Source organism: Cupriavidus sp. F041 (assembly GCF_057814235.1).
Genome location: NZ_JBVASY010000001.1, coordinates 964047 through 1020641 on the forward strand (window position 1 = coordinate 964047; position 56595 = coordinate 1020641).

54 protein-coding genes and 1 pseudogene (2 of these 55 running past the window's edge) are annotated in these 56595 nt (G+C 64.8%); 28 read left to right on the top strand and 27 right to left on the bottom strand.

The annotated features are described in order from the left end of the window. On the bottom strand, positions 1–141 hold the beginning of the coding sequence (locus tag ACZY0R_RS04425; RefSeq protein WP_488857301.1) for a putative bifunctional diguanylate cyclase/phosphodiesterase. Its footprint begins 1095 nt before the window's first position; the window shows 141 of its 1236 coding nt (coding positions 1–141); it begins with the start codon at positions 139–141; the stop codon falls past the left edge of the window. Between ACZY0R_RS04425 and ACZY0R_RS04430 the strand changes: the two genes are divergently transcribed. The 9 genes and pseudogenes from ACZY0R_RS04430 to ACZY0R_RS04470 all read left to right on the top strand — a co-directional run. Beyond that, positions 134–268: a hypothetical protein gene (locus ACZY0R_RS04430; RefSeq protein ID WP_488857302.1), complete on the top strand. Its 135-nt coding sequence runs from the start codon at positions 134–136 to the stop codon at positions 266–268. The two genes, ACZY0R_RS04425 and ACZY0R_RS04430, sit on opposite strands and share 8 nt — an antisense overlap. A 254-nt stretch (positions 269–522) precedes the next feature. Continuing rightward, complete coding sequence (locus tag ACZY0R_RS04435) at positions 523–2154, top strand: methyl-accepting chemotaxis protein (protein WP_488857303.1); 1632 nt, start codon at positions 523–525, stop codon at positions 2152–2154. 25 nt (positions 2155–2179) lie between these two features. Continuing rightward, complete coding sequence (locus ACZY0R_RS04440) at positions 2180–2668, top strand: chemotaxis protein CheW (protein ID WP_488857304.1); 489 nt, start codon at positions 2180–2182, stop codon at positions 2666–2668. After that, entirely contained in the window at positions 2665–4005 is a 1341-nt protein-coding gene (locus ACZY0R_RS04445) for a CheR family methyltransferase (RefSeq protein ID WP_488857305.1), read from the top strand. The genes ACZY0R_RS04440 and ACZY0R_RS04445 overlap by 4 nt, the downstream gene beginning before the upstream one ends. Continuing rightward, positions 3998–4732, top strand: coding sequence for a chemotaxis protein CheW (locus ACZY0R_RS04450; RefSeq protein WP_045236293.1), 735 nt, complete (start codon positions 3998–4000; stop codon positions 4730–4732). Before ACZY0R_RS04445 ends, ACZY0R_RS04450 begins: the two co-directional genes overlap by 8 nt. Then, positions 4729–7095, top strand: coding sequence for a hybrid sensor histidine kinase/response regulator (locus ACZY0R_RS04455; RefSeq protein ID WP_488857306.1), 2367 nt, complete (start codon positions 4729–4731; stop codon positions 7093–7095). The genes ACZY0R_RS04450 and ACZY0R_RS04455 overlap by 4 nt, the downstream gene beginning before the upstream one ends. Then, positions 7092–8111: a chemotaxis response regulator protein-glutamate methylesterase gene (locus tag ACZY0R_RS04460; RefSeq protein WP_045236291.1), complete on the top strand. Its 1020-nt coding sequence runs from the start codon at positions 7092–7094 to the stop codon at positions 8109–8111. Before ACZY0R_RS04455 ends, ACZY0R_RS04460 begins: the two co-directional genes overlap by 4 nt. Positions 8112–8231: 120 nt before the next feature. After that, positions 8232–9242: a diguanylate cyclase gene (locus ACZY0R_RS04465; RefSeq protein WP_488857307.1), complete on the top strand. Its 1011-nt coding sequence runs from the start codon at positions 8232–8234 to the stop codon at positions 9240–9242. Between the two features lie 214 nt (positions 9243–9456). Further along, positions 9457–9597, top strand: a pseudogene (locus ACZY0R_RS04470) (helix-turn-helix transcriptional regulator); the annotation flags it as partial. 124 nt (positions 9598–9721) lie between these two features. Here the strand turns inward: ACZY0R_RS04470 and ACZY0R_RS04475 are convergent. The 3 genes from ACZY0R_RS04475 to ACZY0R_RS04485 all read right to left on the bottom strand — a co-directional run bounded on the left by ACZY0R_RS04475 (position 9722) and on the right by ACZY0R_RS04485 (position 12200). Continuing rightward, positions 9722–10018: a helix-turn-helix transcriptional regulator gene (locus ACZY0R_RS04475; RefSeq protein ID WP_045236288.1), complete on the bottom strand. Its 297-nt coding sequence runs from the start codon at positions 10016–10018 to the stop codon at positions 9722–9724. A gap of 205 nt (positions 10019–10223) precedes the next feature. Next, entirely contained in the window at positions 10224–11726 is a 1503-nt protein-coding gene (locus tag ACZY0R_RS04480) for a tripartite tricarboxylate transporter permease (protein ID WP_488857308.1), read from the bottom strand. Between the two features lie 12 nt (positions 11727–11738). Continuing rightward, positions 11739–12200 (bottom strand): tripartite tricarboxylate transporter TctB family protein, encoded by a 462-nt coding sequence (locus ACZY0R_RS04485; protein ID WP_045236286.1) that lies wholly within the window; start codon positions 12198–12200, stop codon positions 11739–11741. Between the two features lie 611 nt (positions 12201–12811). Between ACZY0R_RS04485 and ACZY0R_RS04490 the strand changes: the two genes are divergently transcribed. Continuing rightward, positions 12812–13315: a MarR family transcriptional regulator gene (locus tag ACZY0R_RS04490; protein WP_045236285.1), complete on the top strand. Its 504-nt coding sequence runs from the start codon at positions 12812–12814 to the stop codon at positions 13313–13315. Between the two features lie 37 nt (positions 13316–13352). On the opposite strand, the gene ACZY0R_RS04495 is transcribed toward ACZY0R_RS04490, so the two are convergent. The 5 genes from ACZY0R_RS04495 to ACZY0R_RS04515 all read right to left on the bottom strand — a co-directional run bounded on the left by ACZY0R_RS04495 (position 13353) and on the right by ACZY0R_RS04515 (position 17963). Continuing rightward, positions 13353–14885 carry an MATE family efflux transporter gene (locus tag ACZY0R_RS04495; RefSeq protein WP_488857309.1) on the bottom strand — a complete coding sequence of 511 codons (1533 nt, stop codon included), beginning with the start codon at positions 14883–14885 and terminating at the stop codon, positions 13353–13355. Positions 14886–15222: 337 nt separating this feature from the next. Continuing rightward, on the bottom strand, positions 15223–15348 hold the full coding sequence (locus ACZY0R_RS04500) for a hypothetical protein (protein ID WP_488857310.1): 126 nt from the start codon (positions 15346–15348) through the stop codon (positions 15223–15225). A gap of 62 nt (positions 15349–15410) precedes the next feature. Continuing rightward, the gene (locus tag ACZY0R_RS04505; protein ID WP_488857312.1) at positions 15411–16160 is read right to left on the bottom strand and encodes an enoyl-CoA hydratase/isomerase family protein; all 750 of its coding nucleotides are present in this window, start codon (positions 16158–16160) and stop codon (positions 15411–15413) included. A 10-nt stretch (positions 16161–16170) separates the two neighbouring features. After that, positions 16171–16773: a cysteine dioxygenase family protein gene (locus tag ACZY0R_RS04510; RefSeq protein WP_488859501.1), complete on the bottom strand. Its 603-nt coding sequence runs from the start codon at positions 16771–16773 to the stop codon at positions 16171–16173. Next, on the bottom strand, positions 16773–17963 hold the full coding sequence (locus ACZY0R_RS04515) for a CaiB/BaiF CoA transferase family protein (RefSeq protein WP_488857314.1): 1191 nt from the start codon (positions 17961–17963) through the stop codon (positions 16773–16775). The genes ACZY0R_RS04510 and ACZY0R_RS04515 overlap by 1 nt, the downstream gene beginning before the upstream one ends. A gap of 180 nt (positions 17964–18143) precedes the next feature. Between ACZY0R_RS04515 and ACZY0R_RS04520 the strand changes: the two genes are divergently transcribed. Both ACZY0R_RS04520 and ACZY0R_RS04525 read left to right on the top strand, forming a co-directional pair. Continuing rightward, complete coding sequence (locus ACZY0R_RS04520) at positions 18144–18944, top strand: IclR family transcriptional regulator (protein WP_488857315.1); 801 nt, start codon at positions 18144–18146, stop codon at positions 18942–18944. Positions 18945–19301: 357 nt separating this feature from the next. Continuing rightward, complete coding sequence (locus ACZY0R_RS04525; protein WP_488857316.1) at positions 19302–20729, top strand: NAD-dependent succinate-semialdehyde dehydrogenase; 1428 nt, start codon at positions 19302–19304, stop codon at positions 20727–20729. Positions 20730–20894: 165 nt separating this feature from the next. On the opposite strand, the gene ACZY0R_RS04530 is transcribed toward ACZY0R_RS04525, so the two are convergent. The 7 genes from ACZY0R_RS04530 to ACZY0R_RS04560 all read right to left on the bottom strand — a co-directional run bounded on the left by ACZY0R_RS04530 (position 20895) and on the right by ACZY0R_RS04560 (position 27756). Next, positions 20895–22097 (bottom strand): DUF2252 domain-containing protein, encoded by a 1203-nt coding sequence (locus tag ACZY0R_RS04530; protein ID WP_488857317.1) that lies wholly within the window; start codon positions 22095–22097, stop codon positions 20895–20897. 88 nt (positions 22098–22185) lie between these two features. Continuing rightward, entirely contained in the window at positions 22186–22590 is a 405-nt protein-coding gene (locus ACZY0R_RS04535) for a cytochrome C oxidase subunit IV family protein (RefSeq protein WP_045236276.1), read from the bottom strand. An 8-nt stretch (positions 22591–22598) separates the two neighbouring features. Then, positions 22599–23330, bottom strand: coding sequence for a heme-copper oxidase subunit III family protein (locus ACZY0R_RS04540; protein ID WP_051648087.1), 732 nt, complete (start codon positions 23328–23330; stop codon positions 22599–22601). 32 nt (positions 23331–23362) lie between these two features. Then, positions 23363–24010 carry a cytochrome c oxidase subunit 3 family protein gene (locus ACZY0R_RS04545; RefSeq protein ID WP_488857319.1) on the bottom strand — a complete coding sequence of 216 codons (648 nt, stop codon included), beginning with the start codon at positions 24008–24010 and terminating at the stop codon, positions 23363–23365. After that, positions 24007–25764 (bottom strand): cytochrome c oxidase subunit I, encoded by a 1758-nt coding sequence (gene ctaD / locus ACZY0R_RS04550; protein ID WP_488857320.1) that lies wholly within the window; start codon positions 25762–25764, stop codon positions 24007–24009. Before ctaD ends, ACZY0R_RS04545 begins: the two co-directional genes overlap by 4 nt. An 18-nt stretch (positions 25765–25782) precedes the next feature. Further along, the gene (locus ACZY0R_RS04555) at positions 25783–26964 is read right to left on the bottom strand and encodes a c-type cytochrome (protein WP_488857321.1); all 1182 of its coding nucleotides are present in this window, start codon (positions 26962–26964) and stop codon (positions 25783–25785) included. Between the two features lie 288 nt (positions 26965–27252). Further along, entirely contained in the window at positions 27253–27756 is a 504-nt protein-coding gene (locus ACZY0R_RS04560) for a hypothetical protein (RefSeq protein ID WP_488857322.1), read from the bottom strand. Positions 27757–28265: 509 nt separating this feature from the next. Here ACZY0R_RS04560 and ACZY0R_RS04565 point away from each other — a divergent pair. Next, positions 28266–28448: a hypothetical protein gene (locus ACZY0R_RS04565; protein WP_035871072.1), complete on the top strand. Its 183-nt coding sequence runs from the start codon at positions 28266–28268 to the stop codon at positions 28446–28448. 47 nt (positions 28449–28495) lie between these two features. Further along, positions 28496–28654 (top strand): hypothetical protein, encoded by a 159-nt coding sequence (locus ACZY0R_RS04570; RefSeq protein WP_200876807.1) that lies wholly within the window; start codon positions 28496–28498, stop codon positions 28652–28654. Between the two features lie 70 nt (positions 28655–28724). Here the strand turns inward: ACZY0R_RS04570 and ACZY0R_RS04575 are convergent, their stop codons facing one another. Together ACZY0R_RS04575 and ACZY0R_RS04580 are read right to left on the bottom strand one after the other, a co-directional pair. Beyond that, the gene (locus ACZY0R_RS04575) at positions 28725–28910 is read right to left on the bottom strand and encodes a rubredoxin (RefSeq protein ID WP_045236270.1); all 186 of its coding nucleotides are present in this window, start codon (positions 28908–28910) and stop codon (positions 28725–28727) included. Positions 28911–29034: 124 nt separating this feature from the next. Then, the gene (locus ACZY0R_RS04580) at positions 29035–32997 is read right to left on the bottom strand and encodes a DUF748 domain-containing protein (protein WP_488857323.1); all 3963 of its coding nucleotides are present in this window, start codon (positions 32995–32997) and stop codon (positions 29035–29037) included. Between the two features lie 410 nt (positions 32998–33407). Here ACZY0R_RS04580 and ACZY0R_RS04585 point away from each other — a divergent pair, with 410 nt between their 5' ends. Next, a complete protein-coding gene (locus tag ACZY0R_RS04585; RefSeq protein WP_488857324.1) occupies positions 33408–34721 on the top strand; it encodes an MFS transporter in 1314 nt (437 codons plus the stop codon). A gap of 127 nt (positions 34722–34848) precedes the next feature. Here ACZY0R_RS04585 and ACZY0R_RS04590 read toward each other — a convergent pair whose 3' ends face one another. Next, the gene (locus ACZY0R_RS04590) at positions 34849–36018 is read right to left on the bottom strand and encodes an extracellular catalytic domain type 1 short-chain-length polyhydroxyalkanoate depolymerase (protein WP_488857325.1); all 1170 of its coding nucleotides are present in this window, start codon (positions 36016–36018) and stop codon (positions 34849–34851) included. A 260-nt stretch (positions 36019–36278) separates the two neighbouring features. Here ACZY0R_RS04590 and ACZY0R_RS04595 point away from each other — a divergent pair, with 260 nt between their 5' ends. Both ACZY0R_RS04595 and ACZY0R_RS04600 read left to right on the top strand, forming a co-directional pair. Then, positions 36279–37091 (top strand): Crp/Fnr family transcriptional regulator, encoded by an 813-nt coding sequence (locus tag ACZY0R_RS04595; protein WP_488857326.1) that lies wholly within the window; start codon positions 36279–36281, stop codon positions 37089–37091. A gap of 137 nt (positions 37092–37228) precedes the next feature. Continuing rightward, positions 37229–37759, top strand: coding sequence for a hypothetical protein (locus tag ACZY0R_RS04600; RefSeq protein WP_488857327.1), 531 nt, complete (start codon positions 37229–37231; stop codon positions 37757–37759). 47 nt (positions 37760–37806) lie between these two features. On the opposite strand, the gene ACZY0R_RS04605 is transcribed toward ACZY0R_RS04600, so the two are convergent. Next, the gene (locus ACZY0R_RS04605) at positions 37807–38175 is read right to left on the bottom strand and encodes a hypothetical protein (RefSeq protein ID WP_488857328.1); all 369 of its coding nucleotides are present in this window, start codon (positions 38173–38175) and stop codon (positions 37807–37809) included. Between the two features lie 152 nt (positions 38176–38327). Beyond that, positions 38328–38618 carry a transposase gene (locus ACZY0R_RS04610; protein ID WP_045236263.1) on the bottom strand — a complete coding sequence of 97 codons (291 nt, stop codon included), beginning with the start codon at positions 38616–38618 and terminating at the stop codon, positions 38328–38330. Positions 38619–39593: 975 nt separating this feature from the next. Between ACZY0R_RS04610 and ACZY0R_RS04615 the strand changes: the two genes are divergently transcribed. The 3 genes from ACZY0R_RS04615 to ACZY0R_RS04625 all read left to right on the top strand — a co-directional run bounded on the left by ACZY0R_RS04615 (position 39594) and on the right by ACZY0R_RS04625 (position 43119). Further along, on the top strand, positions 39594–40553 hold the full coding sequence (locus ACZY0R_RS04615; protein ID WP_488857330.1) for a LysR substrate-binding domain-containing protein: 960 nt from the start codon (positions 39594–39596) through the stop codon (positions 40551–40553). Between the two features lie 485 nt (positions 40554–41038). Next, on the top strand, positions 41039–41644 hold the full coding sequence (locus tag ACZY0R_RS04620; RefSeq protein ID WP_488857331.1) for a response regulator: 606 nt from the start codon (positions 41039–41041) through the stop codon (positions 41642–41644). Positions 41645–41673: 29 nt separating this feature from the next. Continuing rightward, complete coding sequence (locus ACZY0R_RS04625; RefSeq protein ID WP_488857332.1) at positions 41674–43119, top strand: cobyrinic acid a,c-diamide synthase CobB; 1446 nt, start codon at positions 41674–41676, stop codon at positions 43117–43119. Positions 43120–43227: 108 nt separating this feature from the next. Here ACZY0R_RS04625 and ACZY0R_RS04630 read toward each other — a convergent pair whose 3' ends face one another. Together ACZY0R_RS04630 and ACZY0R_RS04635 are read right to left on the bottom strand one after the other, a co-directional pair. Then, entirely contained in the window at positions 43228–43692 is a 465-nt protein-coding gene (locus ACZY0R_RS04630; protein WP_035871100.1) for a MarR family winged helix-turn-helix transcriptional regulator, read from the bottom strand. 81 nt (positions 43693–43773) lie between these two features. Next, positions 43774–45369 (bottom strand): MFS transporter, encoded by a 1596-nt coding sequence (locus ACZY0R_RS04635; protein WP_488857333.1) that lies wholly within the window; start codon positions 45367–45369, stop codon positions 43774–43776. A 696-nt stretch (positions 45370–46065) separates the two neighbouring features. Between ACZY0R_RS04635 and ACZY0R_RS04640 the strand changes: the two genes are divergently transcribed. Genes ACZY0R_RS04640 through ACZY0R_RS04675 form a run of 8 tightly spaced genes read left to right on the top strand, consistent with a single transcriptional unit; the run spans position 46066 to position 53411 of the window. Next, positions 46066–46830, top strand: a complete 765-nt coding sequence (locus ACZY0R_RS04640; RefSeq protein ID WP_488857334.1) for an SDR family NAD(P)-dependent oxidoreductase — start codon at positions 46066–46068, stop codon at positions 46828–46830. Between the two features lie 21 nt (positions 46831–46851). Next, on the top strand, positions 46852–47853 hold the full coding sequence (locus ACZY0R_RS04645; protein ID WP_488857335.1) for a Bug family tripartite tricarboxylate transporter substrate binding protein: 1002 nt from the start codon (positions 46852–46854) through the stop codon (positions 47851–47853). Between the two features lie 27 nt (positions 47854–47880). After that, a complete protein-coding gene (locus tag ACZY0R_RS04650) occupies positions 47881–48354 on the top strand; it encodes a DUF6841 family protein (protein ID WP_488857336.1) in 474 nt (157 codons plus the stop codon). Between the two features lie 16 nt (positions 48355–48370). Next, positions 48371–49180, top strand: a complete 810-nt coding sequence (locus tag ACZY0R_RS04655; RefSeq protein WP_488857337.1) for an enoyl-CoA hydratase/isomerase family protein — start codon at positions 48371–48373, stop codon at positions 49178–49180. Between the two features lie 13 nt (positions 49181–49193). Next, on the top strand, positions 49194–50108 hold the full coding sequence (locus tag ACZY0R_RS04660; RefSeq protein ID WP_488857338.1) for an alpha/beta hydrolase: 915 nt from the start codon (positions 49194–49196) through the stop codon (positions 50106–50108). Beyond that, positions 50105–50887, top strand: a complete 783-nt coding sequence (locus ACZY0R_RS04665) for an alpha/beta fold hydrolase (RefSeq protein WP_488857339.1) — start codon at positions 50105–50107, stop codon at positions 50885–50887. Before ACZY0R_RS04660 ends, ACZY0R_RS04665 begins: the two co-directional genes overlap by 4 nt. A 29-nt stretch (positions 50888–50916) precedes the next feature. Continuing rightward, positions 50917–52569 (top strand): fatty acid--CoA ligase, encoded by a 1653-nt coding sequence (locus tag ACZY0R_RS04670; protein WP_488857340.1) that lies wholly within the window; start codon positions 50917–50919, stop codon positions 52567–52569. Beyond that, positions 52566–53411, top strand: coding sequence for an IclR family transcriptional regulator (locus ACZY0R_RS04675; RefSeq protein ID WP_488857341.1), 846 nt, complete (start codon positions 52566–52568; stop codon positions 53409–53411). Before ACZY0R_RS04670 ends, ACZY0R_RS04675 begins: the two co-directional genes overlap by 4 nt. 205 nt (positions 53412–53616) lie before the next feature. Here ACZY0R_RS04675 and ACZY0R_RS04680 read toward each other — a convergent pair whose 3' ends face one another. From ACZY0R_RS04680 to ACZY0R_RS04695, 4 genes are all read right to left on the bottom strand, one after another. Further along, positions 53617–54618 (bottom strand): NADP-dependent oxidoreductase, encoded by a 1002-nt coding sequence (locus ACZY0R_RS04680; protein ID WP_488857342.1) that lies wholly within the window; start codon positions 54616–54618, stop codon positions 53617–53619. 155 nt (positions 54619–54773) lie between these two features. After that, positions 54774–55586: an oxidoreductase gene (locus ACZY0R_RS04685; RefSeq protein ID WP_488857343.1), complete on the bottom strand. Its 813-nt coding sequence runs from the start codon at positions 55584–55586 to the stop codon at positions 54774–54776. 153 nt (positions 55587–55739) lie between these two features. Further along, positions 55740–56345, bottom strand: coding sequence for a TetR/AcrR family transcriptional regulator (locus tag ACZY0R_RS04690; RefSeq protein WP_488857344.1), 606 nt, complete (start codon positions 56343–56345; stop codon positions 55740–55742). Between the two features lie 116 nt (positions 56346–56461). Continuing rightward, a protein-coding gene (locus tag ACZY0R_RS04695; RefSeq protein ID WP_488857345.1) for a LacI family DNA-binding transcriptional regulator crosses the window boundary here: on the bottom strand, positions 56462–56595 show its 3' end. The gene runs 922 nt beyond the window's last position; only the last 134 of its 1056 coding nucleotides appear in the window; its start codon lies off the right edge, out of view — the gene reads right to left on this strand; it ends in the stop codon at positions 56462–56464.

The window sequence follows — 56595 nt, forward strand, 5'->3', positions numbered from 1 at the left end:
GCGTGCCACGCGGCGCAGGATTTCATCGCCCTCGGCATGGCCGTGCATATCGTTGAAAGCACGAAAATCGTCGATGCCGAGCAGCAATAGCGAGCAGCGCGGGGTGGCCTCCGAGCGCAGGCGGCCTTCCAGCGTGTTCAAGAATGCCTGGCGCGACGCTACGCCGGTCAACGGATCGAGGTCCGCGTTCGACGGCGCGCCGGCCCTCGCCTCTGACCTGGCCACCATGCCTGCCCTGTTTGTGATTATCGACATCGGTCCGATCTGACTATTTGGCAAGTGTGACGAAAACCAGAAAAAAATCAAGCCGCGTCAAACCATAATATGGTGATATGTTGCGACCGGACAAATACCATTGCCCTTGGCGTTCCCTTCCGCGGGCGCCATTGAAATGGCAGAAGCCTTACAGTACCCTACCCCGCTATAACGCACCCCTGGTGCTCCGGCCAGCCTTCTAACCCGCGTCCGCGCGCCATTTTCACCGCGCCCGGCCGCCCGCTCCCCCCTACTACAAGAAAAGCAATGGGAAAACGCATCGTGACCCTCTGGACCATCCGCACGCGCATCCTGGTAAGTTTCGCCTTTATCCTGGCGGTCATTTTACTCACGGCGGTGATCGCCTACGACCGCCAGTCGGCCATCGAAACCAATGCCACAGCACTGCGCGACGATGCCCTGCCGGGACTCTACTACAGCACCGCCATGCGTGGCGCCTGGGGCGAGACCTATGTCCTCGCATGGCAGAGCGTTACCGCGGCCAATGAAGCAGAGCGGCACCAGTATGCTGAGAGAAATGCGGCATTGCGCAAGCGGCTGGACGCCCTGGAGGAGAAATACGCCGACTCGATCCGGCGCCCCGAAGACCGCCAGCGCTTTGAGAAGTACAAGGAGATCCGCCGTGGCTATGACGAAGCCTCTTCGGTGATCTTCGCGGCAGGCGGCGCCGAAGCCGGCGCCATGGAAAGCCGGCTGCGCGGCCCGGTCCATGCCATCTGGGACGAAGGCCGGACTACCCTGCAAGCACTGTTGGACGACAACAACAAGGTAGCCAGCGAAGGCGCCACCAGCATCAACCACGCGGTCGAGACCGCCAAGATCAGCATCGAGGTCTCGCTGATTGCCGCCCTGCTGGAGTCGCTGGTAGCCGGCTACCTGTTGTTCCGTTCCATCACCGTGCCGATGCGCTCGATCGTCGATCTGCTCACCAATATGCGGGGCGGCGACTTGCGCCAGCGCCTGTCGCTCAATCGCAAGGACGAATTCCTGGAGGTGGAGCAGGGCTTCAACCAGATGACCGGCGATCTTACCGGGCTGGTCGGGCAGGCCCAGCGCTCGGCCATCCAGGTGACCACTTCCGTCAACGAGATCGCCGCCACCGCGCGCCAGCAGCAGGCCACCGCCACGGAGACCGCTGCCACCACCACCGAGATCGGCGCCACCTCGCGGGAGATCTCCGCCACCTCGCGCGACCTGGTACGCACCATGACCGAAGTCTCCAGCGCCGCCGAGCAGACCGCCGGCCTGGCCGGCACGGGCCAGGTCAGCCTGTCGCGCATGGAGGCCACCATGCACCATGTCATGGAAGCCGCCGGCTCCGTCAACGCCAAGCTGGCCACCCTGAACGAGAAGGCGGGCAATATCAACCAGGTGGTCACCACCATCGCCAAGGTGGCGGACCAGACCAACCTGCTGTCGCTCAATGCCGCCATCGAAGCCGAGAAGGCCGGCGACTACGGCCGCGGCTTCTCCGTGGTCGCCACCGAAATCCGCCGCCTGGCGGACCAGACCGCGGTAGCCACCTACGATATCGAGCAGATGGTGCGCGAGATCCAGTCCGCCGTGGCTGCCGGTGTCATGGGCATGGACAAGTTCTCCGAAGAAGTGCGGCGCGGCATGTCCGAGGTGACGCAGGTCGGCGACCAGCTCTCCCAGATCATCGGCCAGGTGCAATCGCTGGCGCCGCGGGTGCAGATGGTCAACGAAGGCATGCAGGCCCAGGCTGGCGGCGCCGAGCAGATCAACCAGGCCCTGATGCAGTTGTCCGAAGCGGCCCAGCAGACCGTGGAATCGCTGCGCCAGTCCAGCCAGGCGATCGACGAGCTGACGCTGGTTGCCAACGACCTGCGTACCGGCGTGTCGCGCTTCAAGGTATGAGCGCGCCGGGCGCCGGCACCACGCCATGAAACTCTTCCTGCTCTTTCGCATCGGGCCGGACCACTACGCACTGGACGCGAACGAGATCGCCGAAGTGCTGCCGCTGACCACCCTCAAGCACCTGCCCGAGGCGCCGCCCTGGGTCAGCGGGCTGCTGGCGCGCGGTGGCGAGGTGGTGCCGGTAATCGACATCAACGAGCTGGCCACCGGCACGCCGGTCGCCAAGCGGACCAGCACGCGCACCGTACTGGTGCATTACCGCCGGCAAACCGATGCGCCGGCGCGCCTGCTCGGGCTGCGCCTGGAGTACGCCACCGAGACGCTGCGCTGCGATCCCGCCGAATTTGTTGACAGCGGCGTGGACCCCGCTCCGGCGCGCTACCTGGGGGCCGTGCGCAACGGCAGCCAGGGGATGGTGCAGTGGATCAAGGTCGATGCCCTGCTGTCCGACGCGGTACGTGCGCGCCTGTTTCCCGACTTGCCGGCAGTTGAGCCTGCCGCGCCAGGGCCATGACCACCGCCGCCCATATCGAGGCCTTGCTCAAGGAGCGCATCGGCCTGGACACCGCCACCGTGGGGCCGGGCATGGTCGAGCGCGCGGTGCACGAGCGCCTGGCCGCGGCCGCGGCGCCGGATCACCACGCCTACTGGAACCTGCTGCACGTGCAGCCGGACGAACTGCAGGCGCTGATCGAAGCCGTGGTGGTCCCCGAGACCTGGTTCTTCCGCCATCGGGAGGCGCTGCTGGCGCTCGCCCGCTTTGCCGCCATGCGCGTGTTCGGAAGCGCTCGCGAACACGAGGATGCCGGGCCACTGCGCATTCTCAGCGTGCCCTGTTCGACCGGCGAAGAACCGTATTCGATTGTCATGGCGCTGCTCGATGCCGGCGTGCCGGAGCAGCGCTTCCAGGTCGATGCCGTGGACATCAGCGCGCGCTCGCTGGAGCGCGCGCGCATCGGGCAATACGGCAGCAACTCCTTCCGGGGCAGTCCGCTGGATTTCCGCGACCGGCATTTCACCGCCAGCGCGGGCGGCTACACCCTCAAGGCCAACGTGCGCGCCAAGGTGCGCCTGCTGCACGGCAACCTGCTCGATCCGGTCCTGATGGCCAATGAGGCCCCCTATCACTTTGTGTTCTGCCGCAACCTGCTGATCTATTTCGACCAACCCACGCAGCGGCGTTCGCTCAAGGTGCTGGAACGGCTGAGCCGGCCGGACGCCATGATTTTCGTCGGCCCGGCCGAAGCCAGCCTGCTGACGCGGCACGGCTTTGTCTCGGCAGGCGTGCCGCTCGCCTTTGCCTTTACCCGGCGCAGCGCGCATGCGCAGGCCCCGGGCAACCCTGCCGTGCCGGATTACCTGGCCCAGCTGTCCGATCCGGTCCGGGCCGCGCCGCCGCCGTTATCGTGGCCGGCGCGTACGGCCGTGCCCGCCAGGGCGCTGGCCCCGCGCGGGCAGGCACGGCCCATGGCGATACCGCCCCCCCGCGCCGCACCGGCCCCGGCCGCCGGCAAAACGGCCGCCCCGGCCAATGCCGACGCCGATGCGCTGGCCAGGATCTCCCGGCTTGCCGATCGCGGCGACCTCGCCGCCGCGGTGGCGGCCTGCCTGGCGCACCTGGAAGCGCAGGGCCCGTCGGCCGCCGCCTATTGCCTGCTTGGCGTGCTCCACGATGCCACCGGCCGGCCGGCCGACGCGCGCGAGGCCTATCGCCGCGCGCTTTACCTCGACCCGGCTCACCAGGAGGCGCTCTACCATATGGCTGCCATCCTGGAAGCGGAAGGCGACGGCGCGGCAGCGGCGCGCCTGCGGCACCGCGCACAACGCAAGACCCCGACCCATCATGGCTGAGCCCGCATCGCTTCCCCCGGCCGAGCATGGCCTCCCGCCCGGCTTGACGACTGTCGCCGTGGATGACTGCTGGCGCCGCATCGGCGTGCTCGGAAATGGCAGTTGCCCGCTGCTGGCCACGCACATCCATTGCCGCAACTGCCCGACCTACTCGCGCGCGGCGCTCACGCTGCTCGACAACCTGCCTACCGGCGAAGTGAGCCTGCCCGCCGATAGCGCCGTCCAGGCCGAGACCGCCACGCGCGGCCCCACCCTGTCCTGCCTGGTGTTCCGCATCGGCGACGAGTGGCTGGCGCTGCCGGCGGCCGCGCTGGCAATGGTCACCGCGCCCTGCCCCGTGCATTCGCTGCCGCACCGCCACCACGCCGCGGTGCTGGGACTGGCCAGCGTGCGCGGCAACCTGCTGGTGTGCATCTCGCTGGCGAAGCTGCTCGGCCAGGACCCGGCCGCCGGCGCCGCGTCCAACGCTGCCGCCGATGCCAAGGGCGGCGCCGGGCACGGCGCCCGGCTGCTGGTCCTGGGCCAGGGCCGCACCGCCATCGCGCTGCCGGTGGACGAAGTCACCGGCATCGAGCGGATCGCGGAGGCAGCCCTGCAGCCACTGCCAACTACCTTGTCGCGCGCCTCGGCGCATTACACCCGGGCCTTGCTCAAGAGCGGCGGACGCAGCGTCGGCCTGCTCGACCCGGCCCTGCTGCAACAAGCCCTGAAGCGGAGCCTGGCATGAACCCCGACCAGTTGCGCGACGCCTCCCTGCTGGAGCTGTTCGCGCTGGAGGCACAATCGCAGGCCGAAGTCCTCAATGCCGGCCTGCTGTCGCTGGAGCGCGACCCTACCGCGGCCGACCAGCTCGAGGCCTGCATGCGCGCAGCCCATTCGCTCAAGGGCGCAGCGCGCATCGTCGGCCTGGATGGCGGCGTGCGCGTGGCCCACGTGATGGAAGACTGCCTGGTGGCGGCCCAGCACGGCGAACTGCGGCTGCGGCCGGTGCATATCGACGCCCTGCTCCACGGTACCGACCTGCTGCTGCGGCTGGGCTGCCCGCCGGGCGGCGATCCCCGCTGGGCCGACCAGGCCGGCAAGGCCGAGATTGATGCCCTGGTGCTGCGGATGGCCGCGCTGCTCGCCGGCGAGGAAGTCGACGCCGACGCCTGGGCGGCGGGTCATGCCGCGCAGCGCCTCGCGCCGGGGAGCGAACCGCTGCCCGAGTCGCTGGCGGAGTCGCTGGCCGCAAGCACTACGCCCGTGAGCGCGGCGCGGCCCGAGGGCCCGGCGCCCGACGCGGTCGTGGGCACCAAGGCCGCAGGGCCAGCCACGCAGCCCTCCGGCCTGCCGGATGCCCAGGAGCGCATGCTGCGCGTCAGCGCCGATACGCTCGACCAGCTGCTCGCGCTGTCGGGCGCGGCGATGGTGGAGACGCACTGGCTCAAGCCCTTCGGCAACGCGCTGCAGCAGACTCGGCGGCTGCAGATGCGCGCGCTGCAGGCGCTCGATGCGCTGCAGGTGGCGCTCGCGGCCAGTCCGGCGGACGCCCTCGCCCGGAACTCGCTGGCCGAAGCGCAGCGCTTGCTCGGCGAGAGCCACCAGCAGTTGTCGCAACGGGTCACGGAACTGGAGCAGTACGACCACCGCACCGGCCGGCTTGCGCACCAGATCTACGACCGGGCGCTGGCCAGCCGCATGCGGCCCCTGGCCGACGGCCTAACCGGTTACTCGCGCATGGTGCGCGACCTGGGCCGCTCGCTGGGCAAGGCGGTTCACCTCGAACTGGTCGGCGAGAGCACCAAGGTCGACCGCGACATCCTGGAGCAGCTCGAGGCGCCGCTGGCCCACCTGCTGCGCAACGCGGTAGACCACGGCATCGAAACGCCGGAAGCGCGCCTGGCCGCCGGCAAGCCGGCCGAAGGCCGCATCACGCTGAACGCGCGCCACAACGCCGGCCGGCTGGTGATCGTGATCGCCGACGACGGCGCCGGCGTGGACCTCGATGCCCTGCGCCGCGCCATCGTTCGGCGCAACCTGGTGCCCGAGGACACCGTGGCCAGGCTGTCGCAGGCGGAGCTGCTCGACTTCCTGCTGCTGCCCGGCTTCAGCATGCGCGAGACCGTCAGCGAAGTGTCGGGGCGCGGCGTCGGGCTCGATGCCGTGCAGGACATGCTCCGCCAGGTGCGCGGCAGCATCCGCCTGACGCAGGAGAGCGGACACGGCATGCAGTTCCACCTGGAGTTGCCGCTCACCTTGTCGGTGGTGCGCGCGTTGCTGGTCGAGATATCCGGCGAGGCCTACGCCTTCCCGCTGGCTTACGTCATGCAGGCCATCCACCTGGAGCGCGGCGACATCGAGCAACTGGAGAACCGCCAGCACTTCCGCTTCGGCGACCGCCAGGTGGGGCTGGTAAGCGCCGCCCAGGTCCTGCAGCAAGCGGAAGCCCGCCGCGACGAGGAGACGGTGCCGGTGGTGGTCCTGGGCGACCAGGAGCGCACCTACGGGGTGGCGGTGGACCGGCTGCTGGGCGAGCGCATCCTGGTGGTGCAACCCCTGGTGGCGACCTTGGGCAAGATCAAGGACATCGCCGCCGGCAGCCTCACCGAGGACGGCACGCCGGTGCTGATCTTCGATGTGGAGGACATGGTCCGCTCAGTGGAAAAGCTGCTGTCGGAAGGCAAGATCGACCGCATCCGCCGTGGCAGTACCGAGGCGGCGCCGGTCCGGCGCAAGCGCGTGCTGGTGGTGGACGATTCGCTCACGGTGCGCGAGCTTGAGCGTAAGCTGCTCGCCAACCGCGGCTACGAAGTCGCGGTCGCGGTGGACGGCATGGATGCCTGGAACGTGCTGCGCGCCGAATCCTTTGACCTGGTCATTACCGACATCGATATGCCACGCATGGACGGCATCGAACTGGTCGGCCGCATCAAGCGCGACGCCCGCCTGCAGCAAGTGCCGGTGATGGTTGTGTCGTACAAGGACCGGGAGCAGGATCGCCAGCGCGGCCTGGAGGCCGGGGCCGACTACTATCTGGCCAAGGGCAGCTTCCAGGACGCCGCGCTGCTCGATGCCGTTCAGGACCTGATTGGAGAGGCGCGCGCATGAAGATCGGCATCGTCAACGACTCCCAGCTGGCCGTGGCCGCCCTGCGGCGCGTCATCGCGCTCGACCCTTCGCTGGAGGTGGCATGGGTGGCCGAGGATGGCGAAAGCGCCGTGCGCATGGCCGCCGCGCGCACGCCCGACCTGATCCTGATGGACCTGCTGATGCCGGTCATGGACGGCGTCGAGGCAACCCGCCGCATCATGGCCGCCACGCCGTGCGCCATCGTGGTGGTGACCATGGACCTGGGCCGCAACGCCAGCCAGGTGTTCGACGCCATGGGCCACGGTGCGGTCGACGCGGTCGATACGCCCACGCTGGCCGAGCCGGATTCGAAGCTGGCCAGCGGCCCGCTGTTGCGCAAGATCCGCAATATCGGCCGGCTGCTCGATGGCCGCACCGGGCCCTCGCGCGCGGCTGCGCCGCTGACGCGCAAAGCCAGCACCGAGCGCCTCGTGGCGGTGGGGGCGTCGGCCGGCGGCCCTTCCGCGCTGGCCACTGTGCTGGGCGGCCTGCCGGCCGGATTCAACGCCGCCGTGGTCGCGGTCCAGCATGTGGACGAGGCCTTCGCGGCCGGCATGGCCGACTGGCTGGACGCGCAGTGCCACTTGCCGGTGCGGCTGGCCCGCGAGGGCGAGGGTCCGCAGCCGGGCACCGTGCTGCTCGCCGGCACCAACGACCACCTGCGCCTCATCGGCGCCACTCGCATGATCTACACGGAAGAGCCGCGCGACTACCTGTACCGGCCGTCGATCGATGTATTTTTTGAGTCCGTGGCCCAGCACTGGCGCGGCGACGCGGTGGGCGTGCTGCTCACCGGCATGGGCCGCGACGGTGCGCTGGGCCTCAAGGCCATGCGCGAGCGCGGCTGCCTGACCATTGCCCAGGACCAGGCCACCAGCGCCGTCTATGGAATGCCCAAGGCCGCCGCCGCGCTTGGGGCCGCCAGTGAAATCCTGCCTTTGCCGCAGATCGCCGCCCGCATCGTACGGGCGTGCAACACCAACAACAATCAGTAACCACGGGCTGGACAGAGGTGCCGGACATGCAGCGAAACAAGCCAGGCGGTACAGGCAGTAGCACAGCCGCGCCAGGATCAGCTTTTCAGCGCCTCCCAGCCAGAGAGCATGAGGAACACAATGTCTAAAGATACAGCCCCTAGCACCAGGCAGCACCAGGATGAATACAAGGCCATGGTGCTGCTGGTGGACGACCAGGCCATGGTGGGCGAAGCGGTAAGGCGCGAACTCGAACCCGAGCGGGACATCGATTTCCACTATTGCGCCAAGCCCGACGAAGCCGTCGCCGTGGCGGAGCGCACCCGCCCCACGGTGATCCTGCAGGATCTGGTAATGCCCGGCATCGACGGCCTGACGCTGGTGCAGCGATACCGCGCCAACCCGGCGACGCGCGACATTCCCATCATCGTGCTGTCCACCAAGGAAGAGCCGATCATGAAAAGCGCGGCCTTTGCCGCTGGCGCCAACGACTACCTCGTCAAGCTGCCCGACACCATCGAACTGGTGGCGCGCATCCGCTATCACTCGCGCTCCTACCTCAACCTGCAACAACGCGACGAAGCCTACCGCGCACTGCGCCAGAGCCAGCAGCAGCTGCTCGAGACCAACCTGGAACTGCAGCGGCTAACCAACTCGGACGGCCTGACGGGGCTGTCCAACCGGCGCTATTTCGACGAGTACCTCGGGGCGGAATGGAAACGCGCCAATCGCGAGCAGAGCCAGCTGGCGCTGCTGATGATCGACGTGGATTCGTTCAAGGCCTACAACGACACCTACGGTCACGTGGCTGGCGACGAAGTGCTGCGCCGCGTGGCGGGCGTGATCCGCGAGAACTGCGCGCGCCCTGCCGACCTGCCGGCGCGTTTCGGCGGCGAGGAGTTCGCCATGATCCTGCCCTCCACCTCGCCCGGCGGCGCGCGGCTGCTTGCCGAGAAGGTCAGGCGCGCAATCGAATCCCTGCAGGTACCGCATAGCGGCTCCCCGGTAGGCGCGTATGTGACGGTCAGCATCGGCGGCACGGCGATGGTGCCCGGTGCCGACATGCCATTCAGCCGCATCGTCGAAATCGCCGACGCGGGTCTCTACCAGGCCAAGCGCAATGGCCGCAACCAGGCCGTGATGACATCCTGACCGGGCGGGCGGCACGCATCGCGCGCCTGCTGCCTGCCGCATTTCGCCGCCGGCCTTCATCGCCTCCGCGCCGGTTTTGACCAGGACCGGCGTAGCCGCGCGAAATCAGGTCGAGCACCTCGGTTTCGCGGGCCGAAAGCGTCGCCCCCTGGGCGCCTGGCGCGTCCGGCGCCGGCAGGCCCGGCGCGCTGGCGCTGCGCAGCCGGGTGATGACCACACCTATGCGGAAACCGCCGGGCACCTGTCGATCAGCGTGCATACGGTGCAGGCGCATATCAAGAACATCTACGGGAAGCTCGCGGTCAATTCCCGCACCGAAGCCGTCTTCGAAGCCCACAAACTCGGCTTGCTGAAAAAACCTTGTGAGACCGCTGCCCGGAGCGCATCCGGCCGGCATCCTGGCGGGGTACTGTGGTTTGTCTCTTGCTGTACCCGGCAAGGTGGGAGGCGGGGGAGACTGGCTGAGGGTTGGGCGCCCCTCAACTCCCCTGCCCGATATCACTCTGCAGCACGTCCAGGTGCGAGAGATAGTTATCCAGTTCCTCCCGCCCGCTATCCGTAATGCAATAGACCCGGCCACTGCCTTCCACCAGCTCCGCCGTGATGGCCCGTGCGATGAGCAAGCTACGCAGGATGGGCCTGAGAGAACGAATATTCTTCTCGACCCCATGCTCACGCAAACGGTCGACCAGTGTCATCACTGTCGATGGACTCGACTGGACAAGTTTCAGGATGTACAGCTTCGAAACGAAGCCATCTAGTGCTGGAGTTCTCATGCGGCGCCTGTGACGCACCAGGCAGCGGTGCGATAGAGCGGATCATCATGCGCAGCCCTGGCGCTGCGAGCGCAGCCGGGCGTGTTCAGTGCGAGCGGCCCGGCTTGCACCGGGAGCGCTATCTAAAAAAATCGGGGTGCCAGAGGCACCCCAAATCTTGCGTTGCGTGCGCCGGCACGAGGCCGGCGCGGGTGGGGCTCTATGACTACTCTTCCTGGAACGCCTCTTCGCGCTTCGCCTTGATCGACGGCAGTGCAACAACAGCGACCAGTGCGGCGGCGGCGATCAGCAGGCCCATCGACAGCGGACGGGTCACGAACACGGTGAACTCGCCACGCGACAGCAGCAGGGAGCGGCGGAAGTTTTCTTCCATCATCGGTCCCAGTACAAAGCCCAGCAGCAACGGTGCCGGCTCGCACTTGAGCTTCAGGAACAGGTAGCCGATGATGCCGAAGCCTGCCGCCATGAACACGTCGAAGGTCTGGTTGTTGACCGAGTACACACCAATACCACAGAACACCAGGATGGCCGGGTACAGGAAGCGGTAAGGCACGGTCAGCAGCTTCACCCAGATTCCGATCATCGGCAGGTTCAGGATGATCAGCATCAGGTTGCCGATCCACATCGAGGCGATCAGGCCCCAGAACAGCGCGGGGTTGCTGGTCATGACCTGCGGACCCGGCTGGATGTTGTGGATGGTCATCGCACCCACCATCAGCGCCATCACCGCGTTGGGCGGAATGCCCAGCGTCAGCAGCGGGATGAAGGAGGTCTGCGCGGCGGCGTTATTGGCCGATTCCGGACCTGCCACGCCTTCGATGGCGCCCTTGCCGAATTCATGCGCGTACTTCGAGGTCTTCTTTTCCAGCGAGTAGGCCGCGAACGAAGCCAGTGCAGCACCGCCGCCCGGCAGGATGCCCAGCGCCGATCCCAGCATCGTGCCGCGCAGAACCGCGGGCGCCATGCGCTTGAAGTCTTCCTTGGTCGGCCACAGGTTGGTCACGCGGTCGGTGAAGGTCTCGCGGTCTTCCTTCTGCTCCAGGTTGGCGACGATTTCAGCGAAGCCGAACATACCCATGGCCAGCGCGACGAAGTCGATACCGTCAGTCAGTTCCGGAATATCGAAGGAGAAACGCGCGGCACCCGAGTTCACGTCGGTACCGATCAGACCCAGCAGCAGGCCCAGCACGATCATCGCAACCGCCTTGGGCAGCGAACCCGAAGCCAGCACCACGGCACCGATCAGGCCCAGCACCATCAGCGAGAAGTATTCGGCGGGACCGAACTTGAACGCCAGTTCCGACAGCGGCGTAGCGAACGCGGCCAGGATCAGGGTTGCCACGCAGCCGGCGAAGAACGAGCCCAGGCCCGAGGTTGCCAGCGCTACCCCTGCCCGCCCCCGCCGTGCCATCTGGTAGCCATCGATGGTGGTCACCACCGACGACGACTCACCCGGCAGGTTGACCAGAATGGCGGTGGTGGAGCCACCGTACTGCGCGCCGTAGTAAATACCGGCCAGCATGATCAGCGCGGCCACCGGCGGCAGCGTGTAGGTCACCGGCAGCAGCATGGCGATGGTGGCCAGAGGCCCCAGGCCCGGCAGCACGCCGATCAGGGTACCCAGCACGCAGCCCAGGAAGGCGTATGCCAGGTTTTGCAGCGACAGCGCCGTGGAGAATCCCAAGGCAAGATGGTCAATCAATTCCATATGGCCGACTCCTTAACCAGTAATGAAAGCAGGCCACACCGGCATCTGCAGGTTGATGCCGTACACGAAGGCGCCCATGCTGATCAGCACCAGCACGATGGCGTTCAGGATCGCGCCCTTCCAGCTGAACTCATGGCTGGCCATCGACGACACCAGCACCAGCACGAACACTGACAGCACCATGCCGAGCGGCTTGAGCAGCAGGCCGAACAGCACCACCGAACCCAGGATCCACAACAGGGTCTTCAGGTCCCAGCGGGCAAGCTGATCCTTCTCGCCCTTGCTAGATAGCGAACCGATCAGAACAAATGCACCGAGTATGGCGAGTACCAGACCGAGCAGAAACGGAAAATATCCGGGGCCCATCTTGGCGGCTGATCCCATGGAATAGCCGCGAGCGACGAAGGAAAAGCCCAATCCGACCAGAATGAACATCAGGCCGGAGGCAAAGTCCTTTTGGCTGCGTATGCGCAAAACGATTCTCCTCAAAGTACATAGAAGCAGTGCCCTCCACACACAGGCTCTTGCATGCGAAGGCGGTTCGATCGGCAGGGAAGATGCTGTCCCTGCAGGTTGGTTCGAACATTAGAGAGGCGATCTTTCAGCTTGCTTTCATTTGTCTTGGTTTAGGGGTATTCACCGATACGCAGTGAAATTCCCTGAAAAAAATATGCATCACATCGTGATGTATTAGCGAAAGAAGCATGAAAGGGAACTGAAGGGAAATCGAAGGGAAATCGAAGGGAAACTGAAGGGGAAGGAAGCCCAGAGGCACCAGGAACCGCGGAGATCGGATATGCGCCTGGCACGAACACGCGAACGCCGGCTGCCGGCAGAGGGCATCGAGCGCGAGGCATTCAAGGTGGAACACGCAGCAAGAAAACACGGACGGCATGCATCCGCTTTGACCACGGCGAGCACAATGCCATACGCAACTTTCGATTGCCTTTCATGCCGCTGCGCGTGGCAGTCGCAGCATCCGGGGCGGACTCTGCGATAATGTCAGAGCACGAACATGATAAGCGTATTGATCCATGAGCCATCCCGCCTCGCGCCGCCCGCCTAGCCCGGCCCCCCTCCCCGCCATGACTGCCGCGGCGCACGGCGTGCCCCGTCCCGGCGAGGGCAAACGCGGCGAAAGCGGCTACCTCGGCTATCTGCTGCGCCAGGCCGGCGCCGCTAACCGGCTGCGCATGGAGCGCGCACTGGGGGACCTCGGCGTCACCTCTCCACAATTCGTGGTGCTGACCATGCTGGGCTCTTATCCCGGCTTGTCCAATGCCGACCTCGCCAGGCTCGCCTTGCTGACGCCGCAGACCGTCAGCGTGATCGTGGCCAACCTGGAGAAGGCCGGATCGATCCGGCGCCAGCCCCATCCGGTGCACGGCCGGATCCAGAACATTGTGCTGACGCCGGCCGGCGCCGCGCTGCTGGCCACGTGCCGCGAGCGCGCCCTGCAGAATGAAGCGCAGTTGCGCGCGGGCCTCACGGAGCAGGAGGAGCAGGTGGTGCGGCGCTGGCTGGCCGGGCTGGCAAGGGGAAATGAAAGTGAAAGCGGCCCCGCTGAACACGGGGCCGTCCTGGAGTGATGCAATGCGGCGTGCCGGACGCCGCCAACCGGTGCGCTCAGTCAGCGCCCTGCTTCGACACCTCGCGCGGCTCGCCCGCCATCGCCGCCTCGCCGGTGCTGCCGGCGCCAGCGGTTGACAGGGCCTCCTCGCACGGCGTGCCCATGCTGGTGTCGGGCGCCTGGGGCGCGAACTCCGGCTCCGGCGCCGGGCTGGGTGCCGCCGGCAGGATATGGCTCGCGCGCCAGTTGCCGAAACGGTAGTACGCGACCGCCAGCGTCACCGAGACGATCGAGCCCAGCGGAAAGCTCCACCAGATCGCATCGGCACCGATGGTGCGCTCGAGTACCCAGGCAAACGGCAAGCGCACCACCCACATCGACAGGAAGAGAATCACCAGCGGTGCCATCACCGCGCCGGTGGCGCGCACGGTGCCGAACAGCACGATGGTGAAGCCGAACAGGATGAAGGACCAAAGCACGATGGCGTTGATATGTTGCGCAATGCCAATTGCCGTGCCGTCATCGGGCAGGAAGAGGCCGAGCGAATGGCGGTTGAACAGGTAGATCAGGCCAACCAGCGCGCCCGTCATCAACAGGTTGAACAACAGCCCTACCCGCGTGATGCGGGTCACGCGATCCCACAAGCCGGCGCCTACGTTCTGCGCCACCATCGACGACACGCTCGCGCCCACGGCCAGCGCCGGCATCTGCACATAGGTCCATAGCTGCGAGGCCACGCCATACGCGGCAGTGGTCTGCGAGCCATAGCGATTGACCAGCGACATCATCACGATCGCGGACGACGAGATCACCACCATCTGCAAGCCCATCGGCAGGCCCTTGGCCACCAGCGCGCGCAAGATGCCGGTATTGGGCCGCAGGTAGGCCAGCTGATGCCGGCGCAGCGCGAGGAAGTGGCGGCGGCGGTAAAGCACCGCCAGCATCGCGGCCAGGCTCACCAGTTGCGCGACCAGCGTGGACAGCGCCGATCCCGCGATGCCGAGTTCGGGAAACGGGCCGATGCCGAAGATCAGCAGCGGATTGAGCACCACGTCCAGCCCTACCGACAACACCATGAAATAGAACGGCGTGCGCGAATCTCCCGCGCCGCGCAGCGTCATCATCACGAAGTTGTAGAAGTACATGAAGGGCAGCGCCAGGAAGATGATGCGCAGGTAGCTGATGGCCAGCGCCCTGGCATCGGCCGGCGTATCCATCGCGGCAAGGATGTCTGGCGTGAAGGCATAGCCGAGCGCCGCAGCAAGTACCGACAGCAGGACGAAGAAGGTGGTGCTGGTGCCCACCACGCGGCGCGCCTCGCCCAGGTCGCGCGCGCCCACGGCTTGCCCGATCATGATGGTGTTGGCCATGCTGATGCCAAACACCACGCCCAGCAGGAAGAACAGGATGATGTTGGCATTGGAGGTGGCCGTCAGCGCCGCCTCACCGAGAAAGTGCCCGACCCACACCGAATTGATCGAGGCATTGAGCGACTGCAGGATATTGCTGCCCAGCACCGGTAGCGAGAACAGCAGCAAAGTGCGGCCGATCGGGCCCGTGGTCAGCTGGGCTTTGGATTTTGTTGGCATGTTCGAGTTTGTCTCGCGTTTTTATTGCGCCGGACACGCACTCGCGTCATCCGGTGACAGGAGCAATATCGATCGATACTGCCACGCGCGTGCCACTATCTCATACCTTCCTGACAGCCGTTGTCGGCAGGTGCCTGTCAGACAGAAAGCCAATTGTAAGCAGTTGTTCAGATTGGGGCACGCCCCTTAGAGTCGGGAAATCAGCCCTTGGCGAAATGCGCAACATAAGTGGGCTATTGTGGAGCCGCATCTGCGCGCCAGGTCGAGGATCCTGGATGGTATGGCTGGGGGCCTACACGCTCCACGGGCCGCGGCGCCGGGACGAGGGCACCGCGCTCTACGAATGCGCCCTCGCACTCGATCCGCGCAGCAACGAATACGAATACGAATGCGACGATGCCAGGCCAATCGAGGGATTGCGCAGTACCGCCAGGTTGTCGACCGAGCGCTGTGCCCGGCTCATGCCCCCTGTCTCCTCGATTTTCTTTTTTTGCCCCGTGCCGGTGTCGCATATCCGGCATAGCGTCAGCGCCTGGATGCCTCCCGGTAAGCCGCGATGCGCGCCTTTAGCCCCGGGCGGGCGGCGGAGCGCACAAGCTCGGCCAGCTGCGCCGCGCGCGCAGCATCCGCCGCGCCGGGCCCGCCCAGCGTGGCGGCGTGGATGGCCGCCTGCGTCGATGCATCGAGCCTGCGCGCACGCGCGGCCAGTGCCGTAAGCGCGGCCGCGCGTGCCTCCGGTTCCACCACGGTGCCGGCCAGGCCGGTGGCCAGCGCTTCTTCTGTCCGGACGGCTCGCCCGCTGGCGATCCATTCCCGCGCCGTGGCCACGCCAACCAGCTCCGCCAGCCGCGCGCTGCCCAGCACCAGGCCAAAGGCCGCCCCCGGGAAGGCGAAGCTGCTGCCCTGCGCGACCCAGCGCTGCTCGCAGGCGGCAAGCAGGTCGGCACCCGCGCCCATGACCCGCCCCTGTACCAGCGCTACGGTGGTGAAGGGCGCGCCATGCAGGCTTTGCAGCAGCAGCTCGACGCGCACGAAACGCGCAAGCAGCGAATCGTCGCTCTCGCTATCCAGGTCGCCCAGGTCGAAACCGGTGCAGAAATGCGTGCCCGCGCCCTCAATGGACAGCAGGCGTGTGCCATCGTGGTGGCACACCTGCACCGCCGCCGCGAGTTCCACCACCAGCGCGGCCGACAACGCATTGCCCCGCCCGGGCCGGTTCAGCGTCAGCCGGGTGACGTCGCCCTGTTTGTCGGCCAGCAAGATGCCTTGTGTCACCGCGGCCCCCTCACGTCGCCGCCTGGGCCCACAAGTTGGGCATTAGCGCGTTGGAGTAGCCGGAGATGAACGGCTTGGTCTCGCCGCTCGCCGCGTCGTAGACATGGCGCCGGATGCGGCCGATATTGCCGCCATACAGATGGATGCTGACCGAGACCTGGTCGTCGTGCGCATTGCGCACGCGGTGCACGTCGCCCAGCGTGGGCGATACCGCGGCCACCTGGCCGGCGGACAACAGGACCTCGCCGCCATCGGCCACCAGTTTGCCCGCCTCGGCACGGTAGTGCTGGTCGAGCTCGGCGCCGCGCAGCACGCCGATCAGGCCCCACACGGTGTGATCGTGCACCGGCGTCTGCTGGCCCGGCCCCCAAACGAAGCTCACCAGCGAGAAGCGGTCGAGCGGATCGCCGTAGAGCAGGTGCTGCTGGTAATAGACGGGATGCGGCTGCGCCATCGCGTCGGGCAGCCAGTCGTCGTGCGCCACCAGTTCGCGCAGCGGACCGGTGGCGCCGGCCAGCAGCGCGGCCTCGTTATCGGTATCGGGCCCGGTTTGTTCCACCAGCCGGCTGATGGTGGCGACGAATTCACGTAGCCGTTCGATCTTGTCGTTCATCATGCTTCCCTGGAAGTGTCATGGTCCTCGCCGCCCACCGGGTAGCGCGCGCGAATGGCGTCGTTGTGCTCTCCCAGCGCCGGCGGATCGCGGCGGATCGGCAGCCCCTGTCCATCGAAGCGCAGCGGCGAGGCGAAGGTGCGCGTCTGGCGGCCGCCCGGCAAAGTCAGCGGCTGCACCCACTCCATATGCGCGACCTGGGGATCGTCCAGCGCGGCGGCGTAGTCGTTGATGCGCGCATGCGGCACGCCGGCGGCATTGAACGCCGCGATCCAGTGCGCCACGCCGGCTCCCGCGAAACGCTCTTCCAGCAGCACCTTGAGCGCAACCTGGTTGGCGGCACGGTCGCGCGTGGTGGCAAAGCGGGCATCGGCCGCCAGCGCGGGCAACTCCACGACCTTCACCACCTCCAGCCAGAGCTTCTGGTTGCCCGCGGCAATGGCGAAGTAGCCATCGGCGGCGCGGAAGGCCTGGTACGGCGCATTGCGCGGATGGGCCGAGCCGAGCTTGACCGGGCTCTTGCCCGTGCCGAAGTATTCGCTGGTCTGCAGCGCGGCGATGCCAAGCGTGCAGCCGTACATCGGCACGTCGATATGCGAACCCGCGCCGCCGGCGCGCACCCGCGCCAGCGCGCTGGCGATGGCGAAGGCGGCGTAGAGCCCCGAAGCGAAATCGGCCAGCGGTACGCCGCACTTGACCGGTGCGCCATCGGGCTCGCCGGTCACGCTCATTACCCCGGCCGCCGCCTGGATGGTCAGGTCGAAACCGCCCTCGCCGGCGCGCGGGCCGCTCTGGCCATAAGCCGACACCGAGCAGTACAGCAACTGCGGCTTGTGCTCGCAAAAGCTCGCATAGCCCAGGCCAAGCCGGTCCATCACGCCGGGACGGTTGTTCTCGATCACCACATCGGCGTCCAGGATCAGTTGCCGCGCCAGCGCGACGTCGGCCGGATCCTTCAGGTTTAGCGCCACCGACTGCTTGTTGCGGTTGAGCGAGGCAAAGTTCTCGGAAAACCCGTTCGACAGCGGCGGCCACTGGCGCAAGGTGTCGCCGTCCGGCGGCTCCACCTTGACCACCTCGGCGCCCATGTCGGCCAGCAACATGCCGCAGAACGGCCCGGCCGCCACGGTACAGAACTCCACCACCCTGACCCCGTGCAGGGGCAGGTCCTTCTCGCTGACATCGTGCATCTGGATACCCGGAAAACGTTGACGGCCCGGCTGACTCCGGGCTTTGGCGCAACGGCGCATGCAAGCCTGGAACCGCCTCTGGACCGCGATGCGGATCATTATATTCATGTTCCAAAATAGGCTACAATCGTTCCACATTTGAGAACCAATGCCGGGTGCGCCACACACGGCAAGTCCGACATGAACAACACCTTGATCAAAGGCCTGGGTGTCATCGAGCTGCTGGCCCACAGCGACCGCCCCCTCGGCCTGACGGAGATCGCCGCCCACCTGGGCCTGGCCAAGAGCAATGTGCACCGCTTGCTGCAAGCGCTGACCGATCTCAACTATGTGATCCGGGACGCCTCCGGCACCGGCTACAGCGCCTCCATCAAGCTCTGGGAACTGGGCTCGGCGGTGCTCTCGCGGCTGGACCTGCGCCGCCATGCCGAAGCCTGGATGGACAAGCTGATGCACACCAGCGGCGAAAGCGTCCACCTGTCCGTGCTAGATCGCGGCGAGGTGGTCTATGTGCACAAGATCGACAGCCCCAACCCGGTGCGCGCCTATACCCAGATCGGCGGCCGCGCCCAGGCGCATTGCGTGGCCACCGGCAAGGCCATGCTGGCGTTCCAGCCGGACGCCGCGCTGCGGCGCATGTCGGCCGCGCTGGCGCCGTCCACGCCCAACAGCATCGTGGAGCCGGAGCGCTTCCTGCAGGAAATGGAAAAAGTCCGCAAGCAAGGCTATGCGGTCAATCGCGGCGAGTGGCGCGAGACGGTGTATGGCATCGCCGCGCCGATCAGCGACGGCAATGGGCATGTGATTGCCGCGGTCGGACTGTCCGGACCCGCCGAGCGCTTCAAGCCGCAGAAAATCAAGGGCTTCGCCGACCTGGTGCTGAATGCCGCCACGGAGATCTCCGACAGCCTCGGCGGCGGTGCGCGGCACAATGCGCTGGCCCTCGCCACGCGCAGCATGGTGGCGGTGCGGCGCACCTGAGCGGAAGAGCACGCAAATGGCAATTCCAGCGAATCGGGAACAACTGCTGAAGGCGATTCAGGACACGTAGGCCAGGCTTGCGGCGGAACTGCAGGCCGTGCCGCCGGCGCGGGGTTCGGAGCAGACCATGGAAGGCCACGCCGGACGAACACGCATCACTACTGTTCCACTTGATGGAACTTTGAAAGCGGTAAAGAGGAACCTGCAAGGCACAAGACGGCCGGCGCCCGCCGGTGCACAAAATGAGCCATCAGGTTAAGCTTGCGGTTTCGCCGCTGTGCCCGGCCCGGGCACGGCACCCTCACAGCGGCAGCACCGGCTGCACTTGTCGCACGCAACCTTCATCAGGAGAAAGGCATGTACCAGGATCTCGCCCTCTACATCGACGGGGAATTCGTCAAGGGAGGGGACCGACGCGAGCAAGACGTCATCAACCCTTCCACCCAGGAGCTGCTGGGCAAGCTGCCGCACGCCAGCCGCGCCGACCTCGACCGCGCCCTGGCCGCCGCGCAGCGCGCCTTCGAAAGCTGGAAGAAGACCTCGCCACTGGAGCGCTCCAAGATCCTGCGCCGAGTGGCGGAACTGACCCGCGAGCGCGCCAAGGAGATCGGCCGCAATATCACGCTGGACCAGGGCAAGCCGCTGGCTGAAGCCATCGGCGAAGTCATGATCTGCGCCGAGCACGCCGAATGGCACGCCGAGGAATGCCGCCGCATCTACGGCCGCGTGATCCCGCCGCGCCAGCCCAATGTGCGCCAGATCGTGGTGCGCGAGCCGATCGGCGTCTGCGCTGCCTTCACCCCGTGGAACTTCCCCTTCAACCAGGCGATCCGCAAGATGGTTTCGGCCATCGGCGCCGGCTGTACGCTGATCCTCAAGGGCCCGGAAGATTCGCCCAGCGCGGTGGTCGCGCTGGCCCAGTTGTTCCACGATGCAGGCCTGCCCCCCGGCGTGCTGAACATTGTCTGGGGAGTGCCGGGCGAGATCTCCACCTACCTGATCGAATCGCCGATCGTGCGCAAGATCTCGTTCACCGGTTCCGTGCCGGTGGGCAAGCAGCTGGCCGCGCTGGCCGGCGCCCACATGAAGCGCGTCACCATGGAACTGGGCGGCCACTCGCCGGTGCTGGTGTTCGACGACGCCGACATCGAGCCGGCAGCGGAAATGCTGGCGCGCTTCAAGCTGCGCAACGCCGGCCAGGTGTGCGTGTCGCCCACGCGCTTCTACGTGCAGGAAAAAGCCTACGACAAGTTCCTGGCGCGCTTTACCGAGGTGATCGGTTCGATCAAGGTTGGCGACGGCCTGGAAGACGGCACCCAGATGGGCCCGCTGGCGCACGAGCGCCGCATCGCCTCGATGGAGCAGTTCCTGGATGACGCCAGCCACCGCGGCGGCAAGGTGGTGGCCGGCGGCAAGCGCATCGGCGGCAAGGGCTTCTTCTTCGCCCCCACCGTGGTCACCGACCTGCCCGACGACGCCAAGCTGATGGTCGACGAGCCCTTCGGCCCGGTGGCGCCGGTGACGCGCTTCAAGGATGCGGAGGAAGTGCTGCGCCGCGCCAACAGCCTGCCGTTCGGCCTGGCCTCCTATGTGTTCACCAACTCGCTGAAAACCGCGACGCTGGTGTCCAACGGCCTGGAAGCCGGCATGGTCAATATCAACCACTTCGGCATGGCGCTGGCCGAGACGCCGTTCGGCGGCATCAAGGACTCCGGCATCGGCAGCGAAGGCGGCCAGGAAACCTTCGATGGCTACCTGGTGACCAAGTTCATCACGCAGGTCTGATGTCCCGGCCTGACCCGGTATCGGGCCAGGCCCGCAAGCGCACAACGTTGCCGGCACCGGCCGCTCCCAGGCCGGGCGCCGCAACGCCGCCCTCCCCCGCTCATCCTCCCACCGCCGCCCCGGCATCGCCGCCAGCAAGCGCACACGCACCGTCCCACACCGGCGCTAAGCGCTTTCCCCCCTGGCTTTACGGTAATCCTCGGCAAAATCCTTCCACTGCGCCTGCGCCAGTTCGCAACCGTGCCGCGCCAGCCGCAGCACCGGCTCGCGCCAGCGCGTACCGCTGGCAAACTCCTGCAACTGCTCGATGCGATCCGCGGCATTGTGCCCGCAGCCGCGCAGATGCGCCCAGGCCGCGGTGCGCGCCATGGTGATCAGCACTTCGCGCAGGTCCTCGCGATTGGTGTGGGGGCCAAGGTTGACCCGGTCGGCGGTGGGCTGCAGGCTCTTGACGATATAGGAGGAAGCCTTGCCCATCTTCACCGCCGAGAGCAGCGCCGGCGAGGCCGCTTGCATCGCATGCTGGATGTGCACGACGCGCGACGCCTCACTGCTCCAGGCGGGCTGCGTGCGATATGGCAGCCCTTGCCAGGCGCTGGGCGCGGCGCGCTTGATGTCGACCAGGCGCTGGGCCAGCGGATCGCTTTCCGCGTGAGCCAGCACAACATAACGCTCAAGCCCGAGGCTGCCAACGCCGGCGATCCTGCGGGCGGCATCGTCGGCCACCAGCCTCCCATGCTGCGACTGCCGCCCGAACTCGCGCAGGATGGCTGCGCTACGCTTGCGCTCGCCCTTGAGAGGTCCCAGGGCATGCTTGCCGTCGACCAGCAGGTGGCGCTTGCCGCCGCTGCGCACCGTGCGCTCGGCCAGGACCTCGCCGCGGCGGCGGCGTTTGACGCGGCGCAGCAGCGTCGCCACCATGCCGGTGGCCGTGGCGCGCTCCACCCAGCGCGGCTTGCCGCCGGCCAGCACCGCCGCGTAGGTATCGAGCATGCTGTGCGCGCCGGCACGCGCGTCGGCAGCGGACAATCCCAGTTGCGGTGCGGCAATCATCAGGCTCGACAGCAGGCGCACCAGGTCCACCGTGAGCGGAGCGACCAGCGCGTCGTCGAAGTCGTTGAGATCGAAATAAACCAGGCCGTTATCGCCCTTGAAGCTGCCGAGATTCTCCAGGTGGAGATCGCCGCAGACGTAGGTGGTCGGCGCCTCGATCAGCGCGGCCTCGTTGCCCACTGCGGCCGCATAGAGATGGTTGGTGCCGCGCAGGAAAGCAAACGGATCCGCCGCGATGGCGGCGAGCTTGCGGGTCAGCCGCTCGGGATCGCGGCCATGGTTATAGATCAGGATGGCTTCCGTGGCTGGGTGCATGGCTTCCTCGTGGTGGCAGGCAACCGCTCAAGTGTACCCGGCATGCCGCCTCGGACAAAACCGGCCCGTGCCCCCGGCGAGCACGCGTTCAGCGGAAAAAGGCACCGCGCAAGAGGAAGGTGTAATCGGCTTCCATCGCCATCAGGCCCACCAGCACCAGCAGGCAGAGCGGCGGCAGCAGGATGGCGCAGATCAGCGCCAGCCGCTCCCACGCCATGTGCATGAAGACGCCGACAATCAGGCCGGCCTTCATCACCATGAACAGCAGGATCAGGGTCCAGCGCAGGTAACCCTCGAAGTGGAAGTAGTCCACCATGTAGGACAGCGTGGACAGCACGAACAACAGCGCCCATATCTTCAGGTACAGGCCAATCGGGTGCTGCTGCCCGTGATGCGCTTCACCGTGCGCTTCACCGTGCGAGCCGGCGGGCGCATGCGCGGGCGCCGCCGGTGCCAGGCCGGGCACATCGGGAGACGGAGTCGACGATGCCATGGCGTGCCTCACCAGAGATAGAACAGCGCAAAGATAAAGACCCAGACCAGGTCCACGAAGTGCCAGTAGAGCCCGGCAATCTCCACGATCTGGTAGTTGCCCGTGCGCTCGTAGCGTCCGCGCAGCACTTTGGTCGCCACGATCAGCAGGTAGATCACGCCGCAGCTCACGTGCAGCCCGTGGAAACCGGTGATCATGAAAAACGTGGAGCCGAACTGCGGCGCGCCCATCGGGTTGCCCCAGGGACGCACCCCTTCGGTAAAAATCAGCTTGCTCCACTCGAAGGCTTGCATGCTGACAAAGGCCACGCCGAACAGCGCCGTGGCAAACATCAGGCTGGCGCATTTCACGCGGTCGCGGCGGTAGGCGAAATTCACGGCCATCGCCATCGTGCCGCTGCTGCTGATCAGCACGAAGGTCATGATGGCGATCAGCAGCAAGGGCACCTCGGCGCCGCCGACCTTCAGCCCGAACACGATGCTCGGATTCGGCCACGTATCCGTGCTGGCGATCCGCACCGTCATGTACCCGGTCAGGAAACAACTGAAGATGAAGGTGTCGGACAGCAGGAAGATCCACATCATCGCCTTGCCCCACGACACCTTGAAGGCCTGCTGGTCGGACGACCAGTCGGCCACCAGCCCGCGCAGGCCGGCCACCACGGGCGCAGGCGCGGGCACGCCGGGCAGCGCGGCGCTGCCGGACTCGGCCGGTGCCGATGGAGTGGGTTGCGAAGACATTGGCGCGTCTCCTTCGATGCTTGCGTGGCCGCCTAGCCGCGCCCGCAGATAAAGCGAACCAGTTCAGGCGTGAGCCAGTTCAGCGCGGCCAGCAGCACCAGCCACACGGCAAGCAGGAAATGCCAGTAGCGCGCGCACAGCACGATGCGCAGCGTGGCCCGCGCGCTGCCCCGCGCGGCATGCATGGCGACCGCCCAGCCAACAAGGCCTCCCAGCACATGCAGGCCATGCATCGCGGTGAGCAGGTAGAAGAAACTGCCGGCGGGATTGTTGGCCGGCACCACATGGATGGCGAGCAGTGCCTGCCACGCCCATAACTGCGAGGCGACAAATGCAGCCGCGGCCAGCCCGCCAAAGCGTAGCGCGCGATGTGCCATCGTGAAGCGTCCGTCGCGCGCCGCCCGCGCTGCCACCTGCATCACCGCGCTGCCGGCGGCCAGCAAGGCGGTGGACATCCAGACCTGCCACGGCAATGAGACGGCATGCCAGTCCGGCGAGTCCATGCGCATGGCATAAGCGGCGATAAACAGCCCAAACAGCGAGGAGACCACCCCCATGAACACCCACAGCCCGATGCTGGCCGGTGCGCGGCGGGCGCGCTGCCTGCCCACATCACCGGGACCGGGGCCGGAGCGGCGCTCCCCGTCGTCTCCGGCGCGATAGACCAGGTTCGGGTTCATGCTACGGCTCCACGGCTGGCATGCGGCTCGGGTTCGGCGCCGCCGGCTTCAGGCGGCGCGTTCTGCGCGATGAAATCCTCGCTGGCGCCCGGCATGCTATAGGCGTAGGCCCAGCGATGCACTACCGGCTGCTCCGGGCCCCAGTTGCCGTGCACCGGCGGCGTCTGCGGCGTCTGCCACTCCAGCGAAGCCGCGCGCCACGGATTGGAACCCGCCAGCCTGCCATGCCTGACGCTCCAGGCCAGATTGAAGATGAACAACAACTGCGCCGCCGCCACGATAAACGCCGCCACCGAAATATAGGCGTTCATGAGGTGCGCCGATTCAGGGATGAAGGCGTAATTGTCGTAGGCGTAATAGCGCCGCGGCATGCCAAGGATGCCCAGGTAATGCATGGGAAAGAAGATGGCATAGGTGCCGACGAAGGTCACCCAGAAATGGATATGCCCCAGCGTGTCGTTGAGCATGCGGCCGGTGACCTTCGGGTACCAGTGATAGATCCCGCCGAACACCACCAGGATCGGCGACACGCCCATCACCATATGGAAGTGCGCGACCACGAAATACGTATTGGACAGCGGGATGTCCACGCTCACGTTGCCCAGGAAAAGCCCGGTCAGCCCGCCGATCACGAAGGTACTGACGAAGGCAATGGCGAACAGCATCGGCACCGAGAAATGGATGTCTCCCCGCCACAGCGTGATCACCCAGTTATAAACCTTGATGGCGGTGGGAATCGCGATGATCAGCGTGGTGGTGGCGAAGAAAAAGCCAAAGTAAGGATTCATCCCGCTCACGAACATATGGTGCGCCCACACCACCACCGACAGCACGCCGATGGCAAGGATCGCCCACACCATGGTGCGATAGCCGAAGATGCTCTTGCGCGAATGCACGCTGATCAGGTCCGAGACGATGCCGAACGCGGGCAGCGCCACGATATACACTTCCGGGTGGCCGAAGAACCAGAACAGGTGCTGGAACAGCAGCGGGCTACCGCCCTTGTAGTTGAGCGGCTGGCCCAGCGACACGATCGCCGGCATGAAGAAGCTCGTGCCCAGCGTACGGTCCAGCAGCATCATCACGCCCGACACGAACAGCGCGGGGAAGGCCAGCAGCGCCAGGATGGTGGCCATGAAGATGCCCCACACGGCCAGCGGCATGCGCATCATCGTCATGCCCTCGGTACGCGCCTGCAGCACCGTGGTGACGTAGTTGAGGCCGCCCATGGTGGCCGCCACGATAAAGATCACCAGCGACACCAGCATCAGGATGATGCCCCACTCGTAGCCAGGCGTGCCCCGCAGGATGGCCTGCGGCGGATAGAGCGTCCAGCCGGCGCCGGTAGGCCCGCCCGGCACGAAGAAGCTCGACAGCAGCACCAGCACCGAGAGGAAGTACATCCAGAAGCTCAGCATATTGAGATAGGGGAACACCATGTCGCGCGCGCCCACCATCAACGGGATCAGGTAGTTGCCAAAGCCGCCGAGAAAAAGTGCCGTGAGCAGGTAGATCACCATGATCATGCCGTGCATGGTGACGAACTGGTAGTAGCGGTTGGCGTCGATAAAGGTGAAATGCCCCGGGAAACCCAGTTGCAGGCGCATCAGGTTTGACAGCACCACGCCAATCAGCCCCACGAAGATGGCGACCAGGGTGTACTGCACCGCGATCACCTTGTGATCCTGGCTCCAGATATAGCGGGTAAAGAAACTGGTCGGGCCATGATGGGCGGCGTCGTCGGTGTATGCCATTGCACTCCCTCCTGCAGCCTATTTTGCGGCGGCGCCGGACGCGGCGCCCGCCTGCGTTGCAGCCCCGCCCGCTCCATTGGCGCGGATGTAGGCAACCAGCGCGCTGACTTCCTCGTCGCTCAGGGGCATCTTCGGCATGAGCGGACCGAAGCCCTTGACCAGGCGCGCTTGCGGATCGGTGATCTCGGTCTTCAGGTAAGCGTCGTCGACCTTTGCGCTGCTGCCGTCGGCAAACGTACCTGTGCTGCCATACAGGCCCTTCCAGCTAGGCCCCACGCCAACGGTGCCATCGATACTGTGGCAGCCAACGCAGCCCTTGCTCTGGGCCAGCGCGCGGCCCTGTTCCACAAGCGTATCGGCGCCGGCGGGCGCTCCGCGTGCCCCGGCCGTGGCCGGCGGCGCAGGCGTCTTCAGCATGGTCAGCGCAAACGTGGGCTGCCGGCGCAGCCACGCATCGAACGCCGCCGCATCCTCCACCACCACCTTGCCCCGCATGTTGTAGTGGCCGACCCCGCACAACTGCGCGCACAGGATCTCATAGGTACCCGCCTTGGTCGGCGTGAACCAGAACGACGTCACCATCCCCGGCACCATGTTCATGCGGGCGCGAAACGGCGGCACGTAGAAATCGTGCAGCACATCCTTGGAGCGCAGCAGCACCTTGACCGGACGATTCAGCGGCAAGTGCACTTCATTGCCGGCAATGATGATGTCGTCCTGTCCGCGCGGGTCGTCCGGGTTCACACCGAGCGGGTTGGCCGCCGTCACGAAGCGCGCGTCCGAGGTGCCAAGCTGGCCGCCCTGGCCCGGAAAGCGAAAGCCCCACTGCCACTGCTGGCCCACTACCTCCAGGACCATCGCATCGCCGGGTGGCCGCACATATTCGGCGTAGACGAACAGGCCCGGTGCGAGCAGGGCAATCACGCCGAGCGTGGTGCCGCCGATCAGCCAAAGCTCCAGCTTGCTGTTTTCCGGCTGATAGTGCGCGCGGGCGCCGTCGCGATGGCGGTAGCGCCAGACGATATAAGCGACGAACAGGTTGATGATGACGAAGAAGACGCCGGTGATGACCAGGGTAATGGTCAGCGTGTCGTCCATCTGCTTCCAGTTGGAAGCAAGCGGGGTCGCCCACCACGGGCTCACGAAATGGAAGAGCACCGAAGCAACGACGATGATCACGAGTGCAATGGCTATTGCCATACCGACCCTCCCCCTTGCGTACGGCAGGCCGCGAACTACGCGCAAGGCTGAGATAAGACTAGTGCATGTGGTCCGCCCCGTGCAAGGCGGCCTTGAGAGCGCTTTGCGTGCGATGCCACACAGGGCCGGTGGCAAGCGCAAAGGCGGCGGCAAATAAAAAGCGGCGGATGAAAGCCAGGGCTTTCATCCGCCGCCGTCGGCCCGCGCGGTCCGTGTAGTAGCAAAGCGCGGATCTAAACCTGATTCGCGTAGCGCTATCGCATTATTGATGCACTGCAGTGTGCGTGCTCAGTGAGATACATCCTTGCTTTCGAGCTTCCAGTAGGCAATGGCCGCGGCCATGCCGAAGATCATGTGGCCAACCAGCGTATGCCAGCCACGCGCGTCGGAGAACCAGGTAAAGAAGCGCGTCATGCCGTAGAAATTAAGCAGATAGACCGCCAGGCCGAACACCGCGCCGGTCAGCAACACCATGCCCGTACTCGAGTCCAGTTGGAACGGCGCGATGATAGCGGCCAGGATCATCCCCAGCACCGCGCCGAGCACGAAGTGGATTGCCAGCGCCGCGGCCACGGTACTCACGCTGAACAGCGAAGTCTGCAACACGCCCTGCCCCATCAGGATCGCCGCGATCAGCCGCGTCGTGCCCCAGGGATTGACGCCCGCCACCATCGTCGACCAGAACAGTTCGATCACCATCAACAGCGCCCCGGCCGCCAGACCGGACACCGCTGCGGCGGTCCAGTCTGGCGTGCGGCGCACATAGTGGTGCGATTGCATGTGAAGTTCCATAGCCACCTCCGGATATGCTGTTTCGCCGCGATTCCCGCTGCGATTGCTCTATTACGCGTGCTTGCCACCTGTTCGATGATCGGGCCTGCGTATCTGCACAGCATAGGACACGCCGGCCTGATCGTTTGACCGCACACTCGCAAAAAAGTGCATGGGGTGGGCCAGGCGCAACGGTGCCGGCGTGAGGTGCGCGAACAGTGTGGCCAGGCCGGTACATGGAAGGAGAAATAGCGCCAGGCCAACCCCAGCGCGATGCGAAGCGAGCCGTCAAGGTGTACCAGGCCGTATGGGGCGCTTTTTTGCCTACTTTTTTTGGCAAGACAAAAAAGTAGGTCGCCGCCCCGCAGGGGTGGTGAAACTGCCTTTGACTTTAAGGTTTTAAGCCTTTGGGGGTGAGAGCAATCCCCGTACAAGAAAGTGCCTTAGGGGACAACCCCGATGTCATCGTCCTTGGTCTACCTGAGACACTTTCTATACTGGAAATACAAGGAAAGAGACAGGAGACAGCCGTGCTGCACCTTAGCTCACATGATCTTGTTTTTCTGATTCCGATGGCGCTGGTCGGGATGATTGCCTTTGGCGGGATTCCGTTCACAGCCCGCGCCTTGCGCATCAGTTGCCGCGCTGCGGGCGCGATATTCGGGGCTCTGCTGGCGGTGGCCTTGCTGGAGGCGTTGCCTTTACTTATCTGAACTGAACGCTTCGAGCGTTCCCGGCTTGCTTGAGGAGAGGAGCCGCTATGACACTGGATCTGCTGGCCGCCCTGATGGCGGCATTCCTGCTGGTCACCGTGGTGACCGCGATCTGGCGTTGTAGCCACCCCTACCGTATGCGCTATCGCCGCTGCGCGGAGCAAAGAAGGCGTGCCGGGATATGCCGGCAGATGCAGCGCCACTAAACACGCTGCCAAACGCGATTCCTGCCCGCCGGTATTGGCCTGCGAGCCTCGCCGGCTGGCGGGCTTGCGCTCAGATTTCGATCATGGCGAACTCGCCCTTGCCCACATCACATTCAGGGCAACGCCAGTCTTCCGGGATATCCTCCCAGCGGGTGCCGGGCGCAATGCCGTCATCCGGCCAGCCCTGTTCTTCGTCGTAGACCCATCCGCAAATCACGCAAACCCAAGTCTTGTAGGCAACGGTTTCCTGCTGCAAAACGCACTCCTGTATCGATTCCGGGCGAAATCATACAGGCTTTTGGCCAGCGCGCCGCCAATGTGCCATGCAAAAGGGGCGGCAGTGCCGCCCCTTTTGCACAGGCAGGATTGCCTGGGATGACTTACTGCCTGATGGCGAAATCGACCCGGTTGGGCGCGCCCTTATCCTTGATGCCTTCGGCATTCAGCTTCGGCGCCGTCAGGAACAAACGGCTCTCCGGGACCTTGGCGTCGCGCTCCAGTGCCTGTTTCACCGCCAGCGCGCGCTGCTCGGCGAGTTGCTTGAGTTCCACATCGGTTACCGGCGCGTTCTCCAGCAGCAGCGTCTCCATTTCCGCGGTCGGCAGGGATTTGGACAAGCCAATCACGTTGCGCGGCTTCTTGAACGAAGCACGCATGTAGACCGCTTCCAGATACTTGGGATACTCCTGCGGCGACACCGTCACCTTGGCGCCCTGCTCGCCCTCTTCCCCTTCCTCGGCCATGGCGCCCTCGCGAGCGCTGGCGCGCAGTTCACGCGCCTTTTGCTCCTTTACCCGCGCGTCCAGCCAGGCGCGCTTCGCGCCGGCCGTGTCGGTGGCCGGATCGATGCGGCCGCTGATCTCCAGCCGCAGGGCCGGGCGGTCGGCCAGGGCCTTGCCGAGGGTGGCGATCTTCTGCCTGGCCGCCGGCGTAAGCGTGGACGTGCCGGGCGCGAACTCCACGTAGCCCAGTTCTTCGCCGCCGCCAAAGGCCGAGGCAAGCAGCGAGAACGGCGAGGTAATCGCCTTGGCCAGCAGGTTGACGATCACCCGCACGATCACGCCGCCGATGCTGAACTCCGGATCGGACAGCGAGCCCGACACCGGCAGGTTGATGTCGATCACACCGTTGCGGTCCTTCAGCAGCGAGACCGCCAGCAACACCGGCAGCTTGGTCGCTGTCGGGCTGTCGACCTTGTCGCCAAAGGTGAGCTGGTCGAGGTAGAGATGGTTGCGCGCGTCCAGCTTGCCATTCTCGATCTTGTACGCCACATCGACCGTCAGCTTGCCCTTGGTGATCGGATAGCCGGCGTACTTGGTCGCGTAGGGTGTCAGCCGGGTCAGTTCCACGCCGGAGGCCTTGGCGGCGATATCGAGGTAGAGCTGTTCCGCCAGCGGGTTGAGCTTGCCGTCGATATTGACCGGCGCGTCGTCGTCGATGCGGCCCGCCAGCGTGAGATCGGCCGGCGCGGGCTCCGTCGACGAAACCTTGGAGACCGAACCCTTCATATCGGTCAGGTTGGCAGTGTAGTTAGGCTTGACGAAGAAATCCGAGAAATTGATATTGCCTTTCTCCACCGTCACGCCGCCAATGCGGATCTGCGGTTTCGCCGCGGCCGTGGCCGCCGGTGCCGGCGCAGGTGCCGGCGCGGTGGCTGCCGGCGCCGAGGCCGGGTTGGCCTGCGTCAGGCTGGTGCTGGGCGCGGCTTCGCCTTTGGCGGCCCCGCCAGCCATCACGTCCTGCAGGTTCAGGCGGCCATTGGCATTGAGGATCACCCGCGCGTAGAAGTCCGACAGCGCCACGCTACCCACGCCAACCTTCATCGGCCCCTTGGCCTCGTCCATGGCGAAATCGATGCCGTTCACCGCCAGCGAACGCCAGCGCAGGAAGTCGTCGCCGGTCACGCGGTCCACGCTGCGCACATTGCCGAACTGCGCATTGCCGGCAAAGCGCGCCGCAATCGGTTTGCCGGACGGCGCCTCGACACCCAGGCGGCCTCTCACGGTGGCGGTGCCGCCACGCAAGGCTGCGTTGAAGCGGTCGGCAAGGTAGGGCTGCAGCGGCGCGAGATCGAGTTCGCGCAGGTCCACCTGCATTTGCGCCGCGGGAGCGGTGGGCAGCACGGTGCCGTCGAGCGACATCATGCCGCGCCGTCCCGCCTCGGCCTTGAACTTGACCGGGATGGCGCCAGCCGCCATCGGCCAGTTCAACGCGCCGGTACCGAGGCTGACGTTGCGGAATTGATGGATTACCGGACGGTCACGGTTAGCGGCCGATGGCGCGTAGTCGGTCACGCGCATGTTGCCGCCGTCCAGCGAGAACTTGCTGAGTTGTGCCTTCCAGGGCAAGGGCTTGGCCGCCGCGGCGCTATCGGGCTGGACAGCCTTGGCCTGAACGCCAGTCGAGCGTTGGACCGATTTCTGCCCCGATTGCGCGGCCCACAGGCGCGCGCTTTCGAGCAATTCACCGCGATAGTCGCGCGTAAGCGCGACCTGCGGCTTGGCCACCACCAGCTCGCCTGCCTGGAATGAATGCGCGCCAAGGTCGAAGGCGATGTCTTCCAGCGCCACGCGCTCGGCGCGCATCATCGGCAGGTTGGCGCCATCGCTATCGTCGCGGCCACGCGCGCGGCGCGCATCGCGCCGGCGGGCGCTATCGGCCGCGCCAGCGTTGCTTGTGCCGGTGGTGGCGGCTGCCACTTGCGCCACCGTCACCGGCTCCCTGGTCGTCAGATAGAGCGGCGCCAGCTCGACGCGAGACTTGTCCAACGAGAAGGCAAAGGCGGGCCCGCCCCACGCCATCTTGTAGTGCAGCTCGGCGTTGACCGCGGTGTCGCCGAACTGGGCGCGCAGCTCAGCCGGCCACCATGCGGCAAACCCCTGGGCCTTCACGCCGCTGGCTTGCAGCGTGCCACCCATGGTGCCGCCATGCAGCGACAGTTCGCCTTCATGGCTGAGGGTCTGCCCTTCGGCGATCGTCAGTTCGGCCTGGACCTTGGCAGGCTTGTCGCTGTCGCCGGAGAGTCCGGCGACAGCGACGTCGAGGGGCCCCAGCGCGAGCGTACCGGGACCGGACGGAGCCGACTCGTCGCGCACGCCCAGCCTGGCCTGCTTGACCGTGATCTGGTCGACCGCGTAGCGCCAGGGCTTCTCCGCCGGCGCCAACGGTGCAATCCCGGCCGCGGCCGGTGCCGATGCAGGCCCGGCCTTGGCAACCGCCGGCGCGGATGCCGGTGCCGCCGTTCCCAATGCTGCAGGTGCCGGCGCGCTGGCGGGCTTCGCCGCCTTGGCCGCTTGCGGCAGGAATGCCTCGGCAAGGTCAAGCGACCCATCGGCGCGGCGCACGGCCTGCACGCCCAGGCCATCCACGGCGAGGCTGCGCAGGTGAACCATCCGGCCGAGCGGTTCGATGCGCCCAATGTCCACGGCAAGCCGTCCGGCCTTCACCAGCGGCGTGCCGTCATGCTTGCGGATATCGGCGTCGCGCAGTGCTGCGGTGCCCGACAGGAAAACATCCTGCTTATCCTTTTCCTGGATAAAGCCCAGCGTGAGCCGCGTATCGAGCAGCCCGCCTTTGATATCGGCGTCCTTGAGCTTGGGCGCAAACGGCATATAGCGCGCCAGTTCCAGGCCGTCCAGGTTCAGCTTCAGGTGGGTCTCGCGCGACGCGGCGAACGGCAGCATGGTGCCGTCGAGCGCCAGTGCGGAGCCATTGATGTTCGCGCTCAGCGTGGGCCGGGTAACGATCTCCACGTCGTGCGGCAGATTGGACAGGAAGGGCAGCGTGATGGTCAGGTTGTCCACGCGCTGCGTCTGATTGAGCTGCTTGTCGTCGAACGCCACGCTGCCGCTGGTCAGCGCAATATTGTTGATCGAGAAGCGCGCCGGTTCGGATTTTGGCGCGGCGGGCCTGGCCGCGAAGCGCTCTTCGATGTCGGCGTAGTTCATGCGGCCGTTGGCGTCGCGCGCCAGGCGCAGCGCGGGGCGGTCGATATGCACCGCATCCACCACCGGCGCCATGTGCCACAGCGAGGCGATGGCGGCATCGATCTCGGCCTCGCCCACGCTCAGCATGGGCGTGGTGCCATCAGGCTCATAGATCTTGATATCGGAAACAGTGACCGCCAGCGAGAAGGGGCGCACCTCGGCGCCCCCAAAAGTCACTTTGCGGCCAAGCGCTTCACTGGCCTGCTTGGCCACGAAGGACTTGATCAGCGGTGGTCCGCCAAAATACCCGGCGAGGCCGAACACCGCCAGCGCGGCCACGATGCCGCCTGCCACGCGCACGCCGGCCCTGCGGCGCGGCGTGGCGGTTGCCGCCTGCATGGAGAACTTGATTGCCATGTGATCCCAGAAGATTCAACCCCAATACCCAGCGTCCGCTTTGCGGACCCGCTCGCGGCCTGCATGGAAAATGGCATTCCACGCTGCGCCAGCGGGCGGATCGACCACTTTGTGGCCCGGATTTCACTTTTTAGCAACATTATGGCAACGCTTGAGGGCAAAGCAAAGACATTAGAATGAAATCAAAAGTGAATTCAGGACGGGCTGAAAATGATTTGAAGCCGGATGGCGACAGCCCTCTCTGCCGCCGATCTGGTATCTTCTCGCCTTTGCGAAGCGTCTTGTCGCATGCCAGCGGCTTATCCACCACTTAGTGCCTGCTTCTCCCGCGCTGTACCCTCCGGCCAGAACCCTCCACGTCAACCGTGTTGCGCGCTTCGCATGCGAACTTTTTCCATGCGAGTCTCCTCATGTCCACCACTAGCAGTACTGTCGGTGCAGAGAACGCGCGCAGCGTCCCGCATGCGCGCCCCCTGACCGGACAGGATTACAAGACGCTTGCCCTCGCCGCCCTCGGGGGCGCGCTCGAGTTCTACGATTTCATCATCTTTGTCTTCTTCGCCACCGTCATCGGGCAGTTGTTCTTCCCGCCGTCGGTGCCGGACTGGCTGCGCCAGCTGCAGACCTTCGGCATTTTTGCCGCCGGCTACCTGGCGCGCCCGCTGGGCGGCATCATCATGGCCCACTTCGGCGACCTGCTTGGCCGCAAGAAGATGTTCACGCTGTCGATCCTTCTGATGTCGGTGCCGACACTGCTGATGGGCCTGCTCCCGACCTACCATGCGATTGGCCTGCTGGCGCCGGTGGCGCTGCTGCTGCTGCGCGTGATGCAGGGCGCCGCCGTGGGCGGTGAAGTGCCTGGCGCCTGGGTGTTCGTCTCCGAGCATGTGCCGGCGCGCCGCACCGGCTACGCCTGTGGCACGCTGACCGCTGGCCTGACCGCTGGCATCCTGCTGGGCTCCCTGGTGGCCACCGGCATCAACACCATCTTCACCCCGGCGGAACTGGTCGACTGGGGCTGGCGCCTGCCCTTCCTGCTGGGCGGTGTGTTCGGCATCGGCTCGATGTACCTGCGCCGCTGGCTGCATGAAACCCCGGTGTTCGCCGAACTGCAAAAGCGCAAGGCGCTGGCTGCGGAGATGCCGCTCAAGACGGTGGTGCGTGATCACCGCGGCGCCGTGGCGGTGTCGATGCTGCTGACGTGGATGCTGTCGGCCGGCATCGTGGTGGTGATCCTGATGACGCCCACCTTCCTGCAGAAGATCTACGGCTTCGATGCGCGCACGGCGCTGGTGGCCAACAGCGTCGCCACGCTGTGCCTGACCATCGGCTGCGTGGTCGCCGGCCTGATGGCCGACAAGGTGGGTCCCCGGATCACCCTGATCTGCGGCGGCCTGCTGCTGGCGATCAGCTCCTATGTCTTCTACAGCGCCATACACACGCGCCCCGACCTGCTGATCCCGCTGTACGCGCTGGCCGGCTTCTTCGTGGGCACGATCGGCGCGGTGCCCTACGTGCTGGTCAAGGCGTTCCCGGCACAGGTGAGGTTTTCCGGGCTGTCGTTCTCGTACAACCTGTCCTATGCGATTTTTGGCGGGCTGACGCCGATGATCGTGACGCTGATGCTCAAGAACGATCCGCTCGCTCCCGCGTATTACGTGGTGGCGCTGTGCCTGCTGGGCATGGTGACGGCACTGTTCGTCAAGGACCGCTCGCTCGACTGAGCGCGCTGCTTCTGGCCGGCGCCTGCCACAAGCCAGGCGGCGGCCAGAAGAAAAGGGAGGGCCGCCACTGCGCCCTCCCTTTTTTGTGCCCGCCTGATCTGCATGCGCGGCTGCTGGTTGCACCAGCCTACCGCCGGTGCGCCTTGAAGAAAGCCCACATCAATGCACTCGCGTCCGGGCCGATCGGCGCGTGATAGGCATAGTCGCCATCGCCCCCGCTCCAGGCGTGATCCAGCCCGGCCACTTCGCACAGGGCGACCATTTCGCGATTCCAGACGCCAAAGCTGGTCTCGATATAGTTTCCGGCGGGCAGGATGGCCGTGGCCGCAAGGCCATGGCTCGTATCCGCCAGCGCCTCGCGCTCCGCCGCTTCCTGGCCCTCCGTCAAGCTGGCCGCGTTAGCGGAACGCCGCGCCACGACACTGCTCGCCGGGTTGTCCAGGCGATCGGTCAGCCCGTTGTAGGCCAGGAACTGGCGTGCCAGCAGGCGGGCGTTGACCGGATGCACCGCGCCGTCGTCCATGCCGTGCAGTACGATTGCCGGCATTTTCGGGCCGCCCGGCGTGACTCCGGCGGCATCAAGCAACACGGCAGGGGCCACGCTGGAGCCCCGCTGCATCGCGCGCAGGCCATCGCCCGGCGTGCACGCTGCCCCGATCACCACGCCGGAATGCAGTCCCACCGCGGCAATCTTCTCCGGGTACCGCAAGGCCACCACGGCCGCCATGCTGGCGCCTGCGGACAACCCGGCCAGGTAGACCTGGTCGGCCCGCACGTCCGGACGCGCTGCCAGTGCGTCGATCAACACCGCCAGTGCTTGCGCCTCACGGCCGCCTTCCGCGGCACCCAGGTCGAACCATTGCCAGCAGCGCTGCATCTGGCGCCGCTGCGGTTGTTGCGGATAGGCCACGATAAAGCCTTCGCGCTCGGCCAGGGCATTCATGCGGGTGCCGGCGGCAAGGTCCTCAGGGGTCTGCTTGCAGCCATGCAGCATCACCACCAGCGGCATTGGCCCATTGCGCACGCGGGATGGCACGTACAGCCAATAAGACAAGCGGGGAACCAGTTCACCGGGCAGCGGCGACAGCCGGTGGTGGTGCGATGCCCATTCACCCGGTGCCGAAGGACGCGGCGGCAAGGGCAACGGCGCGGGGGAGCGCGCCCGCAGGCGCGGTGCTGCAGGATTGAGGTTAGCGATACGGTCGATCCACGATTTGAGTTGGCGCGCGGTCTGGGGCTGCACCCGGCTGATCTGCCGGAGCTGTGCATGCCCATCCGCCCAAAGGCTTTTGGCCATGAAAGACTCCTGCTGTCGACATTGTTGCGATGCAGCATATCACAGGGCGAACGCATGACAGGCGTCGCTTTTTGGTGACATGTTATCCAAACAAGACATTCTCACGCTAGCAGCATTCCGTAATGAGCATTATAATGCACTCATGAGGAAACTAAAAATCTGAACTCGCCGTACGAAAGAATGCAGATCGTCAATAGTTAGCGGCAAATGTCGCACGGTTATACTGCATTTGCGTGTATCGCAGGCAAATGGAGAATGGCATGACCACGCCCCAGGCAGATATTCCAAGCTGCTCGCTGTGTTTATTCCAGCCAGTCTGCCGTAACGCGGAAACCACACCCGCAGACGCTGCGCGGGAACGCACTCTGGTTCCGGCTCGCATCTTGTGGCGTGCCGGGGAGAGCGTGCATCGCCAGGGCCGGCCGGTACTGGCCTTGTATCCCATACATCAGGGCAGCACCAAATCCGTATTCGAATCACCGCTTGGCTGGCGCCAGGTGACTGCCTTCGCCCATCCGGGCGATGTGCTGGGGCTGGAGGATCTCGATGGCCACGCCCACTGCACCAGCGCGGTGGCGATGCAAGATACACGCTGCTGCGTGGTGCCGGTCGAGGCGGCGCGCGAACACTTGCTCCGCACCGAACACCGCGAACACATGCTGGCGATGCTGCGCCGCAATACCGAGCGCGAGCGCACCCTTCTGGTTGCCATCGGTTCGATGAAGGCCGCCCAGCGGCTGGCCATGCTGCTGCTCGATCTCTCCGTCGAACAGCGCCGCCGCGGCAAGGCGGGCGTAGCACTGACCCTGGCGATGTCGCGCAACGATATCGCCAGCTACCTGGGCCTGACCCTGGAGACCGTATCCCGCCTGCTGGCACGTTTCGCATCCGTCGGGCTGATTGCCGTGCGGCAGCGGCAATTGCGCATCGTCGATCCGGACGGGCTTTGCTCGGTCTATGAAGACCCGGAACGCGTGCCGATCCGCCCGCCTGCCACGGCGACGGACAGCGCGGCCGGCTCCCCCAGGTCCCAGCCCTCCCCCGCGAGGGCGATACGCCCATCCGTAGCGTAGGACGGACACGGACAGCACCGCCATGCAAACGCGGCTATGTTCAGGCTATATCCCCGGCGCGTTGGAAATACGCAAGGAAATCGTCCCCGTTATCCTCCCCGCTGGAGATCGACATCGCCTCCGGTATCTGTATCCATATGCGGGATTTTCCTTTCGCAGCGCGTGCGAGCCTGGCGCCGCTCGCCTTCCTGATGGTCGCCGGATTCGCGCCTGCGGCAGCCGTACAAGCCAATACCCCGCCATCGCTGTCGAAGCTGGCCAGATTGCTGCTGGGCACCGTGCAGGGCAAAAGCACCGGCATGAGCGGCGTCACGCGCCTGACCGGCGGCGGCGCCGGACCCGATGCGGAGCTCAGCGCGGCCTGCCAGGAGCTGACGCGCGCGGGACCATTCATGCTGGATGGCGTGACGCGCCTGGAAGGATGCAGCGCCGCTCCCGGCAAACATGTGTCGTTCCGGCTCCGGCTGGTTGGCGTTGACGCGACCCGCGAAGGCACGGTGGCCTTCATGACTAGCGCCGGTCCCGTCCTGGCCCGCGGCATCTGCCGCAACCCGGACGTACCGGTATTGGGCCGGCTCGGAGTCACACTCAGTTACCGCTATCTGGGAAACGGCAACCAACCCGTGGGCGAAGTCACGATCACGCCGGAGCGCTGCGTAACGAACTAAGGACCAACCTCACTGGCGACTCCCCCCCTGGCCCGGCACTTGGCGGGTCATCGCTTCTCTTGAGCGCATTCCTGGCGATATGCCTCTTCGAGCCGCTTGCGATCGGCCTGCCGCTCCAGCATGGGATGGGTACCGCCGTCGGCGGTGGTCACGGAGGACTTGCTGTTGGACCATTGCGGCCCCGCAGGCAGCGCACTGATCCTGTCGAGCAGGCTCTGGCAATGCGTGCGCTGGGATGGCGTGAGGGTCCCGTCCGCCGCCGGCCCGACATTATCGGTGGCCGGGTCCAACAGGAGCCGCGGCGGTGGCGGCGCGACCATTGGCGCAGGGACTTCCAGTTCCGCGGCGATGCCGGCCTGGCCGGCGAGCAGCCCCAGGCCCAGTGCGGCAGCCATGATGATTGAAGCCCGTTTCATTTTTCAGTTTCTCCACAGCGGGGCGCAATTCGCCTTCCGCGACAATTTCCCGGGGTCGCCCTGCCGGCAGATACCGAAAAACCGCAAGTTTCCGATGTCCCTCCCTGAAGGCCGGCAGCCGCCGGCAATGCAAGCACGATCCGGATCCGGACTTAGTTTCGTTCCTTGCCGTTGCCGGCACGACCATGACGATTGCGCAGCAACTCAAGCTTGAGCAGTGCATCCGCAAGCATACTCTTGAGGCGCGCGTTTTCATCCTGCAGGTCGCGCATCTTGCGACTGTCGCGCGCCTCGCTGCCGGCGCCCTGGCCGTACTTGATGCGCCAGCCATAGAAAGACGCGTCGCTAAAACCATAGCGCGCACAGAGTTCGCGGACCGGCACGCCGGTCGCGGCTTCCGCTAGATACCCGCGGATCTGTTCCTCCGAGAAACGTCTGTTCACTGCCTGCCTCCGCTAGCAAAGGCCGCTCGCGCCTGTGCGCGGGCGTGACCACTTCCACCCCTGCCCGCAAAGTTACCACCCGCACCGCAAAAGGCAATTTAGTGTGTTCAAGCCGCGAGTTAAGCAAATTGGAGAGGAAGCCCGGTGTGGGGCGCACGCCGCCCGGAAGTCAACAACAGTCCGCGCAGACAAACTTTGCAGTTTATCACTACCAGACAGAAATGCAATTCAATACTTTCAACTTGCGAACCAAATCATTTCGAAATCTAGTTTCGCGGCGTTCGGATCGCCGATATTTCTACCAAAGAAAGATAGTCAATTGCCTAAATTTGACATTCCATTTCCCGAATCCCTGACAGCGGTTCGAGATTCCGGATTTTCCATCCCCCCATGATCCCGCACCAAAAAGCACCTAAAAATATGCAAACGGATCGTTTTTCACCCTCTGAATCCGAGAAATCTCCGAAGTTATGACCTATAAAACACAACCACATCGTAATGTCTTTATGTCCTAACAAAGAGTATCTTTTGATTGAGTTTTAGAAAAATGCCTTTAGAAGACCACTGGCAAGTTTCAAAGTTATGTATTAATCTTGTCTTGCATTAACTAAATTTCGATCGCTGGCAACCGGGCCTCGCGCCCTGGGCAAGACGGGCGACGATAACCGCAACGCGAAGCCGGTCGGCTATACATTACTTCAGCGTTGCGTCTATATACCGGGCCACAGCATGGAAGAACTGCTTCGTCATTTCCCAACTTTAGTTGGGAAATGACGAAGATTGCCACGCCCCGCTGACGTACGGAAACCGCGCCGACCCTTGTTTCTGGCCGTCCGCAGCGTATGAAACATGGCATGGCAAAAGGCCGGAAAGGCCGTCTTATCTGCGCAAGGCGAAGGGTGCTCTATCGCCGTGGCGGAGGGGACAAAACAAGAAGAAGACAAAAAAACAAGCTTCAAATCGGGAGAAGTTACCATGCGGCATGTCAGCACCAAGCTCTTGCATGTTTTCGTTCTATTGATGGAATATCGTGACCTCAGCGCCGTCGCTGCCTGCACGCAAAGCCGGGTTCCGACCATTGCCTACAGCCTCGCGCGTCTGCGCGAAATCACCGGCGATCCCCTCTTCATCAAGCGCAATGGCACGCTGGAGCCAACCGCCCACGCCCTGAGGCTGGAACAAACCGCGCGCCAGATCCTGTCGAAATGGGCTCACCTGGTGCGCCCGCCCACCCCGGCAGCCGAAGCGGGCAGCCCTCACCGCCGCATCTCGATCGGGTTTTCACCGTCGATCGGAGACCCGGTGATCACCGAGATACTGACGACATTATGCGAGCAGTTCCCGGACGACCGCTTCATGACCCGCCCGGTCTTCGCCGACTCCACGCTGGCCGCGCAGCTCGGCAGCGGCGAGCTGGATTGCGCCTTTGTGGTTGACAGCCACTATGTGCCGGATCACGTTGCACTGCACAACATCATGGCAACCCCGCGCCGGCTGGTGAGCGTCGCGCGGCCAGGCGGCCACGACAATGTGCAGGGCAGGCACGAGTGGATCCTCCTGCAGGAGGACACCGAACCCGGCAGCCCGCTGCAGGGCTTCCTGAACCGTCTCGCGCACGATCCGGATTATCGGGAAACCGTGGTGCCCTCGTGGCACACGCAAGTCGCGCTGCTGCTTGCCGCGGGCGGCATCTGCCCGCTGCTCGACTTCAACGTGCCGCTGGTCACGCGCCATCACAAGACGCGCCTGCTGGCACCCCCGAGCAGCTTCCCCGAATGGGCCGCCCTGCATTTCTGGGCACCGACCCGCGCCAATGCCGGCAAGACGCTGCGCGGCATCATGGAGATCGGCAGCGCAGTCCTGCACGATCCCGTCAGCGCCATAGACCGCCGCCACCAGGCACACGAGAGCCAAGCCACCGCCTACGCCGCCTGATCCGCCGGCGAATAACAAAGCACGCTGCACCGCGGCGCGCTTGCCCGCTGCTGGCCGTTCGCGCCAGCCTTAGCCGCTTTCCGCGCCAAATTGAGAATAGTCTCAGACCGAAGGCCGGCACCGGCGCTTATCCTGCTCAGGCACCTCCCGCTTCCCGTTCGTCCGAGCGAAGCACGCGCCTGGAGGTGCTTTGTTCCTGTGCTGTTCGCGCCGCGCGGCGATAGCCGTGCGGCGCGTTTTTTCAAAGACGCCGTCGGTTGTCCGGGTTGCCCGGGTCGCCCTAAAGCCCTCCCTCTTCGCGGCATCCGTGCCGCAAGCCATTCCAGCTTGCGTCAGGCATGCGCGGCCTCGACACCGCGCATACCTGCGCCCGCGCAGGAGCATTGCCATGCCATTGAAAATCCTGATTGCCGATGACCATCCCGCCATCACGCTTGCGGTCAGGAGCCAGTTACGGAGCCAGACCGGTTGGGAAATCTGCGGCGATGCCCGCAACTCCATGGAGTTGCTCCATTGCCACCCGCGCGTTCCAGCCCGATATTGTCGTCACCGATTACCACATGCCCTGCCGCAACGCGAACGATGGCATCCGCCTGCTCGCCAACCTGCGGCGCCACTATCCGGCGCTCGGGGTGGTCGTACTGACCATGATCACCAATCCCCTGGTCTTGCGCGCCATCCTGAACGCCGGGGCACACGGGTTGTTGCTCAAGGACTCGCACCTGGACGAACTGGTGACCGCCATCATCCGCGTCGAGCGCGGGCTGCAATTCATCGGTGAATCCGCCGCGCGCGTGCTGGAACCTTCCGGCTCTCATTACACGCCGGGCCGCGCAGGCGCCCTGCGCTTGTCCGTGAGGGAGTCCGAGGTCATGCGCCTATACCTCAGCGGCAAATCGGTCACAGGGATCGCCGGGCAGTTGTGCCGCAGCGTGAAGACCATCAGCCGCCAGAAGAACAGCGCCATGCGCAAGCTCGGGGCCACCAACGAACGCGAGTTGTTCGACTTCGCGGCCCAGCAGGGGCTGGTCCTTCCGCACCGGGACGATGCGCCGGCAGGGGCGCCAGGCGGCCAGTCCGAGTGGCTATAATCGCAGCGCCGCCACAACGGTGCGCACTGTTGCCCTCTGCTGCCCGCCCGCTGCGCCGTTCGCGGCCGTACCGCTCAACCGTCCCAGCCACCTTCATCGCCATGCCCGTCACCGCCAGTCCCGCCACGACCACCGCCCCAGGCACCCGCCTCGATGCAACCGGGCCGCTGCGGGTGCCCGCCTTGCTGGTGGCGGCACCGGCCTCGGGGCAGGGCAAGACCACGGTGACTGCCGCGCTGGCATGGCTGCATCGACGCCAGGGCCGCACCGTGCGCGTCTTCAAGAGCGGCCCCGACTACCTTGACCCGTCCATTCTCGCGGCCGCCAGCGGTGCCCCGGTGCACTCGCTGGACCTGTGGATGACCGGCGCCGACGACGCCGCCGCGCGCCTGGCGCAGGCGGCGCGCGAAGCCGATCTGATCCTGGTGGAAGGCGTCATGGGGCTGCACGACGGCACGCCCAGCAGTGCCGACCTGGCACGCCATTTCGGGTTGCCCGTACTCAGCGTGATCCAGGCCGGGGCGATGGCGCAAACGTTCGGCGCGCTGGCCTACGGCCTCGCTGGCTATGGCGGGCAGCCCCTGGCATCCATGCAGGTGCTGGCCAACGGCGTGGGATCCCCGCGCCATGCCGACATGCTGCGAGAGAGCCTGCCGGCCCATATCGCCTGGGCCGGCGCGCTCGCGCGCGATCATTCGGCCGCGCTGCCCGAGCGGCACCTGGGCCTGCTCGCGGCCGATGAACTGCCCGACCTCAACGCGCGGCTGGACCGTCTGGCGGATGCGCTGGCCGGGCAGCCAATTGGCGCCCTGCCCGCAGCCGTGGAAATTGCCGCGGCTCCGCCATTACCCGCGCTGGCACCGCTGCTCGCCGGCCGGACCATTGCCGTGGCGCGCGACGCCGCCTTCCGTTTTCTCTACCCGGCCAACCTCGACACCCTGCAGGCACTCGGCGCACGGCTGGTCTTCTTCTCCCCGCTGAACGACCCTGGCTTGCCCGCCTGCGACGCGCTCTGGCTGCCCGGCGGCTATCCCGAACTTCACGCCGCGCGCCTGTCGGCCAACACCGGCATGCTGGACAGCCTGCGCCGCGCCCACGCCGGCGGCCTGCCGATCCTGGCCGAGTGCGGCGGCATGATGGCGTTGTTCGAGACGCTGGTGGACAAAGCCGGGCAAAGCCACGCCATGGCGGGCCTGCTGCCTGGCACGGTAACGATGCAAGCCCGCCTGGCCGCGCTGGGTCATCAACAGCTTGCGCTGCCGGAAGGCACAGTGCGCGGCCACACCTTCCACTATTCAAGCGCGCAAACGCCGCTGGCGCCCTGCTGCCATTCCACCGTGCCGCGCGATGGCGCACGCGGTGAAGCTGTGTTCCGGCAGGTTGCCCTGACCGCTTCCTACACGCACCTCTATTTCCCTTCCAATCCGCTCGCCATTGCCGCGCTGTTCGGTGGCGCGAGCAACAGCATCCGCTGATCCGGCAAGCTTCGAAGCAGCGGATGCGGCGAATTCATGGATACGAGGGAGGCCATCCCGCGGAAGAGGAGGCGCAGAAAACTGCCCCTTGCGCCGGCAGGCAATGGCTCAGGCAGCGTCGGCCTTGTCCTGCTGCGTACGGAGCACGGCCTCGGCGATGCCGGCCTCAAGCTGCTCCAGACCCTTTGAGAGATTGCGCATGGTGGTTTCGGACACCTTGTCCAGCACGTCCTGCAAAAAGGCCGAGCGCAGCGGCAATGCCTGCTCGACAATGCTATGGCCCAGCGCCGACAGCGTGACGTTGGTCACGCGGTTGTCGCGCTCGCTGGTATTGCGCTCCACCCAGCCCAGCTCCTGCAGCGCCTTGAGCTGGCGCGTGAGCGCGCCGGGGTCCATGCCGACACGGTCGGCCAGCGGTTTCTGTGCGATGGGGCCGGCATGGCCGTGCAAGGCATAAAGAATGCGCCAGCGCGGCAACGGGTGGCCGATGCGTTGCTCGAAAGCTGACGCATACGCCCGGTAAGTTCGCCCGAACTGCTGTAGTACAGCCAGGCTTTGTCGCTCCAATTCCACTCCGATCTCCTGCTTGCGGCACCGTACATGCGACGGGCGGCTTTACAACCAACTCGATTTCCGTGACCTGTCCCCAGCATTCTATTCCGCCGCCATGACCGGCTTGACGGCTCGCTCCAGCTTGATCGGCGGCACCCGGCGCGAGCGCCACAGGCCAATCACGGCGATCACCGCCGCCAGCGCCAGCCCGATGTGGATGGCACCGACCAGCGAAAGCCTGGCCTGCTCCAGCAACAGGGCGCCATTGTGCCCGGCCGCCTGCAGTTGCGACAGCAGGCTGGCCTGCGCCGCATGGTCGATCAGGATCTGCGGATCGGCCATGCGCTCCTGCCATTCGCCGGCGCCGGCCTTCTGCAGCGCATCATGCACCCCGTTCAGGTAGCTACGCGTAACCAGCGTGCCGACGACCGCCGTGCCCACCATGCCGCCCACCATGCGCAGTGATTGCAGCATCGCCGTGGCAATGCCAAGGTGCTCGCGGCCCGCGGTCTGCTGCGCAAAGACCGTCAGATTCGGCATGATGAAGCCCAGTCCGAAGCCGCACAGCAGCATGATGCCCAGCAACAGATGATGCGGCATCCCGCGCGTCGCTTGCGACAGGCCCAGGCAGGCCAGCGCCAGCATGGCGAACCCGGCGTACAGCATATTGTTAGGCTGGCGGATCCGCGTGATGATCCGGCCATTGATGATACTGCCCAGCGTGATGCACACCACCAGCGGCGTCACCAGCACGCCCGCCTCCCTGGGCGAATATCCAAAGCCCCCCTGGAACAGCAGCGGCGCGTACAGGAGCAGCGAAAACATCGCGAACCCCACGAACACCGCCAGCAGGAACAGCGGCGCCAGCCCGGGATTGCGGAACATCTCCAGCGGCAGGATCGGGTTCGGCGCCCGCCGCTCCCATTGCCATAGCGCCACCAGCGCACACACCGACATGACCAGCAAGCCGCCGGTAAGCAACCCAAAACCACGATCAGGCATCAGTTCCACGCACAACTGCAAGCCGCCCAGCCCTGCGCCGATCAGGGCCGCGCCGAGCCAGTCCACCTTGATCGCACCGGCATGCGCCTGCTGGCGCAAGTGCGGCAGGTAGCGCCAGGCAAACCACAATCCCAGCAAGCCCACCGGCAGGTTCACGTAGAAGACCGCCCGCCAGCCGTAGGCCTCGGTCAGCACACCTCCCAGCGACGGCCCGACCGCATTGGCGATACCGAAGGCAGCGCTCATCATCACCTGCCAGCGCAAGCGCACATGGGAATCGGGAAACAGGTCCGGGATACAGGCAAAGGCGGTCCCCACGAGCATGCCGCCCCCGATGCCCTGCAGGCCACGGGCCAGCACCAGGAACGGCATGCTGGTTGCCATGCCGCACAGCGCCGAGGCCAGCGTAAACACGACGATGGATGCCATCACGAACGGCTTGCGCCCGTAATAATCGCCCAACCGGCCGAAGATCGGCACCGTGATCACCGACATCAGCAGATAGGCCGTTGCCACCCAGGCGTAGTACTCGAACCCCTGCAACTCCGCCACCACCGTGGGCAACGCGGTGCCGACCACAGTCTGGTCAAGTGCTACCAGCATCACCACGAATGCGATGCCCAGCATCGCCATCAGGGACTCGCGGAATGGCAGCACCTGCCCGCTGCTGTGCGCCTGGTGAGGCTGCGAAATCATTTTGTTGCCCGATCAATGATTGTATGGTCAATTATTATAGGACAGGGTTTGGGGGTGTGAACAGGATCATGTTGATCGGTAAAAATTAAGTCCGTCGGTTGCAAATGAAGTCCGTCGGATGAGGTTGGGCGCGAGTTCTACCAACTACAAGATGCCAAAGCCTCAGTGACTACGCAACGAACTGGTACTGGGCTACGCCTATCGGATTACCCAACCCTTGCAGCGCGTATTCGACCACCAGCCGGTTGTACTCCTGGCATAACAGCAACCCGTGGCGCGCCGCCCACTTCCTGGCGCGTTGCGTCTTCGAACCTCAGACACACAAGATGTGCTGGCGGCACGGTAGGCGGCGTACTGGGCCCGCGTCAGGCCCGGCGTGATTGCGGGAGCGGCATGGCGCATCAAAGCCAACTCGGGCGCGTTTCGCCCTTGCTTAGTCAATGGGACCACGTGGATCACGCTAGGCGCGGAGATGGATGTCGATGACCTGGCACGTCCAACGAAGCAGGCACACGGCCTGCTTTACTCCGCGCTGCCTGCCATTCACGGCAGCTCAACTTCAGACCGCACAGCGGAACGCTACGTTGGTGAGTGGGCCGGACCAGTCCTAGACTCTGCACACCGTCGCTCACCAACCCCGATATCCGGACACCACTCAGCGACGGGCATGGAAGCAGGCCCCTCATGAAACATCCGATGTCCATTTTTGATCTGAGCGGCAGAGCCGCATTCATCTCCGGCGCCTCAAGCGGCATTGGGCTGCACATGGCTCGCACGCTGGCAAAGGCCGGAGCCGCTGTGGCGCTGGGCGCGCGTCGCGCCGATCGTCTGGAGGCCGTTGTTGCCGAACTCCGGACAGAGGGCCACAAGGCCTGCGCCGTCAGGCTCGATGTAACCAAACCGTCAGGCATCGCGCCGGCATGGCAAGAGGCCGAAAGCCAGCTCGGCCTGCCCGTCGATATTCTGTTCAACAACGCGGGCGTGATCTACGTCGAGCGCTTCACTTCGCAAACGCATGACGAAGTATCCCGCATCTTCGACACCAACCTGAAGGGCGCTTTCCTGGTGGCCCAGGAGGCGGCGCGCCATATGTCGGCACGCGGCCACGGCAGCATCATCAATATCGCTTCGTCATCGGGATTGCGCGCAGGCGGGCAGATGTCGAGCTATGGCGCCTCCAAGGCCGGACTCATTCACCTTACGCACATCATGGCCCTGGAACTGGCCGGAAAGGGTGTGCGCGTCAACGCGCTGGCGCCGGGCAACATCCTGACCGACATGCAAGCGCAGTTCGCCGAGCGCGGCATCGAGTCAGGGATTCTCAAGCGCATACCGATGCGCCGGTTTGGCGAGGCATCCGACCTCGACGGCGCAACGTTGCTGCTGGCCTCGGATGCGGGCCGGTACATGACAGGCGCCGTCATTCCCGTCGATGGCGGACAAGTCCTCAGCTGGATGTGACCAGCCCCTCATAAAAACAGAATGGAGACCATCATGAATCTAAAATTGCGCGCTGCATGCGCCGGCGTGCTCAGCACCGCATTGCTGGCACTGAGCCAATTCTCGTTCGCCGCCCAGGCCTACCCTTCCCGGCCCATCAAGGTCGTGGCGCCGTACGCGGCAGGCGGCGCGATCGATATCGTTGCCCGCACCTTGTCGGATCCGGTGGGCCGAGCGCTCGGCCAACCGCTGGTGGTCGACAACAAGACCGGCGCGGCGGGCAACCTCGGCGTGGATGCCGTGGCCAAGGCACCGCCCGACGGCTACACCCTGACCGTCGCGCTCAGCTCCAACCTCATGATCAACCAGTTTCTGTACACGAAGCTGCCGTACCACCCCGAAAAGGACCTGAAGCTGGTTGCGAAGGTCGCCGAAGCCCCGCTTGTGCTTGCCGTGAGCTCGCACCTGAACGTCAGCAACGTTGCCGACCTGCGCAAGTACATGCAGTCTCACAAGGGAAAGATGTCATATGGATCGTGGGGCGTGGGAACGATTTCCCATCTGAGCGCGAGCCGACTCAATGATCTGCTTGGCGGCGACATGACGCACGTCGCCTATCGCGGCGAATCACCGATGATCAACGACCTTGTGGCGGGGAACATCCAGGTTTCATTCGTCACCGGCGCACAAGCGCCACAGTTCATCGCGGCCGGGCGACTGAAGGCGATTGGCGTGACCGGCCCGGCGCGCCTTGCCGCGTTGCCTGACATCCCGACACTGAGCGAGGCCGGCGTCAATGACCCGCTGCTCCGTGCGGTGGGCTGGGTCGGCGTCGCCGCACCGGCCGGAACGCCTGCGCCCATCGTCGACCGGCTGGCGACGGAAATCGACAAGGCCGTGAGGAAACCAGACGTCCAGAAGCGCATTCGCGACCTGGGCTGGGCCCCGAGCTACCAAGGGCCCGATGACATCGCCGCAACATATCGACGCGAGGCCCCGATCTGGAAGGAAGTAGTACGTCAATCCGGCGCCAAGCTCGACTGATCCACCCCATTTCCACACGACAGCACCATGACTAACTCTGCCCCCATCACGACAGCCGACCGCACCGCTGTGCGCGAAATGAACAGCTGGTTCTTCGACACTTACTTGCCCGCCTGGGTCCAGATGGGTGCCAATGCCAGCCTGGAAAACGAGGCCATCCTGCAGTACTGGGGTGCCCCCCTGCACGCCGCATCGGTCAACATGACCAAATGCCTGCTAACCGGCGACCAGGTCATCGGGCTGCTGCGCGCGAACCAGGAGCCATTGCAGGCGCAGCAGTACACCCACACCGTGGTACTGGATCGCGCCGTGAAGGGCTACAACAACAACGCCGGCTCAATCGACGTGATCTGGTCGCGGCGGCGCGCCGACGAGAGCGAGATTGAACGCCGCGCAGTCCACTTCGACATCCATCGCACGCGCGAAGGCTGGCGTGTGGTGACCGTGGCGAGCACGCTGACCGAACAGTCGTCGCTCAGCGAGATCTGGGAAACCGTTTGAACAGGGAGACACAAAAATGAAGCCTTCCACCAATGCCGGACTTGTGCTCTACGAACTGCGACAAGGCGTGGCGATCGTCACGCTCAACCGGCCGCCACAGAACCGGTTGACCCGGCCGCTCTATGCCGAGCTGGAAGCCGCGGTGCGCCAGGGTGTTCGCGAGGGTGCCCGATGCATGCTGTTCCGTAGCAACCTCGACGATTTCTGCCTCGGTGGCGACTTTCGCGAGTGGCCACATCTCGAAAATCACGCCGCGCGGCGCGAACGCTTCGGCTATTCAAATGGCATCCTGAATGCCATTGAATCCCTGCCGCTCCCGACAATCTGCGAGGTCAATGGCCGGGCATACGGTGGCGGCTTCGAGTTCGCACTGCACACCGATTTAATCATCGCCGCCGAATCGGCAAGGTTCCGCTTTAGCGAGGCGACGTTGGGCGTATCGCCACTGGCAGGCGGGGTCCAGCGCATTGCCGAACGCAGCGGACGCAGCGTGGCTACGCGGCTGGTGATGCTGTCCGAAGAAATCACCGCGGCAGAGGCCCTGTCCCTCAATATCATCGCAAAAGTTGTGGCTGATGAACGGCTCGCGGAAGTTGCGCGGGCGCACGCGGAAAAGCTTGCCGCAGGCCCCACGCGTGCCCACGCGGTAACAAAGTCGGTTCTTGCTGCGTGGGCCGTCGGCGGCGTACGGGGTGCGGACGAGGCAATGATCGAGCACGTGTCCGTGCTGCTCGCCACCGACGATGTGCAGCGCGGTGTGGGCTCTGCCATCCAGGCGATCGATGCCGGCCTTAACCGGCCGGAAATTCCATTCAATGGGCAATAAAGGCTAACGTCAGATGCAAGCAGAAGAGCACTACATTCCCGCCGAGGGCGGCATTGAACTCCATGCCTGGGTCTTCCGGCCGACCGGCGGCATCGGCCCGGCTCCTGCCGTTACGATGGCGCACGGCTTCTCAGGCCTGAAGTATCGGGGCCTGCGCGAATACGCCGAGCGCTTCGCGGCAGCCGGCTTCATCGTGATCGTTCACGATCACCGCAACTTCGGGCTCAGCGGTGGCGCGGTCCGCGGCGATATCGATCCGTGGCGACAGATCGCGGACTGGCGCCGCGTCATCAGCTATCTCGAATCGCTCGATGGCGTCGATCAGCATCGCATCGGCATCTGGGGAACGAGCTATGCGGGCGGACATGCGATGGTGCTTGGCGCCACCGATGCCCGCATCCGCGTGGTGGCGGCGCAGGTTCCCATCGTCAGCGGATACGAACAGAGCCTGCGGCGCGTACCGCCCGATGCCCGCGCGGCCCAGCAAGCCCTGTTCAACGAAGACGAACGTGCACAGCTGCGCGGGGAGCCGCCGATGTTGCAACGTGTTGTGAGTCTTGATCCCGCCGTCCGTGCGGTCTACCGCTCGAAGGACATGATGGAATTCCATGACGCCTTCGAGATTCCGGACGGCGTGGAACACAGTGAGTTTGTCACGATACGCTCATCGAGGCTGTCACAGATGTATGAGCCCGGGCAGTGGATTCCGCGCATCGGGCCGAAGCCGCTGCTGATGGTGGTGGCAGAGAACGACGTGGTGACCCCCACGGATCTGGCGCTGGCCGCCTACGAACGCGCCGTTGAGCCGAAACGGCTGCAAATCATCGGCGGCGGTCACTTTGACGCCTACCGCAAGGAGTTCAAAGCTTCCAGCTCCGCCGCGTTGCGTTGGTATCAGACTCATCTGATGCCAGGGGCATCGGCATGACGACGTCCCGCGGAAGTTCCCCGCCCCACAGCATCCTGGTGCTCTTACATGGCTATCTCGATGGCCCGGCCGTCTGGGCCCGCCTGATCGAGCACGTGAATCTGCCGGCGTGGCACATCGTACCCATCGCGTTGAAGGCCGGGCAGCCTCCGGCATTGACCTCCGAGCAGCAGCTCGAGCAATACGCCACCGATGTGCTGACGCAGATTCTGCAGACATATCCTGAAACGTCGGCACGCTTCGTCGTGGTCGGACACAGCATGGGCGGGCAAATCGGCGAACTGGTGGCGAGGCGTCTTGGCAATCGGCTGGCAGGGCTGGTATTGATCACTTCTGCCCCACTGGCAGGCTATGCCTTGGCGCCGCCGGCCATGGAGCGCTTTGCATCGCGGGCCGGCCAGAAGGACAGGAATGCCATCGGTGAAGGCAAGCGAAGCCTGGCGGTTGCCCTCGATCAGGACGGGCTGGAAATTCTCGTCGATTGCACGGTAGCTACCGGCCGCGACCACGCGCTTACGCAACTGCATGCATGGACCGGTGGCCACCCGGCCGGCAAGTCCCCATCGCCGATAGGGCAGCCCGTCCTCTGCGTTGCCACCGACGACAAGTTCTTCACTGAGGATCTGATCGAAGCAACGGCGGCGCGATTCGCAAAAGCCACAGTCGCCAGAGTGTCCGGCGCCGGCCACTGGCCACAACTGGAGCAACCGGAGGCATTGGCGCGAACACTGATGGACTTCGTCCGTGCGCAACCACAAACGACCGTGAATCAACCCTGAACTTCCGGCGCCTTACAGGAGACATTCGGATGCAAGCCAACGAGACACACGCGCCGCCACCGGGGGCACAGTATCCACTGCTGATCAAGCAGTTGTTACTCACGCCACTGGCGCAAGCGCCCAACCAGTCGATTGTCTATCGCGACATCAACCGATATACATACCGAGGGCTGCGCGAGCGGATCGGCCGGCTCGCATCCGGGCTGCAATCGCTGGACGTTGGCCATGGAGACACCGTCGCCATACTCGACTGGGACAGCCATCGGTACCTGGAGTGTTTCTTTGCCGTACCGATGATGGGCGCAGTACTTATGACCGCCAATATCCGGCTGAGTCCGCAGCAGATCCAATACACGCTGGAACAGGCAAAGCCCAAGGTCCTTCTGGTTCACCGCGATTTTCTCGAACTCGTCTCGTCGATGCGCAATGTGGTCGACATGGCAGCGTCCGTGGTGATCCTTGATGACGACGATGACGGCACCGTTGCCGATGGCTACGAAGCACTGCTGGCCGGCAACCGGTCTGATTTCATCTTTCCCGATTTCGATGAAAACACCCGCGCCACGCAGTTCTATACGAGCGGCACGACCGGCCTGCCCAAAGGCGTCTCTTTCAGCCATCGCCAACTGGTGCTCCACACGCTTGCCGTCTGCGCGGCATTCGCCATGAGCAGTACCCAGGGGCGGTTCCATCGAGGCGACGTGTATATGCCGATCACCCCGATGTTCCACGTGCACGCATGGGGCATGCCTTACGTGGCGACGATGATGGGCGTCAAGCAAGTTTATCCCGGGCGCTACACGCCGGAGATGCTACTCACGCTTCGCGCCCGCGAAGGCGTGACGTTTTCCCATTGCGTCCCCACTATCCTCCAAATGATTCTGGATCGGGCGGAGGTCGACCAGGTGGATCTTTCAGGGTGGAAGATCGTGGTCGGCGGCGCGCGCTTTCCCACGAGCCTGGCCCTCGAGGCTTTGAAACAGGGGATCGACGCGTTTGCGGGCTATGGTATGTCGGAAACCTGCCCCTTCGTCACCGCCGCGCACGTGGATCCATCCATTTCCGATCCGGACGATTCCGGCGAGGCAATCACCACGCGAACACTGGCCGGATGGGCGTTGCCGCTCGTTGACATGCAGGTTGTCGATGAAGCGATGCGAGTGTTGCCCCCAGGGAGTCAGACTCCAGGGGAAGTGGTACTGCGCGCTCCATGGCTCACGCAGGGATACCTTGCGAATGACCAAGCCACTCAGGAACTCTGGCGCGGCGGCTATCTGCACACTGGCGATATGGGTATCATCGGCGAAGATGGCTACTTGCGCATTACCGACCGACTGAAAGATGTGATCAAGACCGGCGGTGAATGGCTGTCGTCAGGAACGCTGGAGGACCTGATCTGCCAGCATCAGCATGTCAGGGAAGCCGCTGTCATCGCCGTGCCGGACCAACGATGGGGCGAGCGGCCGATGGCGATCGTGGTGGCGGAAAGCGGCTGTCCGAGCTCGTTTGACGCAAGCGCCATCCGGCTGCACCTGGGCAGCTACGTCGCCTCGGGCCGCATTCCGAAGTATGCGATCCCGGACGCGATACACTTCGTGGATGCGTTGCCACGTACCAGCGTGGGCAAGTACGACAAGCGAGCCATGCGCGATCGCTACCAGCATGTCGGGAGGCAGACTTGAGGAAACTGGGGAAGGAGCAGCCTTCGACCGAAACCATCGGGGACGCCGATGCTGTTGCATCCAACATCGAGGAAGGTGCCGACAGGAACTTTGTCGAGGCGCTCGCCCGGGGGCTGCGCATTCTGCAGGCATTCCATTCCAGCGAAGAGCGCCTGAGCAATCTTGAAATTGCTCATCGGTGCGGGCTGCCGAAGTCAACCGTGACCCGGTTGAGCTATACCCTGACCACCCTCGGGTTCCTGCATCACATCCCCGAACTCGGGCGCTATCGCATCGGCCTGGCCACGCTCACGCTGGCGCGCGTGACACATTCCCGGCTGGATCTGAGGGAGGCCAGCGAGCCGCTGCTGCAGGAGCTGGCTGACAGTACGCGTTCCATGATTTCGCTGGGCATCCGCGATGACCTTTCTGTCCTGTATATCGATTGCCGGCGAAGCCAGTCCACCGCAGTGACCCTCAATCTTGATATTGGCAGTCGGCTGCCGCTTGGAACGACTGCCATCGGGCGGGCACACATCGCGGTCATGGGCCCTTCCGAACGCCGCGCCGTCATGAACCGGCTCCGCGCGCTGAACGAGGCCAGTTGGCCAGCCATAGAGCAAGGCATCTCGAATGCATTCGTAGAAATTTCGGAGATTGGATGCGTGACGTCGTTTGGCGACTGGAACGAGGAAATCAACGGCATTGCCGTACCACTGAAGCTCGGCAATGCACTGCCGCCGGTTGTCCTCAATGCTGCCGCACCCACCAGAACGATTTCAGCGGAGAAGTTCATTTCCGAGGTACGTCCTCGCCTGATCGCCACGGCCAGGATCATTGAAAATCGCTACAAGCGCACGTGACCGCATGCGCGCCGGTTCCCATACGTGCCGCAGATTAAGCACATCAAAGCGCAACCAGATCACCTCGCAAGCATCATCCAAGACTAGGCTGACCGGCTTCCCCCGACCGCCGGGGGCCAGCGATGCACGGCCAAGGAAGAATATTCTCAACCAACCTTGCGTAGCGGGCGGCGTCAGGTCATGCCCGAACTCGGGGTAATCACGTCTATCGCACTTTGACGACAACTTTACCCTTGGCCCGTCCCTTCTCGACGTAGGCCATGGCCTCGTTGGTCTCGTCGAAGGAAAAAACCCGATCCACTACCGGGCGTATCGCGCCGGAATCAATGAGCGACGTGATCTCGCCCAACTGGCGCCCGCTGGCCCTCATGAAGAGGAACGAGTATCTCAGGTCACGACCTGCTGCCCGCTTCCGGACTCCCGAACTCAGAAGACGAGCAATCAAGTTCACGAACCACGGTGCTCCGATTCCTTTTGCGAATGCGGGATCGGGAGGGCCGGAGATCGAGATGAGTATGCCGCCGGGCTTAAGGACGCGCAGAGATTTCTCCAGCGCCGTTGCGTCTTGACTGTGGAGGACCACATCGTAGCCCTGAAGAATTTTTTCGAAATCGTCTTTTCTGTAGTCGATGACAACGTCTGCCCCGAGGCCTCTCACCAAGTCGATGTTGGCGCTGCTGGTGGTGGTGGCTACGGTGGCGCCCACATGCTTGGCCAACTGGATCGCAAATGTTCCTACGCCGCCTGAACCGGCTTGGATGAAGACCTTCTGCCCTTTCTTCAGATTCGCCTTCTCGATCAGCGCCTGCCATGCCGTCAGGCCCACCAGAGGAATCGATGCGGCTTCTTCCATACTCAGCGCCTTGGGCTTGATCGCCAGGGACTCTTCCTTGACCGCGATGTACTCAGCAAAGGTGCCGATGCGAAAATCATCAGGCCGGGCATAGACTTCGTCCCCCGGCCTGAATTGCCGAATGCGAGGCCCGACCTTGACCACGACGCCGGCCACGTCGTGTCCTAGGACGAGGGGCAAGCGATAGGGGAGTATGAGCTTGAACTCTCCGTTCCTGATCTTGGAGTCCAGCAGATTCACACCGGCCGCATGGATCTGGACCATGACCTCATCCTCACCCAGCGCCGGGCTCGGAACCTCAGTGAACCGCAACGCGCGTTTCTTTCCGTAGCGATCGAGAAGAAGTGCTTTCATGGTCGCCCTCATTCCTGGCGCATCCAGGTTTGCGCGCGGCCCAGCACGCTGGTTGAAATCTTGTCACCTGTCTTGCTTGCGAGCAGCGCTTGGAATGTCATCGTCTTCTTTCAAATTGAGATTTGTGAGAAACAACGGGCGACGCGGCTTACCGCCTATGCTTCGAGGCGCAGGTCTTTTCGAACCCCCGCATCCAGCACGCTGGCGGGCGCAAACCTGCGCAGCAGTCGCATGCGGCTTGCGAGGCCGGGGGCGTAGTGAATCTTTGGATGCGTTGCCATGGCTGCCTTCAACACGACCTCGGCTACCACTTCAGGCCCGTCCGCGCCAACGAGAACTTCCTTCACCCGTCTCTCCACGCCCTCGCGAATCTCGCGATACACATCGAGCGGGGCGTCAGGTTTCATCAGGTTCGCATCGAAGGGCGTATTGATGTAGGCAGGTTCGACCACCGAGACGCGAATACCCATCGTGCGCAGTTCATGGTCGAGCGATTCCGAATAGCCCGCGACTGCGTGCTTGGTGGCGGAATACAGCGCCATGTAGGGCATCGGCAGGAAACCAAGCACGGAGCCGATATTGATGATGCGCCCCTCCCTTTGGCGGCGCATATGTGGCACGACAGCCCGGGTCATCCGGACTATCCCAAAGAAGTTCGTATCGAATATCGACCGGGCCTGCTCCAGCGAGCTCTCTTCCGCACCCGCTGGAGCGACCCCGAACCCGGCGTTGTTGACGAGTAGATCAATACGGCCTTCGCGCTCCATCACCTTTTGGACGGCCGCATCGACGGATTCGTCCTTGGTTACATCGAGAGGCAGCATCTCGAACGCTCGCTGACCGGTAGTGCCTATGCGCCTACTGGTACCGAACACCTTGTAGCCAGCCTTCGCGAGCCGCTCCGCAGTGGCGTAGCCGATACCTGAGGAGGCCCCCGTAACGAGGGCAATCTTGCCGCGTATGTTCATGAAATATCTCCGTCAGTTTGTGCGACCTGGGAACGCGTCGGCATGCACGGTGCGACGCCATTCAACGTGACACCCGAGAGGTGCACCATGGTCATTTCGTATTATGATCATCATACGTAATGGCGAGCGAGAAGGCGGCATGAATCCGGGGGGTTAGATACCAGGGGGGACCAGGTGCTTCAGCGCAGCCTCGCGCAGGCGGTCCGACAGGGCTGGCTCGTCGACTGCACGAGCCAGCAGCAAAGCACCAACCATGGTGGCGATGGTCACTAGTGCTTGTTCATGAGCACCGGGCTGTCCCCAGTCAGGCGACTGGCGGGCGAGCAGATCAATCATTGCCTTGGTGTGTTGGGTCACCGCTCGGCGCACTTCGGGCGCCTGTCGCGGTGTTTCTGAGCCCAACGCGGCCAAGGGGCATCCAAGCTCCACCTGCTCAACGTGGTCCTTTGAGAGATAGGCGCAAAGCACAGCCTCCAAGGCTTTCCCGGGTGGGACGCCGGCAACAACATCTGCCGCTACCGCAGCGGACTCCGCGCACGCCCGATCCGCGGCTTCTGCCAGCATGGCTTCGCGTGAGGGGAAATGTGCATAGAAAGCTCCGTGCGTCAGACCGGCCTCTTTCATGATGTCGGCGACGCCAGTGCCGTCATAACCACTTCGCCGGATAGCCCGGGCAGCCGAGGCCACAATGCGTTCGTGCGACGCTTCTTTGGCGGCGTATCTAGCGTTGGCTTTCATATTTCGCATGATAGCCATCATACTAAATTTTCGCCCTGCGCGTACTGCGATTTTCCTGGTGCCGAACAAATGCCGCACCCCTGTCTTGCAAGTGCGGGGACGTCCGAGTTCCTGACAACACCCCCTAAAGACTTCGCTTATTTCGACACAGGCGCATGTGCAATCCCACTGGCCTGCCCGAACGCCGCCTTGGCGCACGACTCACCCAAAACCAAGTCAAGCGGCACACTCACGATACGTGGTTGTCTCACCCCCTCCCCGGCCAACCGGT

Bases quoted from the DNA above. Each gene is read 5' to 3' on its own strand.
- ACZY0R_RS04435 (WP_488857303.1), top strand. From the start codon at position 523: ATGGGAAAACGCATCGTGACCCTCTGGACCATCCGCACGCGCATCCTG.
- ACZY0R_RS04440 (WP_488857304.1), top strand. From the start codon at position 2,180: ATGAAACTCTTCCTGCTCTTTCGCATCGGGCCGGACCACTACGCACTG.
- ACZY0R_RS04445 (WP_488857305.1), top strand. From the start codon at position 2,665: ATGACCACCGCCGCCCATATCGAGGCCTTGCTCAAGGAGCGCATCGGC.
- ACZY0R_RS04450 (WP_045236293.1), top strand. From the start codon at position 3,998: ATGGCTGAGCCCGCATCGCTTCCCCCGGCCGAGCATGGCCTCCCGCCC.
- ACZY0R_RS04455 (WP_488857306.1), top strand. From the start codon at position 4,729: ATGAACCCCGACCAGTTGCGCGACGCCTCCCTGCTGGAGCTGTTCGCG.
- ACZY0R_RS04460 (WP_045236291.1), top strand. From the start codon at position 7,092: ATGAAGATCGGCATCGTCAACGACTCCCAGCTGGCCGTGGCCGCCCTG.
- ACZY0R_RS04465 (WP_488857307.1), top strand. From the start codon at position 8,232: ATGTCTAAAGATACAGCCCCTAGCACCAGGCAGCACCAGGATGAATAC.
- ACZY0R_RS04475 (WP_045236288.1), bottom strand. From the start codon at position 10,018: ATGAGAACTCCAGCACTAGATGGCTTCGTTTCGAAGCTGTACATCCTG.
- ACZY0R_RS04480 (WP_488857308.1), bottom strand. From the start codon at position 11,726: ATGGAATTGATTGACCATCTTGCCTTGGGATTCTCCACGGCGCTGTCG.
- ACZY0R_RS04490 (WP_045236285.1), top strand. From the start codon at position 12,812: ATGACTGCCGCGGCGCACGGCGTGCCCCGTCCCGGCGAGGGCAAACGC.
- ACZY0R_RS04495 (WP_488857309.1), bottom strand. From the start codon at position 14,885: ATGCCAACAAAATCCAAAGCCCAGCTGACCACGGGCCCGATCGGCCGC.
- ACZY0R_RS04500 (WP_488857310.1), bottom strand. From the start codon at position 15,348: ATGAGCCGGGCACAGCGCTCGGTCGACAACCTGGCGGTACTGCGCAAT.
- ACZY0R_RS04510 (WP_488859501.1), bottom strand. From the start codon at position 16,773: ATGAACGACAAGATCGAACGGCTACGTGAATTCGTCGCCACCATCAGC.
- ACZY0R_RS04515 (WP_488857314.1), bottom strand. From the start codon at position 17,963: ATGCACGATGTCAGCGAGAAGGACCTGCCCCTGCACGGGGTCAGGGTG.
- ACZY0R_RS04520 (WP_488857315.1), top strand. From the start codon at position 18,144: ATGAACAACACCTTGATCAAAGGCCTGGGTGTCATCGAGCTGCTGGCC.
- ACZY0R_RS04525 (WP_488857316.1), top strand. From the start codon at position 19,302: ATGTACCAGGATCTCGCCCTCTACATCGACGGGGAATTCGTCAAGGGA.
- ACZY0R_RS04530 (WP_488857317.1), bottom strand. From the start codon at position 22,097: ATGCACCCAGCCACGGAAGCCATCCTGATCTATAACCATGGCCGCGAT.
- ACZY0R_RS04535 (WP_045236276.1), bottom strand. From the start codon at position 22,590: ATGGCATCGTCGACTCCGTCTCCCGATGTGCCCGGCCTGGCACCGGCG.
- ACZY0R_RS04540 (WP_051648087.1), bottom strand. From the start codon at position 23,330: ATGTCTTCGCAACCCACTCCATCGGCACCGGCCGAGTCCGGCAGCGCC.
- ACZY0R_RS04545 (WP_488857319.1), bottom strand. From the start codon at position 24,010: ATGAACCCGAACCTGGTCTATCGCGCCGGAGACGACGGGGAGCGCCGC.
- ctaD (WP_488857320.1), bottom strand. From the start codon at position 25,764: ATGGCATACACCGACGACGCCGCCCATCATGGCCCGACCAGTTTCTTT.
- ACZY0R_RS04555 (WP_488857321.1), bottom strand. From the start codon at position 26,964: ATGGCAATAGCCATTGCACTCGTGATCATCGTCGTTGCTTCGGTGCTC.
- ACZY0R_RS04560 (WP_488857322.1), bottom strand. From the start codon at position 27,756: ATGGAACTTCACATGCAATCGCACCACTATGTGCGCCGCACGCCAGAC.
- ACZY0R_RS04570 (WP_200876807.1), top strand. From the start codon at position 28,496: ATGACACTGGATCTGCTGGCCGCCCTGATGGCGGCATTCCTGCTGGTC.
- ACZY0R_RS04580 (WP_488857323.1), bottom strand. From the start codon at position 32,997: ATGGCAATCAAGTTCTCCATGCAGGCGGCAACCGCCACGCCGCGCCGC.
- ACZY0R_RS04585 (WP_488857324.1), top strand. From the start codon at position 33,408: ATGTCCACCACTAGCAGTACTGTCGGTGCAGAGAACGCGCGCAGCGTC.
- ACZY0R_RS04590 (WP_488857325.1), bottom strand. From the start codon at position 36,018: ATGGCCAAAAGCCTTTGGGCGGATGGGCATGCACAGCTCCGGCAGATC.
- ACZY0R_RS04595 (WP_488857326.1), top strand. From the start codon at position 36,279: ATGACCACGCCCCAGGCAGATATTCCAAGCTGCTCGCTGTGTTTATTC.
- ACZY0R_RS04600 (WP_488857327.1), top strand. From the start codon at position 37,229: ATGCGGGATTTTCCTTTCGCAGCGCGTGCGAGCCTGGCGCCGCTCGCC.
- ACZY0R_RS04605 (WP_488857328.1), bottom strand. From the start codon at position 38,175: ATGAAACGGGCTTCAATCATCATGGCTGCCGCACTGGGCCTGGGGCTG.
- ACZY0R_RS04615 (WP_488857330.1), top strand. From the start codon at position 39,594: ATGCGGCATGTCAGCACCAAGCTCTTGCATGTTTTCGTTCTATTGATG.
- ACZY0R_RS04620 (WP_488857331.1), top strand. From the start codon at position 41,039: ATGCCCGCAACTCCATGGAGTTGCTCCATTGCCACCCGCGCGTTCCAG.
- ACZY0R_RS04635 (WP_488857333.1), bottom strand. From the start codon at position 45,369: ATGATTTCGCAGCCTCACCAGGCGCACAGCAGCGGGCAGGTGCTGCCA.
- ACZY0R_RS04640 (WP_488857334.1), top strand. From the start codon at position 46,066: ATGTCCATTTTTGATCTGAGCGGCAGAGCCGCATTCATCTCCGGCGCC.
- ACZY0R_RS04645 (WP_488857335.1), top strand. From the start codon at position 46,852: ATGGAGACCATCATGAATCTAAAATTGCGCGCTGCATGCGCCGGCGTG.
- ACZY0R_RS04650 (WP_488857336.1), top strand. From the start codon at position 47,881: ATGACTAACTCTGCCCCCATCACGACAGCCGACCGCACCGCTGTGCGC.
- ACZY0R_RS04655 (WP_488857337.1), top strand. From the start codon at position 48,371: ATGAAGCCTTCCACCAATGCCGGACTTGTGCTCTACGAACTGCGACAA.
- ACZY0R_RS04660 (WP_488857338.1), top strand. From the start codon at position 49,194: ATGCAAGCAGAAGAGCACTACATTCCCGCCGAGGGCGGCATTGAACTC.
- ACZY0R_RS04665 (WP_488857339.1), top strand. From the start codon at position 50,105: ATGACGACGTCCCGCGGAAGTTCCCCGCCCCACAGCATCCTGGTGCTC.
- ACZY0R_RS04670 (WP_488857340.1), top strand. From the start codon at position 50,917: ATGCAAGCCAACGAGACACACGCGCCGCCACCGGGGGCACAGTATCCA.
- ACZY0R_RS04680 (WP_488857342.1), bottom strand. From the start codon at position 54,618: ATGAAAGCACTTCTTCTCGATCGCTACGGAAAGAAACGCGCGTTGCGG.
- ACZY0R_RS04685 (WP_488857343.1), bottom strand. From the start codon at position 55,586: ATGAACATACGCGGCAAGATTGCCCTCGTTACGGGGGCCTCCTCAGGT.
- ACZY0R_RS04690 (WP_488857344.1), bottom strand. From the start codon at position 56,345: ATGATGGCTATCATGCGAAATATGAAAGCCAACGCTAGATACGCCGCC.